This window comes from Emticicia sp. (genome assembly GCF_043780375.1).
Taxonomy (GTDB): Bacteria; Bacteroidota; Bacteroidia; order Cytophagales; family Spirosomataceae; genus Emticicia.
On sequence record NZ_JAYWCU010000063.1, the window covers coordinates 1 to 54,160 of the forward strand.

Consider the following 54,160-nt stretch of genomic DNA (forward strand, 5'->3'; position numbering starts at 1 on the left):
TGGGGCTATAAAACGCTTCGTCTCTTCCGCCAATAATTATTCTGTTATCATGGGTTGTACGCATATATAAATAAGGGTTTGCAGTATTCCACAATAGCGTTTTATCTGTCCATACAGGTATAGGCGATTGAATATGCTCGGATGCAAGAGCATAAGTAGAATTTAATTGTACAATTTTTTTGTCTATAAACTCCGTTATTTCATATCCTGAGGCATTCACTATTTTTCTTGCTGTAATATGGTGCCCTTTTTCGGTTGTTAATTTTACACCGTTGGCTTTATATGCTATTTCCGTAATCACAGTTCTATCAAAAACACGTAGCCCATTTTTTACGCTTTCTTGAAGCAAAGCATGGGTAAACATATATGGGTCGGTAGTGCCCCCTTGCGAAGAGAGAATACCCATGGGAGCAGAAAACCCAAATTGCTGTTTTATTTCGTTTTCATCTAAATATTGAACTTCAAATCCTGCTCTTTTACGATATGAAAATTCAGTTTTCATAAAAAGCTTATCTTTTTTATAAGCAGCGAAAAAAAGGCTTTTTTGTTGTTCAAATAGCGTAAATCTAATTTTTTTTGAGATGCTTTCAATTGTATTAATTGCTTCGGAACACATTTGGTAAGCACGAGCGGCCGATTGAAAACCAATTTGATTTGAAAGTTTTGATAAAGGGGTATCTAACTCATATTGCAATAGGGCAGTACTTGCAGAAGTACTACCTAAACCAATGGTTCGTGCATCAACAACAATACAATTTAAGCCTGCTTTGGTTAAATAATAAGCGGTCAAAGCTCCAGAAATGCCACCACCAATAATTATAACATCTGTTTTTATTGATTCGTCCAATTTTGGATAATTGACTGGTAAACCAGCATTTATTAGCCAATATGGATAACCTGTTGTAAGATTCATGTATTAAATTTTAACTAATCTTATGAAATATGACACTATAGTTATTGAGTTTTTATGGGAATTTCTGCTTTAGCAATCTCAGTAGGTGGCACTTCGCCTGTATATTGTTTGGCATAGGCCGCTGTAAATTCAGCTCCAAAAAACAGAATCATTGATGAATAGGAAACCCACAAAAGTATTAATATGATAGATCCTGCTGTGCCATAAATAGAAGCGGGCTGAGCTGTTCCGAAATAGAAGGCAAGAACTGTTTTTCCTATCGTAAACAACAAACCTGTAAGAATAGCCCCAAACCAAACATGTTTCCATTGTATTTTTGCATCGGGCAAAATTTTATACATCAGGGCAAAGAGCATAGAAATAACTGCCAATGAAAAAATAAAATTGAGAACATTAAAGACAATTATCATAAACTCTGATGTGCCTCCTTTAATAAAATCGCTAATGGCTGCGAGAGCAGTTGAAATGACTAATGAAATCATCAATAAAAATGCAATGGCCAAAATTAACCCAAATGAAAAAAGTCTTGCTTTCAAAATAGGTAAAATTCCTTTTTTAGGAACAACTTTAACTTTCCAAATTGCATTTAATGTTATTTGTAATTCGACAAATACCCCCGTAGCTCCAAGAAGTATAGTGCCTACGCCAATAATTGAACCCCAAAGTGTAGATTTTGTTTGAGTTGCCTTTGCCAGTATTTGTTTTATTTGGAGAGAAGTATCTTCACCCAATGTGCTTGCTACTTGTGATAATATACTTTCGTTTACAGCATCTTTTCCAAAGAAATAACCCGCAATTGCAATAACAAGAACCAATAACCCGGGTATGCTGAAAATGGCATAATATGCAATTACAGCACTTTGTCGGAATGGATCTTTAGCGTTCCATTCTTTAAAAGTTTTTTTAAATAACTTACCCAAATCTTTAGTTTTGAATGGCATTACTTAAAGTATTAAATAAAAATGCAGACGAAATAATCTTATCTCTTCTGCATTTTTATATGGTAAAAAAAATTAATCTTGCTCCGACATCGCTATCATACTTTTTACGGTATCATACTCCGCTTTTAGCCACATTAATTGTTGTCTTAGTAAAACCTTTTGCTCGGAAGTTAAGTGGTCTGAATGCTCATTTAGTGCATTTTCATAAGTTTCTTGGGCTACTTCTTCACCATATTTGCACGAATTCAGAATTGCCTCTCGGTCATTACCAGTAAGTGCCGCTTTCACATCCATCCACACTCTAAAAAATTTCCCACTTACTTTTGTACCTTCCGCAGGAGTTCCACCCAGCTTTTGAACTTCATCAATAAGTTGAGAATTACATTTTTGACTTGTGTATGCAAATTGAGCAAACAAACTTTTAAATTCGGCTTCCTCTGTTTCTTTTAAAGCAGTTTCATATCCTTCAATTCTGTCGTTGTTGATTTCGATGACCGTATTTAATACGTCAATTGTTTTCTCGTTTTTCATTTTTATGTAGATTTAATATTAATAATTACTTTTTTGTTTTTGGCATTTCCATGGGCATCATTTCTTGCTGCCATTTATGTATAGTTTCCATGCTTATAGTTATATTACAAAGTTGAGTAATATGAATTTTATAAGTGTTACAAAACTTTTGAAATAAGTTATATCATTCACACATTTAAGAAAACCATATTAGGGCTACTCCCACAAAGTCGTGCTGCAAAAGGTGTTTTGGTTGTTTTCAAAAATCAATGTTCTTAAAATATAAATGATAGGGAAATACATGAATTCGAAGCGTTTTCATTTTACGAAAATCTGTACAATCAGCAATGTTTTACTTGTTGCTTGTAGTTTTTAAGCAATAAAAACTTAAGGTATAAATCAGTGCAGGTAGAACCATAAATTGTAATATAGGAGATAAACCAACATTAAAGAAGGGAATAATGGGCATTGAATCGGAATATGCCCAGTTTCCTAAAGATAAATGCCTAATTTCTGATAAAATAGCTCCTATTCCTCCAGTTAAAACTAAGATTGAAATCTGTTCCCATTTTAAAAGTTCTATCCAATATATATTTTTAAATATTACAGTAAAGCCAAAATAAAGTAATAAGACCATAATTGTATCTGCTATAGCACCTATGGCACAATATAAAATATGATTTATACTAAACGAAGAACTATCATAAAGTGGCATTTGAAGTATTTCCCAAGTGAAATTCAACAAAAAGGCAAGCATAGTTATAAAAAAGACAAACTTATTAAAAAGTTTTTTGTCAGTAGCTTTTCTTTTGGAATAGGTAAATAGTAGACTAACTAAAATTAGAGCAATAACTGGAAATAGAAAAACCACAGGTTTTAAAGTGTCCATTTAAGTAAGTATTTACGTAAAAACTGCCTGTAAAGCTCTGACTATCAATATAATATATTTTTAAAGAAATGTATCTTTCGATTTTTGTTTTGAAGTGCCATTCAATAATTTTTCATAGTTTTTATTGAAATAGTAAGTGGTACAACGCAATTTTAAAACTGTGTTGTACCACTTCGATATTTTATTACTTTATGCTATCTTTTGGTGCTATTGTCTGATAGGTTGAGTCGCGTTTGGGTTGAGATTTACCTGTATTTTTCTTTTTTATGGCTTCTAATCGTTTTAACTCTGCTTGTTTAGCTGCTTTTTCTTTCTTTGTAAAATATCCTTTAAGTAAAAAACTGTTTTTGGCAGCCTCTATTGTTTCAGTCAAGCCTTTTGTGCCTGATTGAATATTAGTCATTGTAGAATCAAGTGCTTTGCCAAATTTTTCATCGCTCATCATTTTCGACAAAGCTCCTTTTCCATTATTCATTTTAACGGTAAATTTGGCAAATTCGTCAGAACTGGTTTGTAGGTTAGTAAGCGTATTTTTGAGGCTATTTGAAAATGCTTCGTCAGAAATCATTTTCGATAAAGCTCCGTTTCCATTGTTGACTTTTTTACTAAATTGTGCCAATTCTTCCGAAATCAAACCAACATTATCTAAACTTTTTTTCATACTAATCATTATATCTTCCATTTCGATGGCACTTTTTGAAATAAGTAAGTCATTGTCTTTCACGGGTTTGTTGGTAATTGTGCCTGGCGAGATTACCAAAACCTTATCGCCCATCAATCCGTCTGAACTTATGGTTACTTTGGCATCGGTTTTGATAAATGGTTGTACATCTTTCTCTATCATTAAATGAACCATTACGGAAGTATCGGTAATAAGCTCAATGGCATCAACAGTACCAACATTAATTCCCGAAAAGCGTACATTGTTTCCCACCTTCAAGCCACTCACGTTTTTGAATTTTGATTTTAAATGTATCGTCGAACCAAATAGGTTTTTCTGTTTGCCAACAAAATAAATTGTTACCACAAATAGCACTATTCCTATGATTGCAAACATTCCTAATTTCCATGTGAACCCAGATTCCTTATTCATATTCTTAGTTTTTTACTTTTGTAAGTCGATTAGCATAACAATCATTGTTAAAAAAATGACTAAAAATCAATCGCTATATAAAAAATGAACGCACCCATTCGTCATTACTTTTTTCTAATGCTTCGTAAGTACCTTCGGCATTTATTATTCCATCTTTCAAAATCACAAGTCTATCGCCTGTGTATTTGGCACAAGCCATGTCGTGAGTAATAATGATAGATGTTGTTTTATATTTTTTCTGAATAGACAATATTAATTCGCTAATCTCTCGGGAAGTAATGGTATCTAAGCCAGTAGTAGGTTCATCATAAAGCAGGATTTCAGGTTTTAAAATGAGTGTGCGAGCAAGACCAACTCTTTTACGCATACCTCCTGATAATTCGGAGGGCATTTTATCAATGGCTTCTGCCAAACCAACGCTTGTTAATGTTTCGATAATTGCGTCTTCTACTTCTTTGGCAGATATTTCTTTAGAGTGTCGCATCAATGGAAACGCCAAATTTTCCCTTACCGTCATGGAGTCATATAATGCTCCATTCTGAAAAAGAAATCCGATTCTTAATCTGATTTCATTGAGCTGAATTTCATCTAACTTCGTAATATCTGTGTCAAATACCTTTATTTCACCTTTATCGGTCTTTAATAAACCCACCAAACATTTAATAGTTATTGATTTGCCTGAGCCTGATTTTCCTAATACTACCAAATTCTCTCCTTTTTTTACAGAAAAACTAACTCCTTTTAGTACGTGATTGTCTTTACCAAATGATTTATATAGCCCTTTTATGTCTATAACTGGCGTGGTGCTATCAGGAGTAATATTTTTTTTTGGTGATGTCATTATATAAGTTTCGACAATTAGAGGTTGGCATTTAGCTATTAAAGATGATTTTATTATACTCTAAACTAGCTTTTGGCTTACAACCAAGACAAATTTTTTTAAGGTTAAAAATTCTTACTCAAACATCTCTATCTTCAATGGAAGTTGATGTTCTCTACAAAAATTATCATAAACCCCTTTTTTCGACTATTTGGCTTTTTGTTTTAGAAAAAAAGGTCTGTCAATTGAACCGCCAACATATCTATTATAAATATGGTCAGAGAAGCAAGAACTACGGCAGAATTGGCCGCTTTACCCACACTTTCTGTGCCATTAGCTGCCGTGAATCCTTTGTAGCAGCCAATCATACCGATAGCAAACCCAAAGAAAAAAGTTTTGATAGTAGCGGGTACAATATCAATAAAATCGAGTGATTCAATTACCTGCGAAGTATAACGCACTATATTTACATCACTGTGAATATTGACACCTACATAGCCACCAAAAATACCAATACCATCGGCAAATACAACTAAAAGAGGAATCATTAATGTAGCAGCAAGGATTCTGGTAACTACTAAATATTTGAAAGGATTAATGGCTGATACTTCCATCGCATCAATTTGCTCGGTTACTTTCATTGAACCTAACTCTGCCCCAATGCCCGATGAGACTTTGCCAGCACAAATTAAGGCTGTAATTACGGGAGCTATTTCTCTTATCAAAGAAAGTGCAACCATGCCAGGCAACCAAGATTCTGCACCAAACTCGGCCAATGTAGGACGTGACTGAAGCGTGAGTACCATGCCCATAATAAAGCCTGTAATTGCTACCAATGGAAGCGATTTATAGCCAATAACATAGCATTGTTTGATAAATTCTTGCGTTTCAAAAGGAGGTCTTACAACTTCCTTAAAAAACCTAATAGTAAACAAGATAACATTACCTGCATCATTAAATATACTTTTCAGATAAATGACCATGATTGAATCGTTTTATTGATTTTCAAAAAAGGCTTTAGTCCTTGAGAACTAAAGCCTTTTATTACTTTCACTCAAATATTAGTCATTTCCTACTGGAAAACTTATACCAACATTCAAACTGAAAGCTAAGTTATGATAAACATTGTCATTTGTTTTTGTAACATCGGTGAAGCTTTTCCCAAAGCCTGCATCGACATTTAACCATGTGCGAGACTGAATACGATAATTGAAGCCCGCACCTACTAGTCCACCGATATCAGTTTTGTTGTAATAGGGTTGACCGTTTGTGCCCAGCACCTCGTCTCCACTTTTATGGTTTGCTCTTAGTAATGCACCAACATAAGGGCCTGCAAAAATTTTCGGACGAAATTGATTTCCTGCGTCACCAAAAAAGTATATTAAGGTAAGCGGAATTTGCAAATAATGTAGTCTGTTAATATCTTCATTAAAGGTATAAGCAGAGCCTAATTGCGAATACATAACTTTTGCACCGATTCCAACGTGTTCGTTTACACTATAATTAGCGAAACCACCAATTGATACTCCGAGTAAACTTTTGGTGTTTGGAGCTGCCGTTAGCGTTGATACATTTAAACCTACCATTGGTCCAATTGACAAGGTTTGAGCAGAAATGATTTTTGCATTAATGAATAATAATGCGAAAAGTATTGTGGTTTTTTTTAACATTTGCTTGGTGTTTTGTTTTAAATAATTACGATACAAAGGTGCAGACTCCTGCAATGAGAAGTGTTATATAATATTCGAAATGAGTTATATCATTCACACATTTTAGTTTTTATCTAATTTTTTTTCAAGGGTTCTGGATTTTCCTCTATTTCTTTTATCTGCTCTGCCAGTTCGGCATATTCTTTTTGAAGTTCGATTATCTCCATCTCTGATTTTTTTTCTACATTAATTACCGCATTACTTGCAGTATCATGCGATGCTACGAGTTCATTTAGCTTTAAATGCAACGCAATAGAGAAGTGATTGAATGTTTTTTGAATAATAAACAAACTTAAAAAAGTAATTCCGAGTATTATATCTCCTATTTTTTGGTGAATACTTTGGGTATAAAATTGCTCATTATTAATCCAAAATATTACTGTAAATAAAGCAATAATAAAAGTGACAGAATTACCTAAAATAGAGGTAGCAGTAGAAGTGAGTTTCTCAAACATCATTTCTAATTTTCTATATACTTTTTTCATAGTTTGTTAATATACTAGGGGGCTAAAATAAATTATTTTTTAAAAATAAGCATTGGCAGATTTGCCTCTTGTACGAAATGCTGGGTAAGACTTGTATTAAAAATATCATTTAAAAATGACTTTTCATAAATCGCTAAAGCCAAAACATTAGGTTTGTGAGTATTTATATAAATTTCTAAGCCTTCAATAATATCATTTCGATTAAGGTTTTTAATCGTTACATCATCATTTTCAAACTCATCTTCTAAATCACTCACCATTTGTTCTACAGCACCTCCTATATTTAATTCGAAATATTCATGAATATGAATCACTTTGCAGATAGCTCCTAAAGGCTCTGCAATCGCTAATACTTTATGAGTGGCGGCAATTTCGTCTTCCTTGAAATCGGCAGCATACATAATTGTTTGAGGTAGAGTAATAGAAGCATTTTGAGGGACAATCCAAACAGGGCATTCAGCAGATTTCATGACATTTTGGGCATTTGTGCCAAGCCAGCTATCAATTATATTCGATGCTCCTTTGGTACCCATTACAATAAAATCAGCGTTTACCGTTTTGGCGGTTTCTACTATTATCTCTGAAATAAGTCCATATTCTACCATTTTGATGATACGATCGTGAGATAAATTTGAGTCTTCTATAAACTTTAACTCAAAAATTGCTAAATTGTTTTCGGCATCTTCTCTTCCTTGTAAAACAGATATCTCTGTATCGAAAATAGGCAGATTAGTTGAATTTGTTGAAATGGGAATAGGATAACCATGCAATAAAACCACTTTTGCATCTAATTTCTTTGCCAGCATGCCAGCATATTGAGAGGCATGAATGGCATTAGTGCTAAAATCAGTTGGAAAAAGAATCGTTTTCATGTAGATGGAGTTAGTTAAAGTTGAGTTACTAAGAATCATCAAAGAATGCTATTTCTTAAAAAAAAGCATGGGTAATTTTGCTTCCTGAACAAAATGTTGGGTGATACTACTATTGAATATCTTGCTTAAAAATGATTTTTCATATGCTGCCAACGCCAAAACATCTGGATTATGTGTTTTGATATAGGTTTCTAAACCTTTCACAATTTCTTTTCGATTGAGGTGTTTAAATGTTATGTCTTCATTTTCAAACTCATGTTTTAGTTCAGTTACCATTTCTTTAACGGTCTGATTTACCTTTAACTCGAAATAGTCATGAATATGAACCACCTTGCAGGTAGCTCCCAAGGGTTTAGCTATTTCTAAGAGTTTGTGAGTTGCCGCAATTTCATCTTCTTTAAAATCGGCTGCATACATTATCGTTTGAGGAGCATTGAGTAAAGCATTTTCTGGAATAATCCAAACAGGGCATTTTGCCGATTCCATAATAATTTCGGCATTTGTACCAAACCATTTGTCTATCATATTCGATGCACCTTTAGTACCCATTACTATCAAATCGACATTTTGTGCTTTGGCTATTTCCACTACAACATCCGACACTAAGCCATACTCAACCATTTGAGTGATTTGCTCAATGTGTAAATTTGTATTGCCAATAAACTTTTCGGTAAAAAACTGTAAATTTTGCTCGGCTTCCTTGCCCCGCTGTAGAAGTGTATTTTCTGTATCGTAAATCAGTTGAAACTCTGAATTTACAGGAACAGTAATCGCATAGACGTGTAACAAAATTACCTTGGCATCGAAACGCCTTGCCAGCATTCCTGCATATTTTGAAGCATGAATAGCATTATCGCTAAAATCGGTTGGAAAAAGAATCGTTTTCATAACTTTAGTGGTTTATATTGATAAAAAAAATAAAATTGCGAGTTAAATTTTAATCATAGAAGAGTTTTATCATTGGCAGTTACTTCCAATTCTATGGTCAAATCTTTAGAGCCTACATTAGTCATTTCTATATCACACAATATACTTACCTCATCACTCACCATAAAGCCTCCAGCATCCATAGGTGCATTCCAAATAAGGCCCCAGTCGGCTCTGTTTATTTTCCCCGTAACCGTAAATCCAGCTCTTTCATTTCCCCAAGGGTCTTTTACAATTCCTCCAAACTCAACATTTAATTTTATATTTTTGGTAACACCTATCATGTTCAACTCTCCCAATAATTCATGTTTACCTTCGGCATCTGCTTTTCCTATGGAAGTTGATGAGAAAGTTATATGTTTATGATTTTCAACATCAAAAAAATCGAGTGCTTTTAAGTGATCATCTCGTTGGGTATCACCAGTTGTTACTGAAGAGGCTTCAACCCGTACATTTACTTCGGCGGTTGTAAAATCTTTGCCTATTGTATAAATACTTGCATCAAAAGTTTTGAATTCACCTTTTATATGAGCAATCATTAAATGTCTTACTTTAAAAGTAATGTCGCTATGAGCTTGATCAATTGACCATTTGGTTTGATTTTCCATTTTTTGAGTTTCATACTGTGAAACAGTTTTTAACAGTATAAAGGTCTGAACCTTTGTTTGAGGAAGTGTTACATAACTTTTAGAATAAGTTATATCATTCACACATTTGGAACAATTATTTTGAGTGCCTGTGGGGTTAGTTTAACTTCCAATGTTTTAATCTTGCCAAGATATTCGCCATCAATTTGGAAATGCACTTTTTTTGTAGAAAACATAGTCAATGCGTTTGTTTGAAAAACTTCCGTTTTATCTAAATCATAGGGTTTATGCGAAAAAACCATTTTAAAGACTTCAAGAATTGATATTTTTTTGACAACAATTACTTCAAATAGTTTATCGTCTAATTTACCAATCGGATTTATAACAGCCCCAGTGCCATATCTGGTACCATTGGCGATAACTATCATTTCGGCCTTTATTTTGATGTTTTTATTATCAATGTGCATAGTTATTTCCATCAGAGGATTTTGCAATAATACTTTCAAAGAAGCCATCATGTACCCCCACATTCCACGCACACCTTGAGTTTTAAACCTCTTCATTGCATAAGCATTCAATCCAATATCACTCAAATGAATACATAATTGACTATTTATATGGGTTATGTGTATTTTTTTTAAATGGCCGTTTACAATAACATCCAAAGCTTGTGTGGGGTCATTACCGATTCCGAGTTCCTTTGCCAGGCCATTTGCCGAACCTGCAGGTAGGATTCCCAACGGAATGCCTGAATCTAAAACACACTCAGCTACTAATTTTATGGTGCCATCTCCTCCAACTGCTATCACTCGCTGCGGCGAAAACAACTTTATTCTTTCTTTTATTGTTGCCTGATTACAGTCTTTTGTAAGGCAATACAATTCAATTTTATAGTTTAAGGAAACAAAATGATTCGTTATCAACGTTGTCCAATCTGTTGAAGTGCTTCCTGAACCAGGATTAAGTATAAAAAGTAATTTATTTTGTGTCATGATGAAAAATAAAATTAATAATCCAGAATTTACCGTAAAAGTATATCACGGTTATGGGCATACAAAAAATCTTGTTGTGTATGGTCATGTATTGGCAGGAAAATCGGTTAGTCCGAGTAAATATACCAATAACCCAATTTTAAATATCATTCATTTGGCTAAGTTGTTTTTTGTTAAGCCAATACCCAATGCTCGAGTAACTTTGCAATGGGAAAAGCAGCAGTTTTATTGTACCACCGAAGCCGATGGTTTTTTTAAGTTTGAATGGCAATCTACCACCGAAGTGGAAGCAGGTTGGCATAAGGTAATTATAAGTTTATTAAACGAACAAAATCATATTGTTACTACGGGCGAAGGTAAAATTTTTGTTCCACACTCTACTCAATATGGTTTTGTATCTGACATTGATGATACCGTATTGGTGTCGCATTCTGCTACCACAGGCAAAAAATTAAAAGTAATGTTTACCAAAAACCCACGTAGTAGAAAAACGTTTGCTGATGTGGTAAAATTTTATCAACTATTATCTCTTGCTCATACTAATGAAACATTACTCAATCCTTTTTTCTATGTATCAAGTAGCGAATGGAATTTATATGATGATTTGAATGAGTTTTTTAAGCATAATGGTTTGCCAAAAGGGGCTTTTTTGTTAAATACTATAAAAAAATGGCATCAATTATTTAAAACTGGCAAAACAAAACATCAAGGCAAATTGATTAGGGTAGTCAGGATAATGGAGACATTTCCTAAGCAACGATTTGTATTATTAGGAGATAACTCACAGAGTGACCCAGAAATTTATGTAGCAATTGCAAATAGATATACTGATAAAATTGTAGCCATTTATATTAGAAATGTTAGTTTAGAAAAAGAATTACCAACACTAGCCCTGTTGGCGACGATACAAAATAAAGAAATTTATACTTGCCAATTTAATCATACCGACGAAGCTATTTTGCATTCAAAAGCTATCGGATTGATTATCAGCTAATTGTAAAAAGTAAGAAAGTTGCTCATTTTAATAAACAACCTTCTTCACAATAAAATATTTTATTACATTCCGAAAGCTGTTTTTAATTTTTTTGCAGCCAGTGCTTGAGCTTCTTTTGCTTGAGGAACAACAGCAGCCATACCAAAAAATTCATGAGTTACCCCATTATATAGTTCATAGTCTGTTTCTACATTGGCGGCTTTCAATTTTTCGTTTAGCAATTCCCCCTCCGTTTGTAAAGGGTCAATTTCTGCTGCAATTATCAATGTTTTTGGCATTCCTGCAAGATTTGCATTTACCAAGCTTATGCGAGGATCGGCGGCTTGTGCCGAGTTTTCCAAGGCATTTTTTACAAACCAAGCCATCATTGGCTTATTTAGTGGTTTTGCCTTGGCATATTTTACATAGCTTTCACTCTCCAAGTCATTATTTGCGAGTGGATAAACCAAAACTTGATAAAGAGGCATTTTAAGTTTTTGGTCTCTTGCCATAATACTTACATTAGCGGCAAGATTACCACCAGCACTTTCTCCGACAAGAGCCATTTTAGTAGAATCACCGTTAAAAGAAGTTGCATTTTCGATAACCCATTTGTAAGCATCAAAAGCAACCATGTGTGCCGCAGGAAACTTTTGCTCTGGTCCTTTAGGGTATTCAACAGAAACAACGATTGCCCCCGTTTGCTCACAAAGCCCTTGGCTACTCGCATTATATACGTTTATATCTGCAATTACAAATCCACCACCATGATAATATACAATGACAGGAAAAGGGGCAGTACCTTCCTTTGGTGTATAGATACGAATTTGTGTTGTACCACCGGTAACTGGAATCTCTTTATTGATTGTATCGCAAAGAGCGGGTGGCATTGACATATTATTAATTTTCATTATTTTCATAACTGCATCCGTCGGTGTAGGTTGCATACGTGCTTCTTTAGCATCCAAGGTTTCAATTGGTTTTCCACCAAGACTTGCCAGCGTTTCCATAACGGTTTGCATTTCTGGTTTGATAGAAGTTCCCCATGCGGGTGCTTCTCCTGAGGGTTTTAAGCTCGTTTGTTCATTTAGTTTCATAAAAAAGATGTTTAGTTTAAAGTAGTTACTTTTGTTCAAAAAATAAAAGATGAACCTATTACTTGGTATGAGCGAAATATTTATTCTTTTTGCTTTAAAATAGAATGTTTTTTTGCTTGATTAGATACTTATAAGCGTATTTTAGTTCGATTTGAATTCCTATCAAAAACTTTAAATCTTAGATACTTATGGCTTCCGCTCTAATCAACTTTAGACACATTTTCAACTAAACAGTCTTTTTTTATAATTTCCATTTCGAGTTTCACAAACTTCTATTCATCTCCACAATGAAATAGTAAATCGCAAAGCCAACAAAACTTATGATAATTCCCCAAAACCACGCAGGAGTAGATTGTGGGGTTTCGCTTCCTTCTATCAAAAATTGTTTTTGGTCGCCTTTGCCGTAGGCGTTTATCATTATCGGAATTATGCCATCCACAATTTCATTATCCGAAATCCCTTCTACTGCAATAGATGGACCATTACGAACAAAAAAAGGTATCTTTCGGATGCCCTCTTTTCCCGATGGGTCTTTACTCACAATTTTCATAACATGCTCACCATCAACCAATTTGCTGGTATCCAATTCAAAATTGATGGGTACAGGAAATTCTCCAAAAGGTTTTTTCTCTTCATCTAAAAATATAAAAACTGAGCTATTATTTTTCATGTTAATCTATTTTAAAGATTGAATATTTAATGTGGTCTGCATTATTTTCGTTGGGTTTTATGAGCCATTTTATGGAATATATTAAGGTAAAAACAGCAATAATTGCCGTAATACCAATACTCACGTAATCCCAATTACTTTCTGGACCTGCACCGTGAACGATGCCTCGCAGCACTTTGGGTTGGTTTCGTTCGCAAACTTCGCAGGCGTAAGTTGCGATGTAAAAAGTGAGGAAAAACAATATCAGAATTGATTTTTTCATAAGTATCAGGTCGTTTTTACTTTGAAGCAGTCATTTTAACCTTTATAAAGTCCATTAATTTTTTAATTTCGTCAGGTGTAACTTCTTTTGCTTTATTCCCCCAAGAGTTTCGCTCATAGTTGATAATTGCCGCCACATCAAATTCGGTAAAATTCATGTTTGTTCCCACCGCTGCCATTTGTCCATATTCGGGGCGGGCATTATAGCCATTCATAATAATATCCACGTATAATTCCAGATTTTCGCCCACTACCACTGGGCTTTCTTTTAGAGGCGGAAATGCCCCTTTTAAGCCTTCGCCATTGGCTTGGTGGCAACTCATACAGTTTTTTGCGTATAATTCTTTTCCATCTACCGAGGCAATTCCATCTTTTGAGGCAGCTATTTTTTCGGGTCTTTTATATAAAAATTGGGGCGATTTTGAGCCTTCTGGCAATGGCATTTGTTTGAGCGATTGCACATAAGCTACCAATTGCAAAGCCTTTTTGGTTGCTACTACTTTCCCCTTTTTACCATTCAAAAACTGAATTGGAATAGGTACAATCACGTCTGTTTTGGCAGGATTTTCTTTTATTTCAAAAAGCCATTCATAAGCTGGCATGATAGACTGAGCTACCACACTTCGGGGTTGAAACAAGTGCATCAGATTCCAATCTAAGCTGGGTTGTCGGTTGCCCACATTGGTCAAATCGGGTCCAGTTCTGCCTGTTCCCATCAAAGTTGCAGTGTTTTGCCATAAGCTTGTTCTGCCAATGTTGGCATAGTCTGCCGCCATACCCGGGCGACTGCCAAACACTTTGTCCATTTCAACATTTCGCACTTGTTGCGAATGACAACCCACGCAACCTTCGGCAATGTAAATCAATTTTCCCGCTTTGGCGTCGCCCATAAGTGGCTGGCTTCCTGGCAATGGTAAGTTGTTATTCTGATTTTGAAATGCGGGCATTATTACCGTCAAATAAGTAAGAAACGCAAATAGTAAGCCTGCTGTAATGTATAATCGGAGATGATTATTGAAAATATTCATGGCTATTGAGGTTGTTGGTCTAAAATCTTGAATGCCTCTTCTTTCACATCAATATCCGCCACTTCGTTAATGGTCATTTTGTAAAAATTATAGGCAAAAATCAAATGTGAAATAAACATCAAACTGCCACCAATAGCCCGCCAAACCCAAAAATCGAACATCAACACTACGCTATCAATAAATGGTTTACCTTCCATCCACATTAATCCCCTTAAAGTTGCTCCAACTGACAGCGGGATAGAGTAGAAAAGTAGCCCAATAAATGCCAACCAAAAATGAATTCCCACCAAATGTTGAGGAGGTTCTTTGCCCGTAAGTCGAGGCATAACCACATAAATACTACCCCAAAGTGCAAAAGTGATTAAGCCATAAAATCCTAAATGGGCGTGAGCCACCGTGAAATCGGTAAAGTGCCAAAGTAAATTAGTAAATTTGAAGGCTTCGACAGTGCCTTGCATCGAAACCAAAAAGTAGTAGATGACCGCCACCAAGAAAAAAGGCAAAGTATAACTGGTGGTTATTTTGTGCCAATGCCCCTTGAATGTCATCGTAAAATTGATTGTGCCAGCCACCACTGGAATAATCATGCCTACACTGCCTACAATGGCAACTGTTTGCAGCCACCAAGCAATGGGTGCAAACACAAAATGATGTGTGCCAATGATGGTATAAAACAGTATTTGTGTCCAAAACGCCAAAATACCCAAACTATAAGCGTAAATGGGTTTGTTGATTTGCTGCGGAATAAAATAATATAGCAAGCCGAGTGTGTAGAGAGTAAACCACATTCCAACACCTGAGTGCATAAAATAACCCTGAACAATGGTTTCGCTGACACCGTCTTGCCAAAAAGGCAAATAGGCAGTAAGTGCTACAATAATTGTAAAAATAATTGCCGAAACTATATACCAATTTGAAATATAAATCTCTTTGGTGGTACGGTTTGCCACCGTCATTATAAAATTGGCTAAGGTCAGAATCAAAGACACGGCAAAGAAAGCCATCACAGGCCATATATATTCTCTGAACTCGCCACCACCATTATTCATGCCCGACATGAGGCAAATTGTACCGAAAATAACCATCAAATTGGTGAGTATGAGGGCAATCCAACCCAATTTTATGCTGTAAATTTTGGTATTACTCACAATTGGAACTACATAATGTCCCAAACCTATCATGGCGATTGATGCCCAACCCCAAAACACAATATTGGTATGCACGGGACGTAACCTGCCGAAACTTAGCCAACTTTCATGGTCAATATCGGGGGCAATAAATTTTATTCCCAAATATTCGCCAATACCTGTACCCACTACTAACCAGAAAGTAGCACAACCAAAATACCAAAGTATCAATTGGGCGATTTGCGGCTCTAATGTAGGTTTGCGAACAGCTTTCTTTTTTAAGGAGGTAAAATGAGTTTCGTGTTTGTCCCGAATATTATTCAAAATACCGATAGAATCTTCTGCTTTTTGAGTGCCTGAAAGTTCTGTATTTGATAAATTAAAGTTTAATGCTGCCTCACGCTTGCTCAGAATTTTCTCTAATTCTTTGTCGTCAATATTTTTAATGTGTTCGGCAAATAATTGTGCTTCAATGATTTTCCCTTTGTTCAAATAGGTTTTAATGAGGTTATTTGCTTTTATCATTGCAAAAATAACTCCCAGTAAAATCGGAATAAAAATTAAAATGATGGTAATAATGATACCTGGTTGGCTAAAAAAATCTTGCCTTGGGTTGTTGAGGTCTTGGGCAAATAATGTAGAAGAGTAAAGTAAAAATAGCAATAATATTGTCAACGTTTTTGGCTTGTCACCTTCATTGTCCAATTTATTTTGTGCTTTCAATGTTTTGAATTTCCTAATTTGATTTTTAGATAAATTCTTCAAATATTCAGAAAAGTGAATATCAGTTCCCAATTTTTTCCATGCCTCATTTTCTGCAACTTCATTTTTAAATTTGAAATATTGTATGCCAATAAAAGCCAATAGAGGAATAAAAAAAACGAAGAAAACCAACCATAATGCCAAAGAATGGCTGTTGTCAGTAATTATGTTAGTGGCATTTTGAGCGTAGCTACTATTTGATAATGAGATAATTAGCAAAAATAAAAAAAGAAATTTTAGTGTTGTTTTCATGTTGAATTTTTGCCGTTTAGAGATGGTAAACGGTTACTAACAAAGATGAAAACTCTAAAATAAAATGTGTTACATAGTTTTATAAAAGAATTACATAATTCACACATTATGCTTTTAAATTAACCAAAATGCCCACTACATTTTGTAAATTTAATATAGCTGTTACTTATTTTTTAATTTTCAACAAATAGTTTAATTTGCTGATAATCAGCTATTTGTAGTTTTCATTTAAAGTAATATTACAAACATTGCAGGATAATATTTTTGTTGTAAAAACCTCTATGGATAATTCTCGTCACTGACTTTGGACAGCCGACGTTGCCTGTTTTTAAACGATGAAGAATACATTCAACTACTTCGAAAGGTTTTTAGTTTGCACCTTAAAATTAGCATCTATTTGAGAATCTTTTTGGCAAGTTTAAACAGCTGCACTTCAATAATTTTATTCATTTTCTAATTATTTCTGAGAATCTACTTTTTATCTTATGAATAAAACTATTCTCTGATTTCTCACTTTCAAGCTCGCCAATCAAAAAACCATAAGGTCTTAGAGATTGAATATGGTCGCAAATAATCTTTAAAATGGCGGTTAGCGGAATGGCGAGAATGATTCCAGGAATTCCCCAAATCAATTGCCCAAGTACCAAAGCCAAGATAGTAAACAGCGGATTTATTTTGACTTGTGGGCCCAATATGATTGGTTCAAGTACCCATCCTTGAAACGTTTGGACGGTGGCATAAACTATGATAATACTACCAAGCATTGAAGGTTCTGCTCCGTTTAGGGCTGCTACAAAAGCTGTAATAATAGTACCCACAATATTTCCAATGTAAGGTACTATTTCTAAAAAACCACAAAGTATAGCAAAGAAAATAGCGTTTTTCACGCCTAAAATACTAAAGCCAATGCCGTAAAGTATCCATAAGCAAACAATCATTTTAAACAACCCAAATAAATATTGTTGTGATACCTTTGCGGTTGTTTGAATGATATTTTCCATTTCGGCTTTATTTTTTTCAAGCGAAAGTTTGAGTAAAAATTGCTTGATATGGCTACGGTAATACAACAGAAAAACAAAATAGATGTACACCAAAACAAGATTTCCAAATAAACTCGAAAGCGAGCCAACCATCGTTTGCATAACATTGGCGTAAGAGGGCTGCTCTTTTTTTAAGATACTTAATTGCTCTTCATTAGAGAGTCCAAATCGATTAAAAATATAGGTTTGCAACTGAATTCCCGAATCTATGGCTTTCTGTTTTAACAATTCTACATCTTTTACTAAATCAGATATTTTCCAGCCAAAAAGTACAAATAGTCCACCAACAATAATAATAATAGTAAGAAGGCAGGAAAGTACAGCAATGAATTTTGGTATTTTTTTTCGTTGTAACAAGTTACAAAATGGCAAAAAAAGTGCAGCTAAAATTCCACCAAAACACAATGGCATTAAAAAAGCTTTGGCATAATAAAGCCCTGCTATTACCAAAAATATTAAAAGCAGTCTTTTGATAACCGAAGTGATAGTTATGGTCATATTTTTGGCATTATTTTAACTTTAAAAAAATTATGTTATTGTGAAATGAGCTTGCAGGAAATCAGAAAATGAAATTGACTAATTCCTGAGAATCATAATATTTCTGGATGATTAAAAAAACCAAATATGCCAATAATTATACCCTAAGAACTGAAATTTTAATGCAAAGCATTTTTTCTTTTTCCCCAAGTAATTTTATAAAATTGAACAATGACTAAAGGTATAAAACTTGCCAAAATAGAAACAATCCAAACCTTTATTGGCAGTTCAACCAAACCCAAAACCAAACGCATTTGAGGCGAAATATAAACCAGCACCATAAAACCAGTGCAAATCAAAATGGCAAGCCATACGAATTTGTTTTCGGTGATATCGTTTATCAATAATCTTGAACCGATAGAAGACATATTAAATACATGAAAAAGCTGTGCAAATGCCAATGTAATAAATGCTACATTGTTTGTTACTTTGTTGTCAATTGAGATTACTTGTTGACAATAAATTACAGCAAAAGCTACTGAAAGTGTTATCGTAATAGCATATAATGTGATTGCTACCCAATCTTTATTTTCAATAATTCCTTTCTTCGGATTTCTCGGAGGCTTTTTCATTACCGTGATATCACCCTTCCCTAAACCAAGAGCCAATGCTGGGAATACGTCTGTGACCATATTTAAAAACAAAATTTGTAAAGGAAGTAAAATGGCTGCTGGAGCAAGAAAACCTAATAAAGTTACGATAAATATCTCGCTCAAATTGCAGGAAACGAGGTAAATAACAAATTTTTGTATATTCTGAAAAATTGCCCTACCATGCGATATTGCCGCCACAATAGACTTAAAAGAATCATCTTTGAGTACAATACTTGCCGTTTCTTTGGCTACTTGAGTTCCTCGCTGTCCCATAGCTATACCTACGTCAGCTTTCTTCAAAGCTGGTGCATCATTTACGCCATCGCCCGTCATGGCTACTATATTGCCTGCCTTTTGATAAATGTCGGCAATGTCTAATTTTTGTTTGGGTGTGGTTCGTGCAAATACAGCCGTAGAAAGTATCTTTTTCTTCCATTCGCTTGTCAATGATTTTGTCGAAGGAAAATCCTTTCCCACGATTACATTTTGCTCATCGTCATCTACCAAACCTACTTTCTTAGCAATATTGAGAGCCGTCAAAGGGTGATCGCCAGTAATCATCACAACTTTAATACCAGCATCACGACAAGAAACAATCGCACCTTTGATGTCTAAACGGGGTGGATCAAGGAAACCAATCATTCCCAAATAAACCAACTCTTTCAAAAAATCATCAGTATTTATTGTCGTTTCTTCTCTGTAAGCAAATGCTAAAACCCTTAATCCATCGGCAGCCATTTTTTCGGATTCTTCTAAAATCGCATTTCTTTCATTTTTATCTAATTCTTTGATAGTTGCTCCAAATTGTATTTTGTTGCATTTTTCTAATAGATGTTCTACTGAGCCTTTTGCCCCTACCAAATTTCCATTCGGGCTTTTATGCAAAGTGCCCATTATTTTGGTGTCTGAACTAAAAGGGATTTCTGCTATGCGTTCATATTGTTTTTTCAATTCCTCGGCCGAAGTACCAGATGTATTTGCTAATTGAATCAATGCAATTTCTATGGGGTCGCCCAATACTTTCTTTTTTTCTTTGGCTATTTTTAAGGTAGCATCGTTGCATAATGCTCCGACTAATTTTAGTTTATCAAAATTTTCTTGACTTTTTTCAATTTCACCATCATCAAATTTTAAATTATTATTTTCGATGCTTACTTTTCGATTTTCTTCAGGAAACGAAAAAGTTTCTACATAAATCTTGTTTTCTGTTAAAGTTCCGGTCTTATCAGTCAAAATCACATTAGTGCTGCCCAATGTTTCAACGGAAGAAAGTTTCTTGACAATGGCATTACGTTTTGCCATTAATAACATTCCATGAGCTAAAGCCACCGTTGCCACAATAGGCAAGCCTTCGGGGAAGGATGCAATTGCTAAAACGATTGATGTTTTTATAATCACTACCCAATCTTTGTCTTGTATAATGCCCGTAATTGCAAATATTGAAGTTAAAATTAAGGTTAACCAAATCAACTTTTTGCTTAAAGCATTAAGTTTTTTGTCTAAAGGAGTCGCTGTTTCAACAGCATTTTCGACCAATGAGGTAATTGTGCCTAATTGCGTGTGTTGGGCAATGCCCGTAATGATGGCTTTGCCGTTTCCATTCATTACCGACGAGCCTTTAAAAACCATGTTGTGTTGGTCGCCAAGCACGGTATCTTTCAATAATTTTTCTGGATTTTTTTCTGTTGGAAGCGACTCGCCAGTTAGTGAAGATTCATCGCATTGTAATTGGTTTGATTCTACCAAACGACCATCTCCTGGAATCAAATCACCAGCTTCAAGCATTATAATGTCGCCTAAAGTTAAGTTTTCGGACGGAATTTCTTGTGGTTTTCCATCTCGAATTACTTTGGATTTTATCACATCCATCTCTTTTAGAGCATTCATAGAGCTGCGGGCTTGCATTTCCATCAAAAAACCAATCAAGGCATTCACCAAAATTACTACCAAAATAGCTATTGCCTCGATGTAATCTTGAAAATACAGTGAAACCGCCGCCCCAAATACCAATAAATAAACAATCGGACTTTTGAATTGCTCTAAGAGAATTATCCAAATACTTTTTTGTTTTTGGGCGGTATAAACATTTAAACCAAATTCTTTTGAGCGTTTTTCTGCTTCTGACTTGCTCAGTCCAGTATCGGCATTTGTTTGAAAAGAATGCAATATTTCCTCTACCGAGAGGGTATGAGAATTATTGATGGGATATTTAATATTCATACCGAAGAGGATTTTTGGTTTTTATTCGAGTTTGTTTTTTTTCTTAAAAAAGCGTCTCAGTAAAAAGTTATGTTGTAGAGCTTCAAGATTTTCGTCGAGTTTTTTGCTACCTGATTCTAAATTTTTCAAAGTAACTTTCATTGATGCGGCAGTTTCCGAATCATTTAATAATACTCCTACGGCGTTATCTTTTTGGTTAAGTTTATCACTGATAGTTTTCAAATTAGCCGTAAATTTTGTTACCGAATTTGAAGCATTATTTAATTGGGCGAGCGTTGCTTTTACGCTTTTATAGACGACCGTATCGCTTGCAAGGTCATTGATTGAATTGCCAGGTTTATTTAATTTGCCAGAAAAACCTTGCAGATTGGCTATTACATTCTTACTTTCTTCCGAAACTGTTTTTAGATTGGCAAGCGTTTCCTTTAGGTTATCAGCCGATTCACTTAGCTTATTGGCAATGGTTGGATCATTTAATAATGTAGCGAGCGTACCTTCTCCGCTATCTATTTTTTTGCTTATACTTTTGAAATCTTTTGTTATTTCGAGCAAATTTTTATTGTTTTCTTGTAATGTTGCTAACATATCATCGGTGCTTAGTCCATTTTCTACAGCTAAAAAGTCGTCTTTTTCAACTTGTGGTTTTTTTGCGTCTCCACCATAAATAATAACAATTTTGTTTCCTATTAAACCATCGGAGCCTATTTTGGCTTTTGAATCTTTATGAATATGCGATTCGGCATCACGCTCAATATTCATCGTTACCTGCACTTGCGAATCTCCATAAAAGCTGATTTTCTTTACCATACCCACTTTTACGCCCGAAAACCAAACGTTAGCACCCGTCTGCAATCCGCTCACATCATTGAAAATAGCATTGATGGTGAATGTTCTGACAAATGTTTTTTTCTGTCCTCCTAAAGTAAATATGGTGACAACCAATATTATTATACCCAGAAGTATAAAAATTCCGACAATTACTGGGCGATTATTTTTCAATGGTTTCATCATCATTTATAAAATTATAATCGTAAAATGTTTTTATATATTCTTCTTTTGAACTAAAAACGTCCTTAAATTTGCCTGTAGTTAAAAATTTGCCTTCCATTAGAATCGCTACTCTATTTGCGGTATTTTTTGCACAAGTCAAATCGTGGGTAATGATTATAGAACTGGTATTATATTGTTTTTGAACTTTTGTAATCAGGTTATTTATTTCAATACTCGTGATAGGGTCAAGCCCCGAAGTTGGCTCATCATAAAGCATAATTTCGGGTTTCATAATTAAGGTGCGGGCAATACCGATTCGTTTCCTTTGTCCGCCCGATAACTCGGAAGGCATTTGGTTGATGGTTTGCGATAAACCCACTTCATTCAGCACTTCTTCGATAGCAAGATTAACCTCATTTTTGTTTAATTCACGCTTATTTCTTGTGAGTGGAAATGCCAAATTCTCTTTGACAGTCATACTATCATACAAAGCACTATTTTGAAAAGAAAATCCTATTTTCGACCTCAACTCTCGCAATTCTTTCGGGTCTATTTTATCTACTTCTTGCCCAAATACTTTTACAATGCCACTATCAGGTTTGAGTAAACCTGATATAATTTTAATTAAAACCGATTTTCCACTACCCGAACGCCCCAACACTGCCAAATTTTCACCTTTGAATATTTCAATATCAATTCCATTTAGTACGGTTAAACTCCCAAAAGATTTCTTTAAACCTTTGATGAAAATTACCGCCTCTTTGTTGTCGATATTGGTTGTTTTTTTATTCATTATTAACGGTTTTAAAATTTCCACCGAGCTTTGGTTGCTCCTTTTTTCAAGAAGGGGAAACATCTCAAATACCAGTATAACTCATCTTATTGCATTAACAAATTGTACAATAATCATTTCTTCTACAAAAATCAAAAACATAGAAACTACCACCGCAGCATTTGCAGCTCGACCTACACCTTGCGTGCCATTTTGAGCATAATAACCTTGGTAACAGCCAGCAACTCCAATGGTAAAACCGTAGCAAATAGCCTTAAAAATGGAGGAGTTTATATCTAAAAACGAAATGGTACTAAAAGCATTTTTGACAAATGCTGCAAAACTGGTTTGTTCATTTTGGTGAACATTTATGTACGAACCGAGCATTCCAACCAAACCAGAGTATAAAGTCAAAACTGGAAGCATAAAAGTGGTGGCAATGACACGACTAACAACCAAAAATTTGAAAGGATTGGTGGCTGAAACCTCCATTGCATCAATTTGCTCGGTGACTTTCATCGAGCCTAATTCTGCACCTATATTAGAACCTACTTTTCCTGCGGCTATCAATGCTGTAACTAAGGGTGCTAATGCTCGAATGATAGCAATAGACACAAGCGATGGCAGCCACGAACTTGCCCCAAATGTTGATAAAGAGGGGCGAGATTGCTTTGTAAAAACAATGCCTATGATAAAACCAGTTAAAGAAATGAGGGATAAAGATTTATAGCCTACGTTGTAGCATTGATTGATGATTTCTCGCCATTCAAAAGGAGCAGAAAAAGCTTCTTTAAAAAACAAACCAATGAATTTGAAAACATCATATATTTCCAGAAAAAAAGTATCTATACCTTTTGAGATAAGATACTTTTTTTTCGGTAAAATGTCATCATTAGCTTTCATTTAATCGTAATTTTAATATTTTACTATAAAACCATTGATTTCTTATTTTGTCAAACTTGAAATAAAACTTGTAAGATGTTTGTTAAATTGCTCTGGTTGCTCAAGGTTTGCCAAGTGTCCCGCATTTTGTATAATATGGAGCGATGAATTCAAAATTTTACCATATAATAATTCAGCTTGGATGGGTGGTGTAACAATATCTTCATTGCCACAAAGTATGAGTGTGGGAACTGAAATTTCATGCAGTGAAGCACACATTTCCGAACGTTGTGCCAATGCCTCAAGAGTGCCGATAACTGTTCTTTGGGGAGTTTTGAGGATAATGTTTCTTATTTCTTCGACTAATTCTTTTTTATTATCCAATGAATTTTGACAAAATACATTGGCAATAAATGTATCGGCAAACTTTTTCAATCCTTCGGCTTTTATCTGCGATATAGATTTGCTACGTTTTTCTTTGGCTTCTTCTGAGTCGGCAATACATTGTGTGTCACTTAAAACAATGGCTTCAAATCGATTAGGAAAACGATGGACAGCATTCAGCAAAATATATCCACCCATTGACAACCCACACACAATTGCTTTTTTTATTGCCAAAGCATCCATAAACTTCACTAAATCATTACTAAATAAATATATACTTTCTGGTTCATCATTACTAATTGATGCCCCAAAACCTCGTATATCATAAGCAATAACTCGATGTGTTTTTTTTAGAAACTTCATTTGAGGTTGCCAAGATGACTTGTCAAATGGAAATCCATGAATGAAAATGATTGGAATATCGCTCTTTCCAAAATCATCAAAACTAATGGTAATACCATCAATGTCAATCATATTTTTGTTATCTCCTTTCATATTTTTGATTTTTATTCAGAAAATTGTTTTTAAAACAGACCTCCATCACTATTTATTTACTCGCCAAAAATCTCATTAGATAGTTTGTCGTCTAAATGATATAAATCGTTTCGAAAATTTAGATGTCCAGTATTATCAACCCATGCCGTAAAATATGCAATATAAACTGGCACAGTAGGATTTACACGAATAATCGTTTCATTGTCTGTTTTAAGAATATCTTCAACCTTTTCTGTATTCCAATTAGTATCTTTTCTGAGTAAATAAAGTGCTAATTTTTGAGGTTCAGAAACCCTAATGCACCCATGACTAAATGCTCGTTTCGACTCTCCAAAAAGTCCTTTTGATGGCGTATCATGCAAGTAAATGCTGAAATTATTAGGAAATAGAAACTTGATTTTGCCGAGGGCATTGTTTTTTCCTGGTTTTTGGCGATAATTACCATTCACCACCTCCATGTTATTATTGGCCAAATAATTAGAATTTCGGCTAATTTTGGGCAAAATCTCGTTCTTTACAATGCTCGTAGGTATTCCCCAATAAGGATTTAACACAATTTGAGAGAGATTACCTTTAAAAATACTAGTTTTCGTGGCAGACTTCCCAACCACTACGTTCATCTCCCAAACCTGTTTTTTATTTTCAAAAATATGTAATCTAAATTCCGGAATGTTAATAAGCAAATAGTCATTCTCCATCTCAACCGGTATCCAACGCAGGCGTTCCATATTGACCATCATCTGTTTAATTCTGAAATCAATCGGTTTATTAAATTCGGCGATGGTTGCAATGTTTATTTTCCCATTTTCTACCAATCCCATTCGGTGTTGAAAACGCTGAACTGCTTTCGCCAAAGAATCGGTAAAGTATATGGTGTTGTCATTTAATTTTAAATCGCCCGTTAAAATCAAATGCTGTTTTACATTTACTAAACACGTATTGCTATCGCCTACTACAATTAGTTTTTTGTCGGTAATGACAGTTGGTAGCCCCCCCTTTTTCTGAATACCACGGTACTGCCTTAATTTTTCTTTTAAAAGCACATAGTATTGATTGACAGGCTCTTGTATTTTTTCGCCTTTGGTCAATGAAACCAATGAGTCGAGCAAAACTTGATAACTTTTCTTTTTTCGAGGAATAAACCATTCGAGGTCTAGTGGGTCTTTTGTGATGCCACTATATGCTTTTTCGGTATATTTAAAAAAGGTGGTTGTGAGTAATAATTCTAATTGTTGAACACGATTTTTTTGCAAAAGAAATATCTTTTCATCGTTTTGAGCAGCTATAATCAAAGAATCTAAAAGCTTGTTATTGAGGCTACTATCTGCAAAATCACGGCTATAGCTTTGTAATTGACTATAAAAATTGGGCACTGCATTGGTCAATCCACTCTTGTTGAGCCATGCAAATTGATAATTACGTCTGGTATAAAATTGATTTACTTCGTTTTGGATAGAATCGGAAGCAGCGGAGGTTTTGAAAAAAGTAGTGATGGCTACACTATCAATTAATAAATCGGTAAAGTTTTGAGATGAATAAACACTTTCATCGGCTAAAACCACCCTTTTTTTGTTTTTTCCTTTGTTGCATCCTGTCATTGTTATCACAATAAACAAACAACTAAGAAACGCAAAACTTCTAAGGAAAGCTCTACTTTGAGAAAAGCCTTCCTTAGAAATAAATTTTTTAACTATGTATATAAAGTAAACTACCATTGGCTAATACAGGAACTACCTGCGGAATAAGTTCTTGCGGCAAAGCTGGGCAACCAAAGCTGCGACCAAGCCGACCGTGCTGTTGAACAAACGATGTACTAACATAAGTAGCACCGTGAATAATTATTTCTCGTCGGCGAGCATTATCGTTGAGACCTTTTTCTAAGCCAAATAACAATAAAGCCGAGCCATGTTTTGGACTTTGAATTTCGTTCCCAACTAAATAAAATCCCAAACTACTTTGGTGTGACTCCATTTTGTTAGAAAACGAACGAGCGATATTTTCGCCCGATTTCTGACCATGTGCTACCAAAGATGAAAATAACAGTTTTTTCTTGGCAATATCAATGACAAAAAATCTTTTTACATTCGAGGGCAACGCAAAGTCAACAATAGTAACGATTGGTTTTGCAGGATGAAATTTTTCAAAACCAATTAAAGACTCTTTAAAAGCATCATAATTGACAACTCCTGAGAGCTGGCAATCGGTGTAAAGACATTGTATTTGGTCAATTTTAGTGACAGTTTTGACTTCTGATACGGGAGATTTTGCAAGAAAAATATTAAGCAATAAAGAAACTACTTGGAAGCTAATTAGCATAATTTTATCGATTTCATGTATAATGTTTTATTATTAACAACATTATCTACTAAATCATTGCTATTATGACTAATTATCTTCCATGTGTAGTTGTTTTTATTTCTTATCAGAACTCAACAAATCATAAAATTGGTCAAGTTTTGGCATTAAAATAATACGTGTACGACGGTTTTTTGTTCGACCGTCAGCAGTACTGTTCGTTGCTAAAGTGTTGTATTCGCCTCTACCGGCGGCAATCAATTTATTGGGGTCGATATTAAAGTTTTGTTGCATTACTCTTACAACCGAAGTAGCACGTTTAGCACTCAAATCCCAGTTATCGGCAAGACAATCGGTATTGATTGACACATTATCAGTATAGCCTTCTACCATTACTTCCAACTCAGGTCTTGATTTGATGATAAGAGCTATTTTCTCTAAAACGGCATTTGCTTTTGGCGATATTTTGGTACTTCCTGTGCTAAACAACATTTTGTCTGAAATATTAATAAAGACTACTGTTTTATCAACTTTTATCTCTACATCTTTGTCTTCAATGCCGTTTTTCAGCACACTTGTAAGATTTACGGCCAAAGCTAAATTAATCGAATCGGCTTTGGTTCGAGCTGCTTGAAGCAAATAAATGTATTTGTCTTTTGAGGCTAATTGAGATAAAGTTTTATCAATGTTCGCATTGGCTTCTTTCGATAAAACGGTCAAGTTACCTACTGCATCGAGTTGTTTATCACGCAAACCTTTAAAATCAGAAATTTGCATTTTTAGGTCATTTATTTGCACATCCCGTTGTTGAACTGTGCTGAGCGTAGCATTTTTTTGATTTTCAGCATCTTGTTGCATTCTTGACATAGTTTCAAGTTTGTTTTTGTAATCTTGCACTGTATCGCCACATTTTACTAAATCAGATTCTGATTTTTCATATCTTGACTGTAATTCAGTCAGTTTCTTTTTGGCAACACACGAAGTCATCGTAAGCCCTACGAGCAAAACGAATAAAATTTTAAAAGGAGTTTTCATGATAAATTTTAGATTAATTATTTTAAGATTTATATTAAAAAAGACTGTTTTTCTCACAATAATAGAGAGAATTAAGCCTCTGGAAGGATAATTTAGTCCAAATATCTTCTTAATACCCAAGCCGTAGTTTCGTGCTGTACCATGATTCCCGTAAGAAAATCGGTTGTGCCAGCATCTTTGCTTTTTTCACATGCTTCAATATCTTTTCTTAATTCGACAATGATTGATTCGTGGTCGCTCAATAATTCTATCAACATTTCTTTTTGTGAAGGATAAACATTGGGCGATTCATTAAGTCTTGTTTGGGCGGCAAATTCTTTCATTGTACCGATAGTTTTGCTACCCAATTTTCCGATGCGTTCGGCAATTTCATCAATCGTTTCTTCAAGTTCTGTATATTGGGCTTGAAACAATTTATGAAGTTCCATAAAGCTCTGTCCAGACACATTCCAATGAAACTTTCTTGTTTTGATATAAAGTGTCATTTCGTCTGATAAAATGACAGCCAGTATGCTAACGCTACTATGTAAACGTTCTTGCGTGATGCCTATGGATGGTTGCATGATTTATAGATAATTAGTTTTATGCTTTTTGTTTAATAAACCAAGGTTTGGAATTTTCGTCAGGATTTCCCAAAAGAACTCCCCAAGGCTTTAATGGTTCGATATGATCGCAAATAATTTTAATGATTGCCGTCAAGGGAAGAGCCAGAAACATTCCTGCAACTCCCCATAAAGCACCCCCCACCAATACGATGATGATAGAAATAAGTGCATTGATTTTCACTTTTGATGCTACAATTTTTGGTATAATAAAATTATTATCAATGAGCTGAATCAATATATATGCTGCTAACACATACATGCCATAAGTAAGGGGTTTTGTTGCAAGAGCAATAAGTAAGGGTAGCGAAATTGCTATAAGCCCGCCTATATATGGAATCAAATTGAGTATTGCACCCATTACGCCGAGCAAAATGGCATATTCAATGCCAATTATTAATAATGCCGTTGAGTTTAAAAATGCTACAATACAAGCTTCTAACAAAAGTCCAATTAGATAGCTTTGAATAATTTGTTTTGTAGAAATAAGCACATCGTCTACTTTGCTAAACTCAGTCTTATTAAAAACCTGATGGATGAAATTTAAGAGATGAGATTTATAAAATAATATCAAAAAGATATAAACAGGAATAAGTAAAAGCACAACAAGGCTATTTCCGGTATTAAGAAGTATTTTTGCTATTGCGGTACTACTTTCTTTCACAATTTCAGTGCGTTTTTGAGTAATAAATAAGTTGATTTTATCTTTACTAATGTCAAAATTTTCAGAAACCCATGTTGTACATACACCTATCAATTGATTAAATTTTACTAAAAACTTAGGAAAAGAATCACTCAGCTTGCCTATTTGAATAGAAAGCAATGTGATGATTAGAAAAGTAAGAGCAAGAGCCAATACAAGCGTAACTGAAATGACTAATACACGATTGATTTTTTTATTAACAAAAAAGTTTATTATAGGATTTAATAAAATTGCTATAATAACTGAATAAATAATGGGTAAAATAATACTCTGTGTAATAAATAGTATTTCAGTAAAGGCAAATAAACCAATAATGATTAATGATATTTTTGCATATATGGGAAATCGCAAGGTGTCTTTCATTTGACTAAAGATTTTTAATTCATCCATATTTCGTTCTATAAAATTACCTCCAACGGCTCGGTTCCCAATAATAACCTCGTTGAGTTGTCTTCCATTGTCCTTGAGTATAAGTACGATTTCGATTCGGAACTACCCAATAGCTATCTTTCCTCATATATGTTTTTGTTTGGCTATTCCAAACCCAATCACCATTTATCCAAATATGATTGTTACTCGGACGTGCAGGTCTGGGAGTTTCTACGTAATCTGGTTTTACAGTAATATAAGCTGGTTTACAACCAACTAATAGTCCGACCCCTATCAAATGGATTAAAAAAGTAAATTTTTTCATAATACTTTACTCTAGATCACGATTCGTCTTTTGTTGTTCGTACTAAGCCAATGCCAGAAACGAAAAATATAAGTCCAATCACACCATAAGTAATAAGTGATTTAACGTTGTGTGTTCCGCCAGATGTACCTACAAATAATGTGGCAGCATAAATGAGCCCTCCGATTCCGAGTACGGTAAGCAATGCCCCAAAGATTCTTTTGATATTCATGAGTTTATGTTTTAGAGGTGTTTTGTGGTGATAAAAAGTTGTGTAAGATTTAGTTTTTAAGGTTTTTACAAATAAATTGGCTTGAATAAGAACTTTATACTCGAATATCCATCAAAGAATTAAAAATTCCGAATACTTTTAGTAGCCAAACAATGATAACAACTACAACGACAATATTGAGGATTTTTTTAATTTTTCTGTCCATCGGGATGTAGTTATTGACAAGCCATAAAAGAATTCCTGCAATAATTAAATAAATCAAAATATTGAATAGTGTCATGATGATAATGAGTTAAAAGGTATGTGTCAAAGGTAGTTTGCTTACCGACTGTAAGTGTTATATAATTTGAGGAAAGAGTTATATCATTCACACATTTCATTGTGTTTGAACACTTCTATAATTCACTCTTTCTCGAACTCACAATTATCACAATGCCTCCAATTAGCAGCACTACGCCCAAAATTGGCGACCATTGGATAGGATTGTTTTTTTCTTGGGTTATTTTTATTGCTCCTAAATCAACTACTTTTTCGGTAGTTTTAAAATTGAAACTATTGTAAGCAATCATTAGGATTCCAATGATTACAATAACGATTCCTATTACTTTTGTTTTCATGGTCTTATTTTTTGAAAAATATATTTTTATGTGAAACAGTTTTTTTTGGTGCAGTTATTTGTGTTTAATTTTGATTTATAAGTTTGCCAATTCCCATAGCCAACATGCCGTTTTTTCGTTTAATGATGACATTTGAGTAACCATTAAGTTAATTCCTTTTTTAGACATACGCCAATCAATGTGCATGGTGCTAATGTCGGCATCGTATATATAAATTTTTTTGAAATGATGGCTGCTATTAATTCCTGCCAAATGGCACACCTGAAATGATTTTTGTAAGGCTTCTATTATGAGTTCTTGCGAAATATCGTCGGTAAGTGGTAAATTCCGAAGTGAATATTGACGCTTAGAATCATAAAAAGCCTCTTCAATGAATGAAGCCAGTTTTTCATCTGATGAATAACGAATAATATTATCTGTTTCCATAGGAAAAAAATTTACACTAATGATTTTAATTCTTCAAACAGCTCTCGTTGTTTATCAGTTAGTTTTTCGGGAATTTGTACTTGTAATTGAATATATAAATCTCCCAAAACATCAGACTTCTCATAGATTGGCATTCCTTTACCTTTTAGGCGAATAGTTTTACCATTTTGAGTTCCTTCGACAATTTTTATTTTTACTTGTCCAAATAAAGCATTAACTATCAGTTCTCCACCCAAGGTAGCCGTATATAAATCAATCGTTTGAGTACTATATAAATCATTTTCTTTACGTATAAATTGGTTATGCTGCCCCACCCGAATTCGTACAAACAAATCACCTCTATGGGCTTCACTACTTCCTTTTGCACCTTTTCTTTTTATACGTAATTGTTGGTCGGTGTAAGATCCTGGTTTAGTAGTAATACGCAGTTTTTCATTATCAACTTGAATGATTCGACTCGTGCCTTGGTAGGCTTCTTCCAAAGTAATTTCCATTTCTGTTTCATAATCGCCGCCTCTTCTATGTTGATTATTTCGAGCACCTCTTGTTGTTTTCCCTGAAAAAAATTGCTCAAATAAATCTGAAAAATCTGAAGCTCCATCAAACCCCTCATTTCCATAATACTGCTGGTTTCCGCTTCTTTGATTAGCAGTTTGTTGGTGCTGCTGCCAATTTTCGCCTAACTCATCGTATTTTTTTCGCTTTTCAGGATTACTTAAAACGCCATTGGCTTCACTTACAAGCTTGAATTTTTCTTCGGCTTCTTTATTATTAGGGTTTTTATCTGGATGATATTTTACTGCTAAAGTTCGATATACTTTTTTTATTTCATCCTGAGTAGCTTTTTTATCTATTCCTAATATTTTATAGTAGTCTCTATAATCCACGGCATTGTTAGGTTAAGTATGAATACCAAGTATTATCATCTCAATAAAATGGGGGAAATCTTTTATTAAATAAATAACTTAATTCTATCAAATAAATCACGAAAAAAAGTAATAAATATAGTATTATTCCCCTTTCTCTTCCTCCAAATCGTTATGGTTATCTCCGCCTATGCTGTAATAGTTATTCTCTTCATCTTCACTACCAATGTCTTCTTGTGCATCGTCCAATTCCGAACCTGGCACATCTAAGTCATCGCCCAACGAATCATCAAAATCTTTTTCATTTCGAGTTCTAACTTTGCCGTTATCAACCGTTTCTTTTATCTTAGAAACATCTTCGGGGTCGATCAATACATCTTTTCGAAATTTGCTATAAATATCTTCGCTGGCAGGATATAATGGATACCCCGGAAAATTGATAATTTCTTCCTTTTCGATTTGCTTTTTTAGCAAGTCAGTGTTGTTTTTGTTTTTCATAATAACTTGTATTAGTTTTTAGAAAAATACTCTTTAACAAAAGCATGCTGTTGATTTTCTGTCATTTTATCGGTCTGCGTCACTTCTATTTTTATTTTATCGAAATGATGATCTTCTTTCAAAATATTCAATAATTCGACTTTGGCAGTAGTCGGGCCAAATAGAACCACCTCTTCGTAGTTAATGATAGTTTCGCCCAATTCTTTGTAAAATTCTGCTTGCAGTTGCTGTTCTTTGTAGTGCATTCGGTTTTCGCCCTTTACCATACTGATTTCTCTTTCCTCATGCGTAAATTTCGATTTAATGGTCTTTGTTTCAATCGGATTACTTGAAAATCCCATTATATAGGCGATTGAATGATCCATCCAAATGCCTAAATATTTTGCTTTTGTCATATTCAATAGTAAGGTTTATTTTAGTGTACTACCACGATTTTTATCATAATCTTTTAGTAAGATATCTAATGAATTATAATACTCTTCAAGTATTTTTATGGTTATTTCAGGAGTAGTTTCATTAGGAATCGTAACGGGCATTTCGGCTATATATTTCGATAATTCAGGAAATTTCTCCTGAATCAGCATCGTGATTTCCAAAATATCAGCATTGAGTTCTTTTTGAGTTTTCATAAGGTCTGTGCATAAAAAGTAAAAAAAATCGCTTTTACATAAAGATTGGTAAAAGCGATTTGTATAATCACCACAAAACACTAAAACTTGTAACCTAATGAAACTTGACCTACGGCATTTTTTCCACTACCCAAAAATGGTCGAGAATTATCATTTGTTACATCAATAAAACCTTGATTATATCTCACGCCAACCATTAGTTTGCTGAAATTATAACTCAAACCAGCCGTAAGACCAGCATCAAATTTCTTGAAAGCATCTACCGTCACCTTGTTATCATTATAAGATTTATAATCTGGTGAAGATATTAGAAACGATACAAAGGGGCCTACCTGCAAATCGAAAGCATCTAATTTAAAAGCTACTGGCGTCAACAAATCGATGTAGTTCATGTTTACTGTTTGACTTTCATTTAAGAACTTAAATCCAGCACCTTTCACCGAATAACTCAATTCGGGTTGTATCGACATAAAATTTGGCGAAATTGGCACATCTGCAAAGCCTCCTACATGAAAACCGAAGCGTTCTTTTTTATCAGGCAAATTGGTAAACGAAACATTTGCCGCATTGAGACCTGCTCTTATGCCAAACTTAATTTGAGCTTGAGATACTGTGTTAAAAGCTGCGAGAATCAGAGCCGCCAAAACAACTCCCTTGATATGTTTATTTTTCATTGTTGTATGTTGTATTTATAATGTTAAAAACTGAAAAGGCATAAGCAATAGATTGCTCATTGATAGCTCATCATATTTATTGTACTTCCTTTTCAGCTTCTGATTTCATCTTGTTATTGGCAAAAATAGCAATTTCTACCCGACGATTTTGTGAGCGACTATAATCTGTATCATTTGATGCCGCTGGTTGACTTTCGCCTTTTCCTTGTACTTTAAGGCGACTGCTACTAACACCAGCAGAAGTAAGCTGATAAGCCACAGCACTTGCACGTTTTCTGGATAAATTTTGATTGAATGACTCAGAACCAACATTATCAGTATGACCAACGATAAGCAAATTAGAGTCTGGGTTTTGCGTTAAAGTTTCGGCAAGTTTTCGCAAATCTTCCTTGTTAGGTTCTTTCACATTGTTTTTACCGAAATCAAATAACAATTGGCTATCGAAGGTTACTTTAATACCCTCACCTACCCGCTCTACTGTAGCAGCTTTGCCCAAATCATCCTGTATTTTTTTGGCTTGTTTATCCATTTTATTACCTATTATTACCCCCACTGTTCCACCTACTGCTGCACCCAAAATAGCACCAAGTGCTGTGTTATTTTTTTTGTTACCAATAATACCACCGATTACAGCTCCCGAAGTACCGCCTATAACAGCCCCCTTTTCGGTCTTGTTCATCTTTCTTTTTGTTTGGCTTTGGGTGGTTTTACATCCTGCAAACAAAACACCGAATAGTACGAGTGAAAAAAATATTTTATTCATTGTTCTTGTGTTTTTATAATTAATAAGTAAATATGTAGTATAAACTACACTTTAAAGTTTTTTAATCGCCTGATAATCAAGCTAATAATATAAAATTAAAGCAAAAGAATCAGTAACAATAAGATAACTATAATTGCTCCAATAGAAAGATAAATTCCTCCACCAATTTGTGCAAGATTTGTTTTTAAAGTACGAACTTCTTTGCGTAATTGTTTCTTTTCCTGTGAGCTCATCTGAGATTTATCCATTGCTTTGATTTCGTTTATGCGAGCAATCATAGCATTGGCTTCTGCCGATTCAACTGCTTTAGTTTTAGCTATTGAAGTTGAGTTTGTTTCAGCTTTTAATTGAGTCGGAATAAATGATAATAACATAAACAATGTCATTACAGATAGTGTTATTTTTTTCATTTGAATAGTGATTTATTTCCCGTAAATGACGGGGCATTGTGAAACGATTTTCACTATGCAAATGTCAGTAGCTTTGAAGTTAAAAGTGTTACATAACTTTTTATATTAGTTATATCATTCACACATTTGAAGGAAGAAAAGGGAAGAAAAAACGAGGGTATTATTTCACATCATCGAGTGTGTTACGTTTTTTGTCTTTAAGCGATTTGAAGAAAGAAGGAGTGAGGCCTGTTATTTTTTTGAATTGATTGGAGAGATGTGCCACACTGCTATAATGCATTTTTGCAGCAATTTCAGTAAAATTTAGTTCATCATAAATGATTAGCTCTTTTACTCGTTCAATTTTATGCTTCATGATGTAATGCTCGATGGTTGTTCCTTCTGTTTCTGAAAAAAGATTTGCCAAATATGTATAATCGTGATTTAATTTTTCGCTCAAATAAGTAGAAAAATTCATTTTTGGCAATTCATCAGTATAATGAACCAGTTCAACAATAACATTCCTTATCTTTTCAATTAGTACCGACTTTTTGTCGTCCATGAGTTCAAGACCTGACCTTAATAATGCCGTTTTTAATTCGTCGTGCTGCTGTTGTGTAATATTTTCCATTATTTCTGCTTCACCCAAACTAACATTTACGTAGTGCAGCCCGAGATTTTTCAATTCCTCTTTCACCACCATTTTGCACCGCAAACTCACCATGTATTTTATATATAGTTTCATGCTTCATATAGTTGAAAAGGTGTGAGCCCTTAACACACAATTTTACATTCTATCCATGTACCAATTCAGTTCTTTTTCCATTTTTTGAAAATGAAAAATGGTATCAATAATATTTTGTAAACGCATAAACGCCGTTTCACTTTTCACCACATAATCAAATGCATTATGGTGCATACAATTAACCGCTACATCAATTTTATCTTGAGAAGACAACATTATAACGGGTATCTTAGAATTAATGGCTTTTATTTCGACCAATGTTTCCAGTCCGTTCATGGCATTTTTATTGATGCCATCAAGGTGGTAATCTAAAATGATTACATCGGGGTTGTGTGATAAATGCTCAATGCAAAGTTCGCCACTTATGTAGGTTTCAACATCAAAATCGGCGTGTTGTAGGAATTCAATTTCTAATGACTTCAAAAATAATGCGTCGTCATCTACCAGAAAAAGTTTTATTTTATTTTCGTTTTTCATCATTTTGTATTTTTAATCTTATTAAGCTCTTCTTTCAATTCTTCACAAGCCTGTGTACAGACATTATCAAGTTGTGAAACCAGATCAATTATGACATCTGACTGCTGATTCATATTGGCAAATTCTTGAATTTTTTTCGCAATCGTCTCAAAATCGGCATTAATACCCATGATTGCGAACGAAGGAATCATTTTATGTACTGCCCCATATAATAATTTCCAATCTTTATCAAGCAGGCTTTGTTTCATTGTATTTATCAATGGTGGAGTTTGTTCTAAATAAAGTGAAATCATTTCCATCATCAATACTGGGTTTGATTTTGTTCGCCGAATTAAATAATTAAGGTCTGTACATCTTAATTTTTTAGGCATTGGTTCTTCCTTTACATTTGTTTCAACGGGTATTATAAACGCAGGTTTTTTCACTAAGCCAACTATTTTACTATACAATAACCTTTCGTCGATGGGCTTAGCGATATAATCATTCATGCCTACGTCTTTGCATTTTGCCAAATCTACTGTTGTTACGTCAGCCGTTAGAGCAATGATTGGAATTTTAGAATTCATTGTATTACGAATGTACTCCGTAGCTTCAAAGCCATTCATTTCTGGCATTTGCAAATCCATCAAAACAATATCATAGGTATTATTCTCTAATTTTTCGATGGCTAATTTTCCATTGGCAGTAATATCACATGCAAAGCCAAAATCATCTAAGAGGGTTCTCATTAGCAATTGATTGAGGGCCATATCTTCTACTACCAATACTTTTATATCTTTAATTTCCGAATCTAATTCCATTATTTCAGTTTCTAATATTGCTTCAGCATTTGTCTTTTGAAAATCTAATGTAAAACTAAAAGTAGAGCCTTCATTCTCTTTACTTTCTACCCTAATACTGCCTCCTTGTGGCTCTAATAATTGTTTGACGATGGCAAGCCCTAAGCCTGTACCGCCATATATTCTTGAAGTTTCGCTGGTTGCTTGTTGAAAATTTTCAAAAATATTTTCTATTTTACTTTCTGATATTCCGATTCCAGTATCTTTAACTGCAAACTCAATGGTTACTTTTTCTTCATCTTCTTTCAGCAAAATAACACTTACCATAATTTTCCCTTTGGTGGTAAATTTTACGGCATTGCTCACTAAATTCAAGATAATTTGGTGCAAACGCACGGGGTCGCCAATTATAACTTCTGGAATTTTGGTGTCATAAGCTATATCCAAAGCCAAATTCTTCTCCTGAATTTTTGTTTCAAACAAATGAAGCATGGAAGAAATTGATGCCGACAATTTGAAAGGAATATGCTCAAAGGTCATTTTTCCTGCATCAACTTTTGCTAAGTCGAGTATGTCGTTGATAAGTACAATGAGGGCATCTCCACTGAGCTTTACAGCCGATAAATATTCTTTTTGTTTGACCGTCAATGGTGTTTTTAACAATACTTTCGTAAAGCCGATAATGGCATTCATTGGTGTACGAATCTCATGGCTCATGTTCGACAAGAATTGTTGTTTCGACCTCACCGCTACTTCGGCAATTAGGGCGGCATTTTCGGCTTTGCCTTGTGCTTCTTCGGCAATGGCAGTTGCTAACTCGGCAAATACCTTTGCCTCTATCAATTCTGTTTCAATTTTTCTCTGTTCAGTTATATCTCTTGCCACTACCACCGCCCCAAGCACTTTACTTTGCTCGTCTTTGTAAGTTGAGCCGTTAAATAGCACATCGGTGAACTTATGGTCTTTGATGGTGAGAGGATAATCGGACACAAAACCTTTATTAAATACTTCCTGATACACTGCTTGTGCTTTTTGTGGGTCGGTAAAATAATCAAAGAAATCGGTGTCTGTGAGTTGCTTTCGAGTGAAACCTGTAATATTAGCAAAGGCCTCATTCATGTCCGTAATTTTTCCTTTTGAGCTTATGGTTATCAAAGGGTCTCGACTGGCTTCAATGAGGCTTCGAGAATATTCTGACAATAGTTTTTCTCTTGTTAATTCTACTTCTTTGTTTTTTTGCTCAAGTTCTACATTAATTTGTTCGAGTATTCTGTTTTTTTCTTCCAGAATTATATTTTTTTCTTCCAAAAGTTCTTCATTTTTTATTCTTTCAAATTCAATTTCAGCCCGTTTGGCTACAATTTTTAAAATTGACGAAACTGTTTCGATGTCCTCAATTTTTTTCTGGTGTAGTACTGCAATTAAACCAATGGCATTTTCATTTGTATCGTACAATGGAAACCCAATAGAACCCTCCACATTAAAGTTAGCAAGAGTTTGGCTTTTTGGGAAAGCCTGTCTGCAATTTTCGGGGTAGGCATAAATTGTGCCACGAACCACCTGCTCGCAAGGGCCATCGGCTAAAGGATAGTGTATATTGTCAGTTAACTTACCAAAAGAAGTGATAGAAATGGTCTGAATATCGAATGTTCCTTCTTTATTTTGCTCGAGTTTCCCTATAAATACATGATTGAGTTTGGTCGAGTCGGCGATAAATTGTACGAGCGAATCGAAAAATTCATTTTGAGTTTTATAGCTCGCAAAACGTTCGGAGAAGTCAGTCAGAAACCTTTTATTATATTTACTGAGGGTAATTTCTTGGTTTTTTCGTTGCAACTCTTCGTTGGCTTCTTGCAATTCAAGCGTGCGTAATTGTACTTTTTCTTCTAATTCTTTCGCCTTTGTGTGTTCGGTTTCAAGGTTTTTGTTTTTGGCAAGCACTTGGTCAGTTACTTCATAGCCAATTACTAAAATAGAATAAATGATTTTATTCTCATCATAAATTGGTTGGTAACTAAAATTAAAATACCTTATTTGAGGTGATAAATTTTCATCACGAGCCATTGTTATAGGAAGCTCAATGCCTACATAAGTTTCACCTGTATTATAAACATTTACTAACAAATTCATAACCGATTGGTCGTCGATTTCGGGCAGAATTTCCAAAAAAGGTTTTCCAATTGCTTCTATGCCAACATTCCAAGTTTTTAGCATTGGCTCATTCGCCAAGTCTAATACCATGTTTTCTCCCTTAAAAACACAAATGGGATTGGTAGCTTGGTCAATCAAATTATGAAAACGTAATTCACTTGCTTGTAAGGCATCTATTGATACTTTGCTTTCATTAATAGTCTTGTTATTTTTTGATGACAACATTTTTTGGTTTTTAATATCGTAAATTCAGTTCCCAATGTCCTCAATCGGACTACGTCTTTTGTCTTTCAATTGCTTGAAATGGGACGGCGAAAGTCCCGTAACTTTTTTAAACTGACTTGATAAATGAGCTACACTACTGTAATTCATCTGGTTGGCAATTTCTGTAATGTTCATTTCACCGTAAATAATCAGTTCCTTTATCCGCTCAGTTTTGTGAGAGATAATAAATTGTTCAATGGTAGTGCCTTGTACTTCTGAAAATAAATTGGCCAAGTAAGTATAATCATGGTTCAATTTTTCACTTATAAAGTCAGAAAAGTTTGTTTTGGGTAATTCATCGGCATGATGGACCATTTCGATAATAACATTTTTTATTTTTTCAATCAGCATCGCTCTTTTGTCGTCCATCAGTTCGAGTCCTGCTTCAAGTAAAGCTATTTTTAAATGCTCTCGTTGCTCTGTAGAAAGGGTTTCCATGACATCTACTACGCCCAAATCAACTACGATAAAGTGTAAACCAAGTCCTTTCAATGCTTCCTTTACCATCATTTTGCAACGAGTACTCACCATGTATTTTATATATAGTTTCATTTCGTAAAGTTTTTCTCTAAAATGGCTAAGAGATAGTAATTGGGGAATGTTTTTTTTTAAAGTCTAAAATTCACGGCTCAAAACTCTTTCACTTATACAGGCTTCATATCTACTTTTTATCACCGTAGAAATCATTTTTAAATTGTTCATTGGCATTGAACATGTGCGATGCGTGAGCAGGAATAATTATCTCCTCGCCTTTAATTAAGTATAAAGTTTTTATCGTTGATTATAACTTCGCCTTTATCATCAATTATTTGAGTATTAGTGTCGAAAGGTGAAGCCTTTTCTGCCAATTCTTTGCCAGTATAAAATGATAAAGCGGTAATATTACGCTGATTAACAATGTTTTTTGCTTACCACAGCATTGGGCAAATATTCAATAACTTTAATGATAATATGTGCTTTTGATTTTTCTAATTCAGTAGTGGGTTTCATTTTTTTGTTGTACTCGAAAAATAATTTACGTTTTACGTAAAGGTGAGCAAATTTAAAGGGGAAAACTTATATAATTATCGAAAATTATTATATAATTCACACATTAACTCGTATTTATGATGTGAGTATTCGTTAAAGTTCTATCTTTCTCCTATTATATGAATTTTGACATTTTATTTATCATCAAACACGCAAAGTCATGAACAGAAAAGATAGAGCTGATATAGAAAAAAGCAGCGAAATAAAAGAAGAAAAAAAACTAAACTTCAAGAAATTTTGGGCTTGGGGAATAGGACTCATTGTTGCCTTGATGGTAATTGCTTATGTAGCAGGTTTTATCACTTTCGGCAGTAAGATTCCAGTCGTGAATGATAGCGAGAGAAAGGCTTATTTTGAGAAAGATTCTGCTACTTCTGCCGCTATTGCTAATGAAGTGAAAATGGATAGCGTGAAAGCAAAAGAATAAAAAAAAATGTGGTAACTTTGATTATATTTAGTTGCCACATTTTACACGATTTTACCAATTTTAATAATATTTAAAGACCTATTTCGTCAGCACTTGGGCCATAACTCCCTGGAATTGGCACGTCTAATAATCTCAAAAATACGCCTAATTGAGCTCTGTGATGAATAATCTGGCACAAAGAGTGGTGAACGGTTTCGGCTTTAGACAGCTTCATAAAAATTTCTTCGCCACTTCTTAAAGTCCAAGGTTCTGATAGCTTTTCTTCGTTTTCAGTTACTAAATGTGTTCTTCCATCAATCAATGATTTCTCAAATAAATCCATTAACTCAGTAGTATTATTAATCATAACTGGGTTGTAAGGAGCAGAAGCAAAATCTAACTCATCGGTTGTTAATGCCAAGGTTATCCAAGTGGGCAATTCGGCAATATGCGTAGCCAAACTACGAATAGTCATACTTTTTGGATGCGGTTGCCAGTCGTATTTGTCATTTGGTACGACAGACAACATTTTGCGAGTAGTGAGCGATTCTTGCTCCAATTCTTTAAGGTACATTGAAATCATTGACATAGTTTCTGCTGTTTTTTTTTGTTAATACTGCAAAGAAAAGTTATTCCACTGACAACCCTATGTCAGTGCGATTTTAAATATTTATAATATTTTTTCTCGCCAATTTTTAGTCTAAAACAATGTCCGCAGACGTACAAATATTGTCCGTTATCGGACATATTTTTGTGCTTTTTATTTATAAATCACTTATAATCAAATACTTATATTTTTGGCACAGCATTAGATAATATCTACTAAATTATGAAAAAGCTATGCTAAGAAACTACATTAAAATCGCTTTCCGAAACCTGTTAAAAAACAAGGTTTTTACCTCTATCAATATCTTTGGTTTGGCAATTGGCATAGCTTCTTGCTTGATAATCATGCTTTTTGTGCAAGATGAATTAAGTTTCGATCGATTCAACGAAAAAGCTGACCAAATTGTGCGAGTGGTGTTTCGAGGAAAAATGAATGGCGAATTCATCAAAGAAGCCTCAACAATGGCTCCTACCGCACAAACCCTCAAAAATGATTATCCAGAGGTATTGGCGGCAACTCGTATAAGAAGCTATGGCTCGCCCAAAGTTATTGTCAACGAAAAGGTTTTTGCAAGTGCTTCTTTTGCTTATGTAGATGCAAATTTCTTTCAAGTTTTTACGCTACCATTTGTCAAAGGAGATGTTAAAACTGCTCTCATTGAGCCAAATACGATTCTAATTACGCAGGCAATCGCAAATAAATATTTTGGTAATGAAGACCCAGTCGGTAAAACATTAAATTTAAAAGACAAAAACCAATTATTCAAAATAACAGGAGTTATTGCTGATTTACCAGTCAATTCTCATTTTCACTTCGACCTTTTTGGCTCGATGGAAACTTTACCTGAAGCTAAATTACCAACATGGTTGGCATCTAATTACCATACTTATTTGGTGCTTCAAAAGGACTATGATTATAAAAAATTAGAAGCAAAACTTCCACAAGTAATTGACAAATATATGGGGCCACTTATCAAGCAAGGTATGGGCGTGAGTTTGAGTGAGTTTCGCAAAAAAGGTAATGATGTCGGACTTTTCTTGCAACCATTATTAGATATTCATCTAAAATCTGATTTTTCAAATTCTTCAAGCCTCGAACCAAGTGGAGATATTCGCTACGTATATATTTTTGGAGCAATTGCACTTTTTATGTTATTGATTGCCTGCATCAATTTCATGAATCTTTCTACGGCTGGAGCTTCCAAACGAGCCAAAGAAGTAGGAATCAGGAAAGTTTTGGGTTCTGTAAAAGCTGAATTGATTACACAATTTTTATTAGAATCTATCATTCTGACCTTTGTTGCCTTAGTTTTAGCTTTGCTTTTAGTAAAAATCTCATTGCCATCGTTCAATAATCTATCAGGGAAAGCATTAGATTTTGATTTTACAAACAACCCCCTCATTATTATTGGTATTCTGTCATTTGGTTTATTGGTAAGCGTTTTGGCGGGAAGCTATCCTGCTTTTTTTCTTTCTTCTTTTAAACCCATTTCGGTATTGAAAGGTACGGTTATTCCCAACCGAAGAGGCATCAGTTTTCGTAGTGGATTAGTCGTTTTTCAATTTATTATATCGGTTAGCCTGATTTTGAGTACTACCATAGTTTATCAACAGCTGTCATACATTCAAAGCAAAAAATTGGGTTACGATAAAGAGCAATTGGTGGTCTTGAGAAACGCTTATTTATTGGGCAATAATGAAGCTATTTTGAAAACACAGCTCGAAAAAGACCCTCGTGTAGCAAGCGTTACAGCATCTGCATTCTTACCTGCTGGGCCAACAGATACTAATATGTCGGGTGTTTATCCTGACGAAAAAATGGAGCAAAATAGACGAGCCATTATTTACCAAATTGATACTCAATACATTCCTACGATGGGTATGCAAATAGTTTTGGGGCGAAATTTTTCAAAAGGGCTTACAACAGACTCGTCAAATGTGATTATAAACGAAACGATGGCTAAGACTTTAGGTTGGGGCAAAAAAGCAGTTGGACATATCATCAACCGTTTTACGGATAATAATGGTGGAACGAAAAGTTATACTATTATTGGCGTTGTGAAAGATTTTCATTTCAAATCACTGCATGAAGAAATTGCTCCTTTGATGATGGTTTTGGAAGAAAGTCATGGGTTAATCATCAAAGTAAAAACTAAAGACATTGCTGGCTTATTAGCAACAATGAAAACTGAATGGCAAAAATTCAATTCTGATGAACCATTTACCTACGCCTTTGTTGATGAACTTTTCAATAAATCATATCTTTCTGAACAAAAAACAGGAACTATTCTAAGCATTTTTGCTGGTTTGACCATTTTTATTGCTTGTCTCGGACTTTTCGGTTTAGCTACATTCACAGCCGAACAACGCACCAAGGAAATTGGTGTTCGTAAAGTATTAGGTGCGAGTGTTGGACAATTGATTGCTTTGTTATCAAAAGATTTCTTGAAATTGGTTTTAGTTGCTTGTGTAATTGCATTTCCTTTGGGCTATTTGGCAATGAGTTTGTGGCTACAAGATTTTGTTTATCGAATCAATATTAGTTGGTGGATATTTGTTTTCGCAGGGGCGGGAGCAATCGCAATTGCCTTATTGACAGTAAGTTATCAGGCAATAAAAGCTGCTTTAATGAATCCTGTGAAGAGTTTGAAAACGGAGTAATAAATTTATCGCTAAATCCATGCAACGTTTATAAAAATATATTGTCGTTTGATGCGAGTCTTTTGTAACCTTTCCTTTTTTGCAAAGTATTCACATATAATTAATCAATTATTAAAACTTGTTAAAAATGAATCCTTTAACAAATTTTAAAAGGACTTTGAAATCACTTTGAAATAGATTTGAATAAAAATTCAAATCTTTATTGAAAACACATTTTATGAAAAAAACGCTTTTACTTTTATTTTCACTCACAACCTTTAATTATTACCATTCATTTGCTCAAATTATACCTAAAAACCTTGAAGCAAAACGAACAAACAAACAAGTAATAATTGATGGAAAATTAACAGATTTGGCTTGGCAAGATGCCTCTAAAGCGGACGATTACACCGAATTTCGACCAAAAGCTGGTAGAAAAGAAGAAAAAGGTAATAATACCGAAACCTTTTTGATGTATGACGATGCTGGTATTTATTTTGGTGGGACTTGCTTTGAACGAAACATTGATAGTGTTTCAAAAGAATTAGTCGGACGTGATGGTTTCGGAATGAATGATTATATCGGGCTGATTTTCGATACTTATAACGACAAATTGAATGGTTTTGAGTATTTCTTGACCCCACTCGGTGAGCAATGGGATGCAAAAATGACTTCCAACCAAAATAGCAACAATGGTGGTGAAGATTTTAGCTGGAATGCAGTCTGGAAAAGTGCCGTGGTAATGCACGATAAAGGGTGGTCTTTCGAAATGTTTCTGCCCTATTCTGCCATCAGATTTAGTAAAGATAAAGTTCAAAACTGGGGCTTAAATATTACCCGACGACGACGAAAAACCGAGCAACAATATACATGGAATGCTATCAACCCCAATGTTAATGGTTTCTTGACTCAAGAAGGGCAATGGACAGGAATTTCAAATATAAAACCTCCTTTGAGATTACAACTTTTCCCTTATTTTTCGGTTTATGGTAATCATTTTCCTGCAAATCAAGCAGACCAAAAAAATTGGACAAACCAAGTTTCGGGTGGGCTTGATTTGAAATTAGGACTCAACCAAGCATTTACTTTAGATGCTACGCTGATTCCTGACTTTGGGCAAGTACAGAGCGATAATAAGGTTTTGAATCTCACTCCTTTTGAAGTAAAATTCAATGAAAATAGGTCTTTTTTTACTGAAGGAACGGAGCTTTTCAATAAAGGAAACTTGTTCTATTCAAGACGCATCGGTGGAACACCCCTGCATTTGTACGACGCTTACGATGATGCCAAATCAAATGAGGAAGTTACCAATAATCCTACCGAATCTAAACTGATAAATGCCTCAAAAATCTCTGGTCGTACCAAAAATGGACTTGGAATTGGTGTTTTAAATGCAATTACCCAAACACAATATGCTACTATTGAAAATATCGAAACTGGCGAAAAACGTAGATTTGAGACTAATCCTACGACTAACTACAATCTGTTTGTATTAGATCAAACACTTAAGCATAATTCGAGTATAAGTTTTGTAAATACGAGCGTAATTAGAGGAAGCAACGATTATAATGCCAATGTAAGTGCAGGTCTTTTTAGCTTTTCAGACAAAAAAAATACGTATAATTTATCAGGAAGTGCTTCTGTGAGCAATTTAAGGTATAAAAATGCTGGCGAAAAAAACTCCCTCGGTTATAGTCATTCACTCAGTTTTGGAAAAACAAGTGGGCGATTTAATTTTAATGTGTCGCAAGCCTTAACCGATACCAAGTTTAATAGTAATGATTTGGGGTATTTTACTAACAATAATTTTATCAATCACAGCTTTTATGTAGGCTACCGATATACCGAGCCGAAAGGTTGGTACAACAGACTGTTTTTTAATTTCAATGCAAGTTTGAGCAACTTATTTTCGCCTATTGGTGCAATCGAAAGTAAATATCAGCAATCTCGTCTGCAATTTAATATCAATGCTCAAACCAAAAAATTGATGTGGTTTGGACTCTTTGGGAATTACAATCCTGCACAAAATGATTTCTATGAGCCTCGCAATGAAGGTCGTGTTTTCAGAAGAGGAAATAGCATCGCTTTGGGTGGGTGGTTAGAAAGTAATTCAGCAAAAAAATACTCATTTAGTGCCGAGGTTTTTGAACGAGTATTCCTAAATTTTTATCAACTAAATGGTCTTGACTTCTCTTTAGGGCAAACTTATCGCTTCAATAGTAAATTTTCTATCAAACTTAATTGGGGGTATGAGCCTCGCCCAAGAAGTTTGGGTTATACCACAACATTGGCAAACAATACTATCTTATTTGCTATCAGAAAAGTCAATACTTTTGATAATATTCTTACCTTGAAATATAATTTTACCAATAAAATGGGGCTATCTTTCAGAGCAAGACATTATGCGAGCATTGTAAATATAAAGGAGTTTTATACTTTAAACAACAATGGCTCTTTGACACCCAAAACAGGCATTACCGATAATTATAATCGAAACGTCAATTATTTCAACGTTGATATGGTTTATACTTGGCAGTTTGGGCCAGGTAGTTTCTTAAATATTGTCTGGAAAAACGCTACTGTCAATAGCTCTGATATTGCTAACAACCGTTACTTTGAAAATTTACAAAATACACTTCAAACCGACCCAAATAATAATATTTCGCTAAAAGTTATATACTTTATTGATTATTTGAATTTTAAAAAGCTAAGATAAACATCATTAAGGAGTAAGAAGCAAATGCTTATTCTTTAATTTCTATATAAATTTAACATAGCGTTTCTTAATTCATTTTCTAAAATTAGCCGTTGGTTTTAGCCTGAAATCATCTGTCCGTCATCGTACAAATAAACGTCCGATTTCGGACATTATTTTTATATTTAAAAACACAATATGCTGATAATCAATAATTTATAAATATGGCATAGCGTTTGAAAAGTTATAATTAACATTTAATGGGAAGTAAGTATCACCAAAGTATTTGCTTGAATTATTTGCTAAATGGTTTCATTTGTCAAAAAAATACCTAATGATACAGTTAAACAACATCTCAAAATATTATCCCGCGGGTTTTGGTAAAACTTATGTCTTGCGAAACATTAATCTCGAAATAAAAGAAGGCGAATTTATTTCTATCATGGGCCCTTCTGGTTCAGGAAAATCTACACTACTTCACATTTTAGGTCTTTTAGAAGAAGCATCAGACGGAGAATATTTATTTGAAGGAACGCCAGTGCAAAAGCTTTCGGATAAAAAACGCACCGAATTGCACCGAACCAGTATTGGTTTTGTATTTCAGGCATATCATTTAATTGATGAATTAACAGTTTATGAAAACATCGAAACACCGCTTCTGTATAAAGGGCAGTCATCGTCAGAGCGAAAAAGTAGAGTAGCTGATATTTTAGATAGATTTAATATTGTTGGTAAAAAAGACCTTTTTCCATCTCAACTTTCGGGAGGGCAGCAACAATTAGTGGGTATTGCACGAGCAATTGTTGCTCAACCAAAAATTATTTTTGCCGACGAACCCACAGGAAACCTCCACTCAGAACACGCCAAACAAATCATGGAATTATTTAAGGAATTGAACCAAAAAGACGGTGTAACTATCGTACAAGTAACTCACTCAGAAGTAAATGCCGAATATGGAAACAGAATCGTAAGGCTGAAAGATGGCTGGGCAGAAGCCCTCTAAGCGAGGCGTCTCACCGCCCCCAAAGGCGAACTTTAACCATATTTTTTAAGCTTTTTATATCTAATAAACTATGAAATATAATTTTTTAAAAATTACTCTTTTAAGTATCCTATTATTCCCACATTTGGGATTAGGAGGCTTGTACGCACAAAAAATTTCCTTAAAAGAATGTGTTGATGTTGCCATCAAAAACAATTTGACTTACAGAGAAAGTCAGATTTTGGGCGAAAGTGCCAATGTTGAATTGTCAAGAGCCAAATCTCTAATTTATCCACGCATAGGTTTTGGCACTGGGCAAGACCTTCGTGTTGGTCGAAGCATTGATCGCTTTACCAATTCATTTATAGAAGAGGTTTATACCACTAATTATTTTGGTTTACAGGCAAATATGATGCTTTTCAATGGTTTTCAAATAAAAAATCAGGTTCGTCAAAATGAACTCTTGCGTGATGCAGGTGCAAAAAATGTGGAGGCTGTAAAAAACAGAACCATTATTGGAGTCTTACAAGCGTATTTGCAAGTATTGGCTTCGCAAGAATTACTGGAAGTGAGCAAACAACAAGTAGAAACTTCAAAATCTCAGGTCGAGCGAATCAATAAGCAAATAGCTGCTGGCGTGGTTGGGCAATCGGAGCTTTTTCAAGTACAATCACAATTGGTCAATGATGAATTTTCGTTGGTAAGTTCTCAAAACGCCAATAAAGCTGCAAGGCTTGCTTTGTTTCAATTGATGAATCAGTCAGTTAATAACAACCTTATTTTCGATTCTTTGAATGAAGAGTTTTTAATTTATACTGTTGAAAATCAATCAGTTGAGCATATTTTTGAACAAGCTATCAATAATTTTCCAGAGATAAAAGCAGGTGAACTACGCATGAAAAGTTTTGATAACCAACTCAAAGCTACTCAAGCAAACGTTTTACCTCAAGTTAATCTTTCAGGAAACTACGGCACGTTTTATTCTTCATCTAATAAAGCAGAAAGTTATTTCAAGCAAATTAATGGTACTCGAAGCGGCTCATTGAGTTTAGATATTAGTTTTCCGATTTTAGGACGACTACAAAATTCTCCACGAGTTTCGGCTGTGAAAATTCAACAACAATTAACCCAAAATCAACTCAATATTACAAAGCTTCAAATCAGACAAGCCATTGAACAGTCTTACCAATTGCTTTCAGCTGCTTCCGACCGATACAAAGTAGCTACCAATCAGGTTAATATTTTAGACCAAAATATCAAAGCAGTTGAAAGTAGAATCAATGCAGGAACGGTTAATTTTATTGAATATGTGCTTGCAAAAACTAACTTCGACCGGGCAAAATCTAACTTGGTACAAGCAAAATATGAGTTTTTGTTGCAAAATAAAATTTTAGATTTCTATAAAAATGGAGAGTGGAAGATAGAGTAAACGATAGTCCATAGACCACAAGTCAATGGTTAAAATAACTATTGACTATCGACTTCTTCAATACTTTACACCATTTTTTTCTAAAATCCCTTTTGCATTAACATTGCCTTCTTTTGCTGATTTTATATACCATTCGGTAGCAGTTTTTATATCGCCACGAGCAACGTAATTAATACCAATATTGTATTCGTATTCGCCCGTTGTTTCTTTGGTGGCGGCCTTTTGCCAATATTCAACTGCCTTTTGGTCTTGTTTCAATTCAACATAAGTTACGCCAATGTTTCGATAAGCGGTCAAATACTCTGGATTTTTGCTTATCAAAGCGTCTAATTCTTTTACTTCTTGCTCAAAATTTGTTTCTTTTCGATAGGTAAACGACCGATTAAGGTGTGAATCCCACAAATCTGGTTTCAATTTAATTGCCTCGTCAAATGCTTTTCGAGCCTCATCATATTTGCCAGTTCCTGTAAGTGCCAAGCCAAATGAATTCCAATAATCGGCGTTTTTTGGTTCGTTTGTTACGGCTTCTCGATAATATCTTTCTGAGTTAGGCATATCGCCCATTTTATAATAAGCAGTGGCAAAAAGCCAGTTGGTTCGATTGGTTTTTGGCAGGTATTGTGTAGCTCGCTCAAAATATTTAATAGCCATTTTTTGGTCACCTTCATCCAAAAACATTGAGCCTATTGTACGACACACATCTCCGTTTTTGAAACCTCCATCATCGGCACGCATCAAGTATTGTTTGGATGTTGGAAATTCTTTTGCTTCTAAATAATACCAGCCCAAATTACTCAAAATCATGGCATCGTTTGGAAACTCTTTGTCGGCCCCACTAAAGAGAGTCAATCCATTTTTCCAAATACGAGTTTGCTTGAAACTTAGTCCGCAAAGTACCAAAACTACAACACCAAAAGCAGGTAAAACAATTTTTGATTTTTTATATAACTTATTAATAATTAAACCTAAAAGAAATAAAGGGCCTACCGAAGAAAGATAATAATAACGGTCAGCAACAATAGCACTACCAACAGGAAATGGAAATTGAAGAACTGTAGAAACAGAAATCAAGAAGAAAGCCCCAGCCCACCAAATTCGTTTATCATTTCGTCCAAACCAATATAAAGTCCCTACGAGCAGAATTAAGCCAAGAAAACTCATTGAGTAAATCGCAGGGAGGTTTCCATTTGGTTTTCCGGGGTAAGGATAAAACGGAAAAAGGTTAAAAGGTATTACCGTTTTTATCCAATAAAAACAAAAAGCATAACACGACATCAAAATACGCTCGCCTATTGTATAAGCATTTGAAATCACCGAAGTAGCGTCTGCTCCTGCATCTTTTTGAGCGTGTGTAGCAAGATAAGCAAAAATAAACGTTACAATAAAATAGGGTATTTTATTGTAAATGAGCTTGAGATTCAAAGGTTTTTTCAAGAAACAATAGTCTGTAATGATTAGAATCGCAGGTAAAACAACTGCCATTCCTTTCGACATACAAGAAGCAATAAATAAAAGGAGCGATATAGCATAGAACTTTTTATCTTGTTTTTTGTCAAATTTTAGATAAAACCAAATCGACAAAAGCAAAAATAAAGTATAAAGTACGTCCTTTCGCTCGGCTGCCCATGCCACCGACTCAACATGCAACGGGTGAACGGCGAATAAAATAGCGGTAAAGACTGCCGTCAAAAAATTACCATTTAGTTTTTGTAATAGCTTGAAAACCAACCAACTATTAATGGTATGAAGAATCAAATTATCGAGATGATACAGCCATGTTTGTTCCTTTACTAAAGCATATTCGATGGCAAACGAGAGCATAGTAAGTGGGTGATAATTTCCAACGGCATATTTGGTAAAAAGCCCTTTTAGGTCAAAATTCTTTACTATATCATTTAATATAATGTACGGCTTATCGTCCCAAACAAATTGGTTTTGCCAAACTGGAATATACGAAACAAAAATTAGTAAAGCTAAAATCGCAGGAACCCATCGGGTAGCTTTTTCATTATCAAAAAATACAAGTACTTGACTATCAATCACTTGTGAAGCATGACGAGAATTTATTGGCCGTACAGCTTGTTTCGATTGAGGTTTTTGTTTTGCCATTTTTAATGGGTTATTAAGGTTATACAAAAATATTTCAATTTTCTTGCCAAACCAACGGGTCATCCGACTTTTTAGGGATATACCACCTTAGAAAAACAGTAATTATACAAACAAAAAGAGGCTACCTTTTTGATAGCCTCCTTAGATTTACTCAAATATTATAAAAATCAATTGGCACAACCTTGTATATAAGCTTGAAAAACTGTACCATTATTTGCTTCAAAAGTGCTACCACCGCCAGTTAAACTTGGCTTCAATTCGATTGATTTTCCAGCCTTTAAAGTTACTGTTGCATTACCTGCAATTTTATTACTTGCAGTAATTGTTTCGGATGCTTGCAAGGTTGTAATACCTGTATCTATATTATTGGTAGGGTTTATTAATACCAATGTTGTTGGGCATGGATTTGTTTGATTGAGTTTTGTTGAAAAAACACCTCTTCCATGTGTTCCAACTACAACAGTATTATCGGAAGCTCGAAATTTAAGCATATCGCACCGCACATGAGCCAAAGTTGTATTGGTAGGTGCCCATTGTGGGTTTACAGCGGTAATATCAGAAGTTGACCAAACACCTAATTCGGTAGCCAAAAGCACCTGTTTTGTATCCACAGGGTTGATTAAGGCGTATCTGATAGGGATATTTGTTAGTCCTTGTCCAGCTTCATCTTTCGAAATCCAAGTAGTTCCACCATCGGTTGTATAAAAAACAGACTTGATATTATAGTTAGATTTCGTTACAATAATTGTATTTTCGGTCGTTCCAAAATCCAAAGACGAAACATTTCCCAGAGCAGTAGTACCTTTATCCATAATTTTGGTAATAGTTGCAAGGGTTTGATTTCCTGCAACATTGATTCCAGTAATTTTATAAACATCACCTTCTCCTGTGCCAAGAAATAAGTTTCCTTGTATTTTTCCGAGTTTCAAAAATGAAATATTCAATGCCCCAGCTCCAGTAATTGAAACTGTTGAGGTAACATAAGTATGGTTTGGAGAAGAGCCTGTGATATGGTAACGAATGATTTTTGTGTCTTCCTCACCAGCAAGTGTATTATTATGCCACAAAGTATGGTTTGGCGAATCATAATCACAAGGGTTGATAAATTGTCCTCTGTTACTAAACTGTGGCTGCATTTCTACCCAATTACATTGAATATTTGTGCAAGAATTATTTATTGGGCCTGCTTTATTAAGTTTGGGCGTAACATTTGTATAATTGCTAATAACAATGGTAGAATCTAATTTATCAATAAATGCCAAACCACCATCGCCAGAATTTATTTCAAAACCCGAACCAATAGCAAGTGTATTAGATGCTGAGGTAAGTGTTTGAGTGCCATTGTCTTGGGCCCCTGCAATGATGCTTCCGTTATTAGCGATACTATTTATATCAACACTAAAAAACTGCGTAACATTATATCCTTTGTTGCGTTTTTGAAAATTAGGATAATTTGGTGGTACTGGATTTCCCCAGTTATTGGCATAATAAACACCTCCATCATTGCCAAATATAGCTTCATCAGGGAAGCCAGGACGTGCCGCAAAAGCATGGTTATCGACGTGCATCATAGCACCCAAAGCTGCGTAGCCCAATTTTGGTAGCCAAGATGTGCCCCCATTAACCGATACACTAAACCCAATGCCAGCGGCATAGAGTTTGAGAGGGTCGGTAGCGTGCGTTCCTAAAATCAAATCGTACCAACCTTGATTACCAACAAATTGTTTATCACCACCGCCGCCTAAATCAGTGTACATTGGTACTGTCATTGTTGTCCAGGAAGCACCTGCATTGTCACTTTTCAAGAAAAACTTTGTATTGTCTTCATTTCCTGCCGAAACTGCATAAATTACTTGACTTGCTCCGCTTGTGCTTGGTGCAAGGGCAATTTCGACTCTACCGTTGGCAAAAGTGCCAGCAGGAGTAATCAAATCGAAGTTACTTATTGTATTATCAGTTGATTTATACATTTTGACGGCTGTACTTGGTGTTCCTTCTGCTACATACAAAATACCATCAGAGCCAAGTTCTATATCCGAAATTTTATTTGCACCATCAGCTGGTGGGGCGTTTGTTCCTGTGAGGGCATTCCAAGAAGTACCACCATCAATTGACCTAAAAACACCAAAATAATTAAGTACAAAGATATTACCTTGTGCGTTTACAATAATTTTGAAGACTTCTCTCCATCCTGCTGCTAAAGTAGGGTTTACATAATCAGGTGTTGTAGAAGCGAGTCTTGTCCAATTTAGGCCTCCGTTGGTAGTTTTCCAAATACCATTTCCACCTGACCCCGAACCGCCAGTATTGCTTGTAGCACCCGAGCCGCCTCTTTCGCCTGTGCCTACATACATAATCTGAGGGTTTGAGGGGTCGTAAGTAATATCGCCAATGGCAATATTATCCCAAAAATCATCAATTTTCGTCCAAGCTGTATTAGCATTAGTTATATCAGTATTGTACCCCAAGCCACCTGCCACGCCACCTGCCCAAACTTTCTTTTTGGTGACATCATTTGGGTCAAACATGATGGCACGAGTTCGTCCACCAATATTGTTAGGACCTCTTTCTGTCCACGCAATATTTGGAATTGGTGCCATTAGTTTTATCATTTGGGTCATAATA

General features: G+C 34.7%; 54 protein-coding genes. 6 read left to right on the forward strand and 48 right to left on the reverse strand.

The annotated features are described in order from the left end of the window. The 13 genes from ACH2CJ_RS04435 to ACH2CJ_RS04495 all read right to left on the reverse strand — a co-directional run. Positions 1 to 913, reverse strand: a 913-nt coding sequence (locus tag ACH2CJ_RS04435) for an NAD(P)/FAD-dependent oxidoreductase (protein WP_394991019.1), incomplete at its 3' end; no start/stop codon positions are given. 41 nt (positions 914 to 954) lie between these two features. Further along, positions 955 to 1,854 carry a YihY/virulence factor BrkB family protein gene (locus tag ACH2CJ_RS04440; protein ID WP_394991020.1) on the reverse strand — a complete coding sequence of 300 codons (900 nt, stop codon included), beginning with the start codon at positions 1,852 to 1,854 and terminating at the stop codon, positions 955 to 957. 72 nt (positions 1,855 to 1,926) lie between these two features. After that, positions 1,927 to 2,385 carry a PA2169 family four-helix-bundle protein gene (locus ACH2CJ_RS04445; RefSeq protein WP_394991021.1) on the reverse strand — a complete coding sequence of 153 codons (459 nt, stop codon included), beginning with the start codon at positions 2,383 to 2,385 and terminating at the stop codon, positions 1,927 to 1,929. Between the two features lie 331 nt (positions 2,386 to 2,716). After that, on the reverse strand, positions 2,717 to 3,253 hold the full coding sequence (locus ACH2CJ_RS04450) for a hypothetical protein (RefSeq protein ID WP_394991022.1): 537 nt from the start codon (positions 3,251 to 3,253) through the stop codon (positions 2,717 to 2,719). A gap of 184 nt (positions 3,254 to 3,437) precedes the next feature. After that, the gene (locus tag ACH2CJ_RS04455; RefSeq protein WP_394991023.1) at positions 3,438 to 4,346 is read right to left on the reverse strand and encodes an MlaD family protein; all 909 of its coding nucleotides are present in this window, start codon (positions 4,344 to 4,346) and stop codon (positions 3,438 to 3,440) included. A gap of 73 nt (positions 4,347 to 4,419) precedes the next feature. Then, positions 4,420 to 5,187, reverse strand: coding sequence for an ABC transporter ATP-binding protein (locus ACH2CJ_RS04460; RefSeq protein WP_394991024.1), 768 nt, complete (start codon positions 5,185 to 5,187; stop codon positions 4,420 to 4,422). Positions 5,188 to 5,390: 203 nt separating this feature from the next. Then, a complete protein-coding gene (locus tag ACH2CJ_RS04465; protein ID WP_394991025.1) occupies positions 5,391 to 6,149 on the reverse strand; it encodes an MlaE family ABC transporter permease in 759 nt (252 codons plus the stop codon). A gap of 78 nt (positions 6,150 to 6,227) precedes the next feature. After that, a complete protein-coding gene (locus tag ACH2CJ_RS04470; protein WP_394991026.1) occupies positions 6,228 to 6,836 on the reverse strand; it encodes a porin family protein in 609 nt (202 codons plus the stop codon). A 113-nt stretch (positions 6,837 to 6,949) separates the two neighbouring features. Continuing rightward, positions 6,950 to 7,360, reverse strand: coding sequence for a low affinity iron permease family protein (locus ACH2CJ_RS04475; RefSeq protein WP_394991027.1), 411 nt, complete (start codon positions 7,358 to 7,360; stop codon positions 6,950 to 6,952). Positions 7,361 to 7,392: 32 nt separating this feature from the next. Continuing rightward, on the reverse strand, positions 7,393 to 8,232 hold the full coding sequence (locus ACH2CJ_RS04480; protein ID WP_394991028.1) for a universal stress protein: 840 nt from the start codon (positions 8,230 to 8,232) through the stop codon (positions 7,393 to 7,395). 48 nt (positions 8,233 to 8,280) lie between these two features. Then, positions 8,281 to 9,120, reverse strand: coding sequence for a universal stress protein (locus tag ACH2CJ_RS04485; protein ID WP_394991029.1), 840 nt, complete (start codon positions 9,118 to 9,120; stop codon positions 8,281 to 8,283). Positions 9,121 to 9,173: 53 nt separating this feature from the next. Continuing rightward, positions 9,174 to 9,767 (reverse strand): YceI family protein, encoded by a 594-nt coding sequence (locus tag ACH2CJ_RS04490; RefSeq protein WP_394991030.1) that lies wholly within the window; start codon positions 9,765 to 9,767, stop codon positions 9,174 to 9,176. A gap of 98 nt (positions 9,768 to 9,865) precedes the next feature. Beyond that, positions 9,866 to 10,738, reverse strand: a complete 873-nt coding sequence (locus ACH2CJ_RS04495) for a diacylglycerol/lipid kinase family protein (RefSeq protein WP_394991031.1) — start codon at positions 10,736 to 10,738, stop codon at positions 9,866 to 9,868. Between ACH2CJ_RS04495 and ACH2CJ_RS04500 the strand changes: the two genes are divergently transcribed. Further along, a complete protein-coding gene (locus ACH2CJ_RS04500) occupies positions 10,737 to 11,732 on the forward strand; it encodes an App1 family protein (protein WP_394991032.1) in 996 nt (331 codons plus the stop codon). The two genes, ACH2CJ_RS04495 and ACH2CJ_RS04500, sit on opposite strands and share 2 nt — an antisense overlap. Before the next feature lie 62 nt (positions 11,733 to 11,794). Here ACH2CJ_RS04500 and ACH2CJ_RS04505 read toward each other — a convergent pair whose 3' ends face one another. The 32 genes from ACH2CJ_RS04505 to ACH2CJ_RS04660 form a co-directional block, all read right to left on the reverse strand. Continuing rightward, positions 11,795 to 12,808, reverse strand: coding sequence for an alpha/beta hydrolase (locus tag ACH2CJ_RS04505; RefSeq protein WP_394991033.1), 1,014 nt, complete (start codon positions 12,806 to 12,808; stop codon positions 11,795 to 11,797). Between the two features lie 262 nt (positions 12,809 to 13,070). Next, positions 13,071 to 13,478, reverse strand: a complete 408-nt coding sequence (locus tag ACH2CJ_RS04510) for a cytochrome C (RefSeq protein ID WP_394991034.1) — start codon at positions 13,476 to 13,478, stop codon at positions 13,071 to 13,073. Position 13,479: 1 nt separating this feature from the next. Further along, positions 13,480 to 13,740, reverse strand: a complete 261-nt coding sequence (locus ACH2CJ_RS04515; RefSeq protein ID WP_394991035.1) for a hypothetical protein — start codon at positions 13,738 to 13,740, stop codon at positions 13,480 to 13,482. Between the two features lie 16 nt (positions 13,741 to 13,756). Beyond that, the gene (locus ACH2CJ_RS04520; RefSeq protein WP_394991036.1) at positions 13,757 to 14,767 is read right to left on the reverse strand and encodes a cytochrome c; all 1,011 of its coding nucleotides are present in this window, start codon (positions 14,765 to 14,767) and stop codon (positions 13,757 to 13,759) included. A 2-nt stretch (positions 14,768 to 14,769) separates the two neighbouring features. Next, complete coding sequence (locus ACH2CJ_RS04525) at positions 14,770 to 16,908, reverse strand: cbb3-type cytochrome c oxidase subunit I (RefSeq protein WP_394991037.1); 2,139 nt, start codon at positions 16,906 to 16,908, stop codon at positions 14,770 to 14,772. Positions 16,909 to 17,354: 446 nt separating this feature from the next. Beyond that, on the reverse strand, positions 17,355 to 18,446 hold the full coding sequence (locus ACH2CJ_RS04530; RefSeq protein WP_394991038.1) for an AI-2E family transporter: 1,092 nt from the start codon (positions 18,444 to 18,446) through the stop codon (positions 17,355 to 17,357). A 158-nt stretch (positions 18,447 to 18,604) separates the two neighbouring features. Next, positions 18,605 to 21,298: a cation-translocating P-type ATPase gene (locus ACH2CJ_RS04535; RefSeq protein WP_394991039.1), complete on the reverse strand. Its 2,694-nt coding sequence runs from the start codon at positions 21,296 to 21,298 to the stop codon at positions 18,605 to 18,607. Positions 21,299 to 21,319: 21 nt separating this feature from the next. Continuing rightward, positions 21,320 to 22,297 (reverse strand): MlaD family protein, encoded by a 978-nt coding sequence (locus tag ACH2CJ_RS04540; protein ID WP_394991040.1) that lies wholly within the window; start codon positions 22,295 to 22,297, stop codon positions 21,320 to 21,322. Further along, positions 22,287 to 23,081 (reverse strand): ABC transporter ATP-binding protein, encoded by a 795-nt coding sequence (locus ACH2CJ_RS04545; protein ID WP_394991041.1) that lies wholly within the window; start codon positions 23,079 to 23,081, stop codon positions 22,287 to 22,289. Before ACH2CJ_RS04545 ends, ACH2CJ_RS04540 begins: the two co-directional genes overlap by 11 nt. Before the next feature lie 81 nt (positions 23,082 to 23,162). Continuing rightward, on the reverse strand, positions 23,163 to 23,963 hold the full coding sequence (locus tag ACH2CJ_RS04550; protein WP_394991042.1) for an MlaE family ABC transporter permease: 801 nt from the start codon (positions 23,961 to 23,963) through the stop codon (positions 23,163 to 23,165). A gap of 42 nt (positions 23,964 to 24,005) precedes the next feature. After that, positions 24,006 to 24,821, reverse strand: a complete 816-nt coding sequence (locus ACH2CJ_RS04555; RefSeq protein ID WP_394991043.1) for an alpha/beta fold hydrolase — start codon at positions 24,819 to 24,821, stop codon at positions 24,006 to 24,008. A gap of 56 nt (positions 24,822 to 24,877) precedes the next feature. Continuing rightward, positions 24,878 to 26,419, reverse strand: coding sequence for a murein L,D-transpeptidase (locus tag ACH2CJ_RS04560; RefSeq protein WP_394991044.1), 1,542 nt, complete (start codon positions 26,417 to 26,419; stop codon positions 24,878 to 24,880). An 88-nt stretch (positions 26,420 to 26,507) separates the two neighbouring features. Beyond that, on the reverse strand, positions 26,508 to 27,137 hold the full coding sequence (locus tag ACH2CJ_RS04565; RefSeq protein ID WP_394991045.1) for a murein L,D-transpeptidase catalytic domain family protein: 630 nt from the start codon (positions 27,135 to 27,137) through the stop codon (positions 26,508 to 26,510). Between the two features lie 96 nt (positions 27,138 to 27,233). Beyond that, positions 27,234 to 28,151 (reverse strand): flagellar motor protein MotB, encoded by a 918-nt coding sequence (locus tag ACH2CJ_RS04570; RefSeq protein WP_394991046.1) that lies wholly within the window; start codon positions 28,149 to 28,151, stop codon positions 27,234 to 27,236. A 92-nt stretch (positions 28,152 to 28,243) separates the two neighbouring features. Next, positions 28,244 to 28,714 carry a Dps family protein gene (locus ACH2CJ_RS04575; protein ID WP_394991048.1) on the reverse strand — a complete coding sequence of 157 codons (471 nt, stop codon included), beginning with the start codon at positions 28,712 to 28,714 and terminating at the stop codon, positions 28,244 to 28,246. Positions 28,715 to 28,733: 19 nt separating this feature from the next. Beyond that, positions 28,734 to 29,846 carry an AI-2E family transporter gene (locus ACH2CJ_RS04580; protein ID WP_394991049.1) on the reverse strand — a complete coding sequence of 371 codons (1,113 nt, stop codon included), beginning with the start codon at positions 29,844 to 29,846 and terminating at the stop codon, positions 28,734 to 28,736. A 16-nt stretch (positions 29,847 to 29,862) separates the two neighbouring features. Continuing rightward, the gene (locus ACH2CJ_RS04585) at positions 29,863 to 30,150 is read right to left on the reverse strand and encodes a hypothetical protein (RefSeq protein WP_394991050.1); all 288 of its coding nucleotides are present in this window, start codon (positions 30,148 to 30,150) and stop codon (positions 29,863 to 29,865) included. A gap of 16 nt (positions 30,151 to 30,166) precedes the next feature. Beyond that, a complete protein-coding gene (locus tag ACH2CJ_RS04590; RefSeq protein ID WP_394991051.1) occupies positions 30,167 to 30,361 on the reverse strand; it encodes a hypothetical protein in 195 nt (64 codons plus the stop codon). Positions 30,362 to 30,455: 94 nt separating this feature from the next. Then, entirely contained in the window at positions 30,456 to 30,641 is a 186-nt protein-coding gene (locus tag ACH2CJ_RS04595; protein ID WP_394991052.1) for a Thivi_2564 family membrane protein, read from the reverse strand. Positions 30,642 to 30,756: 115 nt separating this feature from the next. Beyond that, positions 30,757 to 30,978, reverse strand: coding sequence for a hypothetical protein (locus tag ACH2CJ_RS04600; RefSeq protein ID WP_394991054.1), 222 nt, complete (start codon positions 30,976 to 30,978; stop codon positions 30,757 to 30,759). A gap of 75 nt (positions 30,979 to 31,053) precedes the next feature. Continuing rightward, on the reverse strand, positions 31,054 to 31,404 hold the full coding sequence (locus ACH2CJ_RS04605) for a hypothetical protein (RefSeq protein WP_394991056.1): 351 nt from the start codon (positions 31,402 to 31,404) through the stop codon (positions 31,054 to 31,056). An 11-nt stretch (positions 31,405 to 31,415) separates the two neighbouring features. Then, positions 31,416 to 32,291: a DnaJ C-terminal domain-containing protein gene (locus tag ACH2CJ_RS04610; RefSeq protein ID WP_394991057.1), complete on the reverse strand. Its 876-nt coding sequence runs from the start codon at positions 32,289 to 32,291 to the stop codon at positions 31,416 to 31,418. Between the two features lie 123 nt (positions 32,292 to 32,414). Continuing rightward, positions 32,415 to 32,768: a hypothetical protein gene (locus ACH2CJ_RS04615; RefSeq protein ID WP_394991058.1), complete on the reverse strand. Its 354-nt coding sequence runs from the start codon at positions 32,766 to 32,768 to the stop codon at positions 32,415 to 32,417. An 11-nt stretch (positions 32,769 to 32,779) separates the two neighbouring features. Beyond that, positions 32,780 to 33,163, reverse strand: coding sequence for a hypothetical protein (locus tag ACH2CJ_RS04620; protein ID WP_394991059.1), 384 nt, complete (start codon positions 33,161 to 33,163; stop codon positions 32,780 to 32,782). A 15-nt stretch (positions 33,164 to 33,178) separates the two neighbouring features. Beyond that, on the reverse strand, positions 33,179 to 33,397 hold the full coding sequence (locus ACH2CJ_RS04625) for a hypothetical protein (RefSeq protein ID WP_394991061.1): 219 nt from the start codon (positions 33,395 to 33,397) through the stop codon (positions 33,179 to 33,181). An 80-nt stretch (positions 33,398 to 33,477) separates the two neighbouring features. After that, positions 33,478 to 34,071 carry a porin family protein gene (locus ACH2CJ_RS04630; protein WP_394991063.1) on the reverse strand — a complete coding sequence of 198 codons (594 nt, stop codon included), beginning with the start codon at positions 34,069 to 34,071 and terminating at the stop codon, positions 33,478 to 33,480. A gap of 76 nt (positions 34,072 to 34,147) precedes the next feature. Continuing rightward, positions 34,148 to 34,834 carry an OmpA family protein gene (locus ACH2CJ_RS04635; protein WP_394991064.1) on the reverse strand — a complete coding sequence of 229 codons (687 nt, stop codon included), beginning with the start codon at positions 34,832 to 34,834 and terminating at the stop codon, positions 34,148 to 34,150. 95 nt (positions 34,835 to 34,929) lie between these two features. After that, a complete protein-coding gene (locus ACH2CJ_RS04640) occupies positions 34,930 to 35,244 on the reverse strand; it encodes a hypothetical protein (protein ID WP_394991065.1) in 315 nt (104 codons plus the stop codon). A gap of 160 nt (positions 35,245 to 35,404) precedes the next feature. Continuing rightward, positions 35,405 to 35,968 carry a helix-turn-helix domain-containing protein gene (locus ACH2CJ_RS04645; RefSeq protein ID WP_394991066.1) on the reverse strand — a complete coding sequence of 188 codons (564 nt, stop codon included), beginning with the start codon at positions 35,966 to 35,968 and terminating at the stop codon, positions 35,405 to 35,407. Positions 35,969 to 36,010: 42 nt separating this feature from the next. Further along, positions 36,011 to 36,448, reverse strand: a complete 438-nt coding sequence (locus ACH2CJ_RS04650) for a response regulator (protein ID WP_394991067.1) — start codon at positions 36,446 to 36,448, stop codon at positions 36,011 to 36,013. Beyond that, positions 36,445 to 39,600: an ATP-binding protein gene (locus tag ACH2CJ_RS04655; protein WP_394991068.1), complete on the reverse strand. Its 3,156-nt coding sequence runs from the start codon at positions 39,598 to 39,600 to the stop codon at positions 36,445 to 36,447. The genes ACH2CJ_RS04650 and ACH2CJ_RS04655 overlap by 4 nt, the downstream gene beginning before the upstream one ends. A gap of 24 nt (positions 39,601 to 39,624) precedes the next feature. Then, a complete protein-coding gene (locus ACH2CJ_RS04660) occupies positions 39,625 to 40,191 on the reverse strand; it encodes a helix-turn-helix domain-containing protein (protein WP_394991069.1) in 567 nt (188 codons plus the stop codon). Between the two features lie 637 nt (positions 40,192 to 40,828). On the opposite strand from ACH2CJ_RS04660, the gene ACH2CJ_RS04665 reads away from it, so the two are divergent. Continuing rightward, complete coding sequence (locus ACH2CJ_RS04665) at positions 40,829 to 41,095, forward strand: hypothetical protein (protein WP_394991070.1); 267 nt, start codon at positions 40,829 to 40,831, stop codon at positions 41,093 to 41,095. A gap of 70 nt (positions 41,096 to 41,165) precedes the next feature. On the opposite strand, the gene ACH2CJ_RS04670 is transcribed toward ACH2CJ_RS04665, so the two are convergent. Beyond that, positions 41,166 to 41,663, reverse strand: a complete 498-nt coding sequence (locus ACH2CJ_RS04670; protein ID WP_394991071.1) for a DinB family protein — start codon at positions 41,661 to 41,663, stop codon at positions 41,166 to 41,168. 251 nt (positions 41,664 to 41,914) lie between these two features. On the opposite strand from ACH2CJ_RS04670, the gene ACH2CJ_RS04675 reads away from it, so the two are divergent. The 4 genes from ACH2CJ_RS04675 (at position 41,915) to ACH2CJ_RS04690 (ending at position 49,426) form a co-directional block, all read left to right on the forward strand. Further along, positions 41,915 to 44,341 carry an ABC transporter permease gene (locus ACH2CJ_RS04675; protein WP_394991072.1) on the forward strand — a complete coding sequence of 809 codons (2,427 nt, stop codon included), beginning with the start codon at positions 41,915 to 41,917 and terminating at the stop codon, positions 44,339 to 44,341. A gap of 217 nt (positions 44,342 to 44,558) precedes the next feature. Beyond that, positions 44,559 to 47,036, forward strand: a complete 2,478-nt coding sequence (locus ACH2CJ_RS04680; RefSeq protein WP_394991073.1) for a DUF5916 domain-containing protein — start codon at positions 44,559 to 44,561, stop codon at positions 47,034 to 47,036. A 313-nt stretch (positions 47,037 to 47,349) separates the two neighbouring features. Beyond that, positions 47,350 to 48,018, forward strand: a complete 669-nt coding sequence (locus tag ACH2CJ_RS04685) for an ABC transporter ATP-binding protein (protein WP_394991074.1) — start codon at positions 47,350 to 47,352, stop codon at positions 48,016 to 48,018. 70 nt (positions 48,019 to 48,088) lie between these two features. Further along, entirely contained in the window at positions 48,089 to 49,426 is a 1,338-nt protein-coding gene (locus ACH2CJ_RS04690; RefSeq protein WP_394991075.1) for a TolC family protein, read from the forward strand. 57 nt (positions 49,427 to 49,483) lie between these two features. Here ACH2CJ_RS04690 and ACH2CJ_RS04695 read toward each other — a convergent pair whose 3' ends face one another. Continuing rightward, on the reverse strand, positions 49,484 to 51,535 hold the full coding sequence (locus ACH2CJ_RS04695; protein WP_394991076.1) for a tetratricopeptide repeat protein: 2,052 nt from the start codon (positions 51,533 to 51,535) through the stop codon (positions 49,484 to 49,486). 167 nt (positions 51,536 to 51,702) lie between these two features. After that, positions 51,703 to 54,160 (reverse strand): 3-coathanger stack domain-containing protein (locus tag ACH2CJ_RS04700; RefSeq protein ID WP_394991077.1); only part of this gene is annotated, 2,458 nt, incomplete at its 5' end.

Coding starts and splice junctions, on each gene's coding strand:
- ACH2CJ_RS04440 (WP_394991020.1), bottom strand. CDS start 1,854: ATGCCATTCAAAACTAAAGATTTGGGTAAGTTATTTAAAAAAACTTTT.
- ACH2CJ_RS04445 (WP_394991021.1), bottom strand. CDS start 2,385: ATGAAAAACGAGAAAACAATTGACGTATTAAATACGGTCATCGAAATC.
- ACH2CJ_RS04450 (WP_394991022.1), bottom strand. CDS start 3,253: ATGGACACTTTAAAACCTGTGGTTTTTCTATTTCCAGTTATTGCTCTA.
- ACH2CJ_RS04455 (WP_394991023.1), bottom strand. CDS start 4,346: ATGAATAAGGAATCTGGGTTCACATGGAAATTAGGAATGTTTGCAATC.
- ACH2CJ_RS04460 (WP_394991024.1), bottom strand. CDS start 5,187: ATGACATCACCAAAAAAAAATATTACTCCTGATAGCACCACGCCAGTT.
- ACH2CJ_RS04465 (WP_394991025.1), bottom strand. CDS start 6,149: ATGGTCATTTATCTGAAAAGTATATTTAATGATGCAGGTAATGTTATC.
- ACH2CJ_RS04470 (WP_394991026.1), bottom strand. CDS start 6,836: ATGTTAAAAAAAACCACAATACTTTTCGCATTATTATTCATTAATGCA.
- ACH2CJ_RS04475 (WP_394991027.1), bottom strand. CDS start 7,360: ATGAAAAAAGTATATAGAAAATTAGAAATGATGTTTGAGAAACTCACT.
- ACH2CJ_RS04480 (WP_394991028.1), bottom strand. CDS start 8,232: ATGAAAACGATTCTTTTTCCAACTGATTTTAGCACTAATGCCATTCAT.
- ACH2CJ_RS04485 (WP_394991029.1), bottom strand. CDS start 9,120: ATGAAAACGATTCTTTTTCCAACCGATTTTAGCGATAATGCTATTCAT.
- ACH2CJ_RS04490 (WP_394991030.1), bottom strand. CDS start 9,767: ATGGAAAATCAAACCAAATGGTCAATTGATCAAGCTCATAGCGACATT.
- ACH2CJ_RS04500 (WP_394991032.1), top strand. CDS start 10,737: ATGATGAAAAATAAAATTAATAATCCAGAATTTACCGTAAAAGTATAT.
- ACH2CJ_RS04495 (WP_394991031.1), bottom strand. CDS start 10,738: ATGACACAAAATAAATTACTTTTTATACTTAATCCTGGTTCAGGAAGC.
- ACH2CJ_RS04505 (WP_394991033.1), bottom strand. CDS start 12,808: ATGAAACTAAATGAACAAACGAGCTTAAAACCCTCAGGAGAAGCACCC.
- ACH2CJ_RS04510 (WP_394991034.1), bottom strand. CDS start 13,478: ATGAAAAATAATAGCTCAGTTTTTATATTTTTAGATGAAGAGAAAAAA.
- ACH2CJ_RS04515 (WP_394991035.1), bottom strand. CDS start 13,740: ATGAAAAAATCAATTCTGATATTGTTTTTCCTCACTTTTTACATCGCA.
- ACH2CJ_RS04520 (WP_394991036.1), bottom strand. CDS start 14,767: ATGAATATTTTCAATAATCATCTCCGATTATACATTACAGCAGGCTTA.
- ACH2CJ_RS04525 (WP_394991037.1), bottom strand. CDS start 16,908: ATGAAAACAACACTAAAATTTCTTTTTTTATTTTTGCTAATTATCTCA.
- ACH2CJ_RS04530 (WP_394991038.1), bottom strand. CDS start 18,446: ATGACCATAACTATCACTTCGGTTATCAAAAGACTGCTTTTAATATTT.
- ACH2CJ_RS04535 (WP_394991039.1), bottom strand. CDS start 21,298: ATGAATATTAAATATCCCATCAATAATTCTCATACCCTCTCGGTAGAG.
- ACH2CJ_RS04545 (WP_394991041.1), bottom strand. CDS start 23,081: ATGAATAAAAAAACAACCAATATCGACAACAAAGAGGCGGTAATTTTC.
- ACH2CJ_RS04550 (WP_394991042.1), bottom strand. CDS start 23,963: ATGAAAGCTAATGATGACATTTTACCGAAAAAAAAGTATCTTATCTCA.
- ACH2CJ_RS04555 (WP_394991043.1), bottom strand. CDS start 24,821: ATGAAAGGAGATAACAAAAATATGATTGACATTGATGGTATTACCATT.
- ACH2CJ_RS04560 (WP_394991044.1), bottom strand. CDS start 26,419: ATGACAGGATGCAACAAAGGAAAAAACAAAAAAAGGGTGGTTTTAGCC.
- ACH2CJ_RS04565 (WP_394991045.1), bottom strand. CDS start 27,137: ATGCTAATTAGCTTCCAAGTAGTTTCTTTATTGCTTAATATTTTTCTT.
- ACH2CJ_RS04570 (WP_394991046.1), bottom strand. CDS start 28,151: ATGAAAACTCCTTTTAAAATTTTATTCGTTTTGCTCGTAGGGCTTACG.
- ACH2CJ_RS04575 (WP_394991048.1), bottom strand. CDS start 28,714: ATGCAACCATCCATAGGCATCACGCAAGAACGTTTACATAGTAGCGTT.
- ACH2CJ_RS04580 (WP_394991049.1), bottom strand. CDS start 29,846: ATGGATGAATTAAAAATCTTTAGTCAAATGAAAGACACCTTGCGATTT.
- ACH2CJ_RS04585 (WP_394991050.1), bottom strand. CDS start 30,150: ATGAAAAAATTTACTTTTTTAATCCATTTGATAGGGGTCGGACTATTA.
- ACH2CJ_RS04590 (WP_394991051.1), bottom strand. CDS start 30,361: ATGAATATCAAAAGAATCTTTGGGGCATTGCTTACCGTACTCGGAATC.
- ACH2CJ_RS04595 (WP_394991052.1), bottom strand. CDS start 30,641: ATGACACTATTCAATATTTTGATTTATTTAATTATTGCAGGAATTCTT.
- ACH2CJ_RS04600 (WP_394991054.1), bottom strand. CDS start 30,978: ATGAAAACAAAAGTAATAGGAATCGTTATTGTAATCATTGGAATCCTA.
- ACH2CJ_RS04605 (WP_394991056.1), bottom strand. CDS start 31,404: ATGGAAACAGATAATATTATTCGTTATTCATCAGATGAAAAACTGGCT.
- ACH2CJ_RS04615 (WP_394991058.1), bottom strand. CDS start 32,768: ATGAAAAACAAAAACAACACTGACTTGCTAAAAAAGCAAATCGAAAAG.
- ACH2CJ_RS04620 (WP_394991059.1), bottom strand. CDS start 33,163: ATGACAAAAGCAAAATATTTAGGCATTTGGATGGATCATTCAATCGCC.
- ACH2CJ_RS04625 (WP_394991061.1), bottom strand. CDS start 33,397: ATGAAAACTCAAAAAGAACTCAATGCTGATATTTTGGAAATCACGATG.
- ACH2CJ_RS04630 (WP_394991063.1), bottom strand. CDS start 34,071: ATGAAAAATAAACATATCAAGGGAGTTGTTTTGGCGGCTCTGATTCTC.
- ACH2CJ_RS04635 (WP_394991064.1), bottom strand. CDS start 34,834: ATGAATAAAATATTTTTTTCACTCGTACTATTCGGTGTTTTGTTTGCA.
- ACH2CJ_RS04640 (WP_394991065.1), bottom strand. CDS start 35,244: ATGAAAAAAATAACACTATCTGTAATGACATTGTTTATGTTATTATCA.
- ACH2CJ_RS04645 (WP_394991066.1), bottom strand. CDS start 35,968: ATGAAACTATATATAAAATACATGGTGAGTTTGCGGTGCAAAATGGTG.
- ACH2CJ_RS04650 (WP_394991067.1), bottom strand. CDS start 36,448: ATGATGAAAAACGAAAATAAAATAAAACTTTTTCTGGTAGATGACGAC.
- ACH2CJ_RS04655 (WP_394991068.1), bottom strand. CDS start 39,600: ATGTTGTCATCAAAAAATAACAAGACTATTAATGAAAGCAAAGTATCA.
- ACH2CJ_RS04660 (WP_394991069.1), bottom strand. CDS start 40,191: ATGAAACTATATATAAAATACATGGTGAGTACTCGTTGCAAAATGATG.
- ACH2CJ_RS04665 (WP_394991070.1), top strand. CDS start 40,829: ATGAACAGAAAAGATAGAGCTGATATAGAAAAAAGCAGCGAAATAAAA.
- ACH2CJ_RS04670 (WP_394991071.1), bottom strand. CDS start 41,663: ATGTCAATGATTTCAATGTACCTTAAAGAATTGGAGCAAGAATCGCTC.
- ACH2CJ_RS04675 (WP_394991072.1), top strand. CDS start 41,915: ATGCTAAGAAACTACATTAAAATCGCTTTCCGAAACCTGTTAAAAAAC.
- ACH2CJ_RS04680 (WP_394991073.1), top strand. CDS start 44,559: ATGAAAAAAACGCTTTTACTTTTATTTTCACTCACAACCTTTAATTAT.
- ACH2CJ_RS04685 (WP_394991074.1), top strand. CDS start 47,350: ATGATACAGTTAAACAACATCTCAAAATATTATCCCGCGGGTTTTGGT.
- ACH2CJ_RS04690 (WP_394991075.1), top strand. CDS start 48,089: ATGAAATATAATTTTTTAAAAATTACTCTTTTAAGTATCCTATTATTC.
- ACH2CJ_RS04695 (WP_394991076.1), bottom strand. CDS start 51,535: ATGGCAAAACAAAAACCTCAATCGAAACAAGCTGTACGGCCAATAAAT.